Source organism: Paenibacillus oceani (assembly GCF_014705615.1).
In the GTDB taxonomy this organism is placed as follows: domain Bacteria; phylum Bacillota; class Bacilli; order Paenibacillales; family NBRC-103111; genus Paenibacillus_AB; species Paenibacillus_AB oceani.
This window is the reverse complement of sequence record NZ_JACXJA010000003.1, coordinates 57,672-115,342: the sequence shown is the minus strand read 5'-3', so window position 1 is coordinate 115,342 and position 57,671 is coordinate 57,672. Positions and strand designations below refer to the sequence as shown.

46 protein-coding genes and 1 other annotated feature (2 of these 47 cut by a window edge) are annotated in these 57,671 nt (G+C 56.0%); of the genes, 18 read left to right on the top strand and 28 right to left on the bottom strand.

Features of this window, described 5'->3' with window-relative positions; all coding sequences use genetic code 11:
- Window positions 1-94, top strand: the final stretch of a protein-coding gene (locus IDH45_RS02325) for a pyridoxamine 5'-phosphate oxidase family protein (RefSeq protein ID WP_223836317.1). The gene continues 563 nt to the left of window position 1, outside the view; the window shows 94 of its 657 coding nt (coding positions 564-657); its start codon lies off the left edge, out of view; its stop codon occupies window positions 92-94.
- Window positions 95-287: 193 nt separating this feature from the next.
- Here the strand turns inward: IDH45_RS02325 and IDH45_RS02320 are convergent, their stop codons facing one another.
- The 4 genes from IDH45_RS02320 to IDH45_RS02305 form a co-directional block, all read right to left on the bottom strand.
- A complete protein-coding gene (locus IDH45_RS02320) occupies window positions 288-1,916 on the bottom strand; it encodes a helix-turn-helix domain-containing protein (protein ID WP_190924284.1) in 1,629 nt (542 codons plus the stop codon).
- 129 nt (window positions 1,917-2,045) lie between these two features.
- Window positions 2,046-3,008 carry an ABC transporter substrate-binding protein gene (locus tag IDH45_RS02315; RefSeq protein ID WP_190924282.1) on the bottom strand — a complete coding sequence of 321 codons (963 nt, stop codon included), beginning with the start codon at window positions 3,006-3,008 and terminating at the stop codon, window positions 2,046-2,048.
- Window positions 3,009-3,245: 237 nt separating this feature from the next.
- Entirely contained in the window at window positions 3,246-4,286 is a 1,041-nt protein-coding gene (locus IDH45_RS02310; RefSeq protein WP_190924280.1) for a saccharopine dehydrogenase NADP-binding domain-containing protein, read from the bottom strand.
- Between the two features lie 7 nt (window positions 4,287-4,293).
- Window positions 4,294-5,610 (bottom strand): MFS transporter, encoded by a 1,317-nt coding sequence (locus IDH45_RS02305; RefSeq protein WP_190924278.1) that lies wholly within the window; start codon window positions 5,608-5,610, stop codon window positions 4,294-4,296.
- A 287-nt stretch (window positions 5,611-5,897) separates the two neighbouring features.
- Here IDH45_RS02305 and IDH45_RS02300 point away from each other — a divergent pair, with 287 nt between their 5' ends.
- Window positions 5,898-7,010 carry a helix-turn-helix transcriptional regulator gene (locus IDH45_RS02300; RefSeq protein ID WP_317891124.1) on the top strand — a complete coding sequence of 371 codons (1,113 nt, stop codon included), beginning with the start codon at window positions 5,898-5,900 and terminating at the stop codon, window positions 7,008-7,010.
- A gap of 629 nt (window positions 7,011-7,639) precedes the next feature.
- Here IDH45_RS02300 and IDH45_RS02295 read toward each other — a convergent pair.
- The 3 genes from IDH45_RS02295 to IDH45_RS02285 are packed head-to-tail and all read right to left on the bottom strand — an operon-like array spanning window position 7,640 to window position 11,465.
- Entirely contained in the window at window positions 7,640-9,355 is a 1,716-nt protein-coding gene (locus tag IDH45_RS02295; RefSeq protein WP_190924276.1) for an ABC transporter ATP-binding protein, read from the bottom strand.
- Between the two features lie 24 nt (window positions 9,356-9,379).
- A complete protein-coding gene (locus tag IDH45_RS02290) occupies window positions 9,380-10,414 on the bottom strand; it encodes a FecCD family ABC transporter permease (RefSeq protein ID WP_190924274.1) in 1,035 nt (344 codons plus the stop codon).
- Window position 10,415: 1 nt separating this feature from the next.
- Window positions 10,416-11,465 carry a FecCD family ABC transporter permease gene (locus IDH45_RS02285; protein WP_190924272.1) on the bottom strand — a complete coding sequence of 350 codons (1,050 nt, stop codon included), beginning with the start codon at window positions 11,463-11,465 and terminating at the stop codon, window positions 10,416-10,418.
- 280 nt (window positions 11,466-11,745) lie between these two features.
- On the opposite strand from IDH45_RS02285, the gene IDH45_RS02280 reads away from it, so the two are divergent.
- Window positions 11,746-13,413: an ABC transporter substrate-binding protein gene (locus IDH45_RS02280; RefSeq protein WP_190924270.1), complete on the top strand. Its 1,668-nt coding sequence runs from the start codon at window positions 11,746-11,748 to the stop codon at window positions 13,411-13,413.
- A 65-nt stretch (window positions 13,414-13,478) separates the two neighbouring features.
- On the opposite strand, the gene IDH45_RS02275 is transcribed toward IDH45_RS02280, so the two are convergent.
- The 3 genes from IDH45_RS02275 to IDH45_RS02265 all read right to left on the bottom strand — a co-directional run bounded on the left by IDH45_RS02275 (window position 13,479) and on the right by IDH45_RS02265 (window position 16,392).
- Window positions 13,479-14,516: an NAD(P)/FAD-dependent oxidoreductase gene (locus IDH45_RS02275; protein ID WP_190924268.1), complete on the bottom strand. Its 1,038-nt coding sequence runs from the start codon at window positions 14,514-14,516 to the stop codon at window positions 13,479-13,481.
- A 247-nt stretch (window positions 14,517-14,763) separates the two neighbouring features.
- Window positions 14,764-15,720 (bottom strand): VanW family protein, encoded by a 957-nt coding sequence (locus IDH45_RS02270; protein WP_223836316.1) that lies wholly within the window; start codon window positions 15,718-15,720, stop codon window positions 14,764-14,766.
- A 195-nt stretch (window positions 15,721-15,915) separates the two neighbouring features.
- A complete protein-coding gene (locus tag IDH45_RS02265) occupies window positions 15,916-16,392 on the bottom strand; it encodes an NUDIX hydrolase (protein ID WP_223836315.1) in 477 nt (158 codons plus the stop codon).
- A 337-nt stretch (window positions 16,393-16,729) separates the two neighbouring features.
- Here IDH45_RS02265 and IDH45_RS02260 point away from each other — a divergent pair, with 337 nt between their 5' ends.
- From IDH45_RS02260 to IDH45_RS02245, 4 genes are all read left to right on the top strand, one after another.
- On the top strand, window positions 16,730-16,906 hold the full coding sequence (locus IDH45_RS02260) for a YceI family protein (protein ID WP_190924267.1): 177 nt from the start codon (window positions 16,730-16,732) through the stop codon (window positions 16,904-16,906).
- Entirely contained in the window at window positions 16,873-17,073 is a 201-nt protein-coding gene (locus IDH45_RS02255) for a hypothetical protein (protein WP_190924265.1), read from the top strand. Before IDH45_RS02260 ends, IDH45_RS02255 begins: the two co-directional genes overlap by 34 nt.
- 75 nt (window positions 17,074-17,148) lie before the next feature.
- Window positions 17,149-18,459, top strand: coding sequence for an aminotransferase class I/II-fold pyridoxal phosphate-dependent enzyme (locus tag IDH45_RS02250; RefSeq protein WP_190924263.1), 1,311 nt, complete (start codon window positions 17,149-17,151; stop codon window positions 18,457-18,459).
- Between the two features lie 159 nt (window positions 18,460-18,618).
- A complete protein-coding gene (locus IDH45_RS02245; RefSeq protein ID WP_190924261.1) occupies window positions 18,619-21,213 on the top strand; it encodes a hypothetical protein in 2,595 nt (864 codons plus the stop codon).
- Window positions 21,214-21,289: 76 nt separating this feature from the next.
- On the opposite strand, the gene IDH45_RS02240 is transcribed toward IDH45_RS02245, so the two are convergent.
- A complete protein-coding gene (locus IDH45_RS02240; protein ID WP_190924260.1) occupies window positions 21,290-22,306 on the bottom strand; it encodes an SGNH/GDSL hydrolase family protein in 1,017 nt (338 codons plus the stop codon).
- A gap of 776 nt (window positions 22,307-23,082) precedes the next feature.
- Between IDH45_RS02240 and IDH45_RS02235 the strand changes: the two genes are divergently transcribed.
- Together IDH45_RS02235 and IDH45_RS02230 are read left to right on the top strand one after the other, a co-directional pair.
- Window positions 23,083-23,811 (top strand): hypothetical protein, encoded by a 729-nt coding sequence (locus tag IDH45_RS02235; protein ID WP_190924258.1) that lies wholly within the window; start codon window positions 23,083-23,085, stop codon window positions 23,809-23,811.
- On the top strand, window positions 23,808-24,083 hold the full coding sequence (locus tag IDH45_RS02230) for a CD3324 family protein (protein WP_190924256.1): 276 nt from the start codon (window positions 23,808-23,810) through the stop codon (window positions 24,081-24,083). The genes IDH45_RS02235 and IDH45_RS02230 overlap by 4 nt, the downstream gene beginning before the upstream one ends.
- A gap of 140 nt (window positions 24,084-24,223) precedes the next feature.
- On the opposite strand, the gene IDH45_RS02225 is transcribed toward IDH45_RS02230, so the two are convergent.
- Window positions 24,224-26,146 carry a glycosyl hydrolase family 28-related protein gene (locus IDH45_RS02225; protein ID WP_190924254.1) on the bottom strand — a complete coding sequence of 641 codons (1,923 nt, stop codon included), beginning with the start codon at window positions 26,144-26,146 and terminating at the stop codon, window positions 24,224-24,226.
- 151 nt (window positions 26,147-26,297) lie between these two features.
- On the bottom strand, window positions 26,298-27,614 hold the full coding sequence (locus tag IDH45_RS02220) for an ABC transporter substrate-binding protein (RefSeq protein ID WP_190924252.1): 1,317 nt from the start codon (window positions 27,612-27,614) through the stop codon (window positions 26,298-26,300).
- A 148-nt stretch (window positions 27,615-27,762) separates the two neighbouring features.
- Here IDH45_RS02220 and IDH45_RS02215 point away from each other — a divergent pair, with 148 nt between their 5' ends.
- Window positions 27,763-28,626 (top strand): AraC family transcriptional regulator, encoded by an 864-nt coding sequence (locus IDH45_RS02215; protein ID WP_223836314.1) that lies wholly within the window; start codon window positions 27,763-27,765, stop codon window positions 28,624-28,626.
- Between the two features lie 286 nt (window positions 28,627-28,912).
- Window positions 28,913-30,277 carry an ABC transporter substrate-binding protein gene (locus IDH45_RS02210; protein ID WP_190924250.1) on the top strand — a complete coding sequence of 455 codons (1,365 nt, stop codon included), beginning with the start codon at window positions 28,913-28,915 and terminating at the stop codon, window positions 30,275-30,277.
- A gap of 246 nt (window positions 30,278-30,523) precedes the next feature.
- On the opposite strand, the gene abc-f is transcribed toward IDH45_RS02210, so the two are convergent.
- Window positions 30,524-32,518 carry a ribosomal protection-like ABC-F family protein gene (abc-f, locus tag IDH45_RS02205; protein WP_190924248.1) on the bottom strand — a complete coding sequence of 665 codons (1,995 nt, stop codon included), beginning with the start codon at window positions 32,516-32,518 and terminating at the stop codon, window positions 30,524-30,526.
- Window positions 32,519-33,123: 605 nt separating this feature from the next.
- Entirely contained in the window at window positions 33,124-33,693 is a 570-nt protein-coding gene (locus tag IDH45_RS02200) for a hypothetical protein (RefSeq protein ID WP_190924246.1), read from the bottom strand.
- 194 nt (window positions 33,694-33,887) lie between these two features.
- Window positions 33,888-34,141: a binding site (T-box leader), on the top strand.
- Between the two features lie 58 nt (window positions 34,142-34,199).
- On the opposite strand from IDH45_RS02200, the gene ileS reads away from it, so the two are divergent.
- Complete coding sequence (gene ileS, locus IDH45_RS02195) at window positions 34,200-37,280, top strand: isoleucine--tRNA ligase (RefSeq protein WP_190924244.1); 3,081 nt, start codon at window positions 34,200-34,202, stop codon at window positions 37,278-37,280.
- 660 nt (window positions 37,281-37,940) lie between these two features.
- Here ileS and IDH45_RS02190 read toward each other — a convergent pair.
- The 4 genes from IDH45_RS02190 to IDH45_RS02175 form a co-directional block, all read right to left on the bottom strand.
- Complete coding sequence (locus tag IDH45_RS02190) at window positions 37,941-39,806, bottom strand: SLC13 family permease (protein ID WP_317891123.1); 1,866 nt, start codon at window positions 39,804-39,806, stop codon at window positions 37,941-37,943.
- 705 nt (window positions 39,807-40,511) lie between these two features.
- Window positions 40,512-40,799 carry a hypothetical protein gene (locus IDH45_RS02185; protein ID WP_190924242.1) on the bottom strand — a complete coding sequence of 96 codons (288 nt, stop codon included), beginning with the start codon at window positions 40,797-40,799 and terminating at the stop codon, window positions 40,512-40,514.
- Window positions 40,800-40,990: 191 nt separating this feature from the next.
- Window positions 40,991-43,300, bottom strand: a complete 2,310-nt coding sequence (locus tag IDH45_RS02180; RefSeq protein ID WP_190924241.1) for a thiamine pyrophosphate-dependent enzyme — start codon at window positions 43,298-43,300, stop codon at window positions 40,991-40,993.
- 36 nt (window positions 43,301-43,336) lie between these two features.
- Entirely contained in the window at window positions 43,337-44,344 is a 1,008-nt protein-coding gene (locus IDH45_RS02175; protein WP_190924239.1) for a 2-oxoacid:acceptor oxidoreductase family protein, read from the bottom strand.
- Between the two features lie 314 nt (window positions 44,345-44,658).
- On the opposite strand from IDH45_RS02175, the gene IDH45_RS02170 reads away from it, so the two are divergent.
- On the top strand, window positions 44,659-45,537 hold the full coding sequence (locus tag IDH45_RS02170; protein ID WP_190924237.1) for an AraC family transcriptional regulator: 879 nt from the start codon (window positions 44,659-44,661) through the stop codon (window positions 45,535-45,537).
- A gap of 322 nt (window positions 45,538-45,859) precedes the next feature.
- On the opposite strand, the gene IDH45_RS02165 is transcribed toward IDH45_RS02170, so the two are convergent.
- On the bottom strand, window positions 45,860-46,810 hold the full coding sequence (locus IDH45_RS02165) for a helix-turn-helix transcriptional regulator (RefSeq protein ID WP_317891122.1): 951 nt from the start codon (window positions 46,808-46,810) through the stop codon (window positions 45,860-45,862).
- A 233-nt stretch (window positions 46,811-47,043) separates the two neighbouring features.
- Here IDH45_RS02165 and IDH45_RS02160 point away from each other — a divergent pair, with 233 nt between their 5' ends.
- The gene (locus IDH45_RS02160) at window positions 47,044-47,523 is read left to right on the top strand and encodes a hypothetical protein (protein ID WP_190924235.1); all 480 of its coding nucleotides are present in this window, start codon (window positions 47,044-47,046) and stop codon (window positions 47,521-47,523) included.
- A 98-nt stretch (window positions 47,524-47,621) separates the two neighbouring features.
- Window positions 47,622-48,098 carry a GyrI-like domain-containing protein gene (locus tag IDH45_RS02155; RefSeq protein ID WP_190924234.1) on the top strand — a complete coding sequence of 159 codons (477 nt, stop codon included), beginning with the start codon at window positions 47,622-47,624 and terminating at the stop codon, window positions 48,096-48,098.
- Between the two features lie 447 nt (window positions 48,099-48,545).
- Here IDH45_RS02155 and IDH45_RS02150 read toward each other — a convergent pair whose 3' ends face one another.
- Entirely contained in the window at window positions 48,546-49,388 is an 843-nt protein-coding gene (locus tag IDH45_RS02150) for a sugar phosphate isomerase/epimerase family protein (RefSeq protein WP_190924231.1), read from the bottom strand.
- Between the two features lie 46 nt (window positions 49,389-49,434).
- Window positions 49,435-50,511 (bottom strand): Gfo/Idh/MocA family protein, encoded by a 1,077-nt coding sequence (locus IDH45_RS02145; protein ID WP_190924230.1) that lies wholly within the window; start codon window positions 50,509-50,511, stop codon window positions 49,435-49,437.
- A 274-nt stretch (window positions 50,512-50,785) separates the two neighbouring features.
- Between IDH45_RS02145 and IDH45_RS02140 the strand changes: the two genes are divergently transcribed.
- Together IDH45_RS02140 and IDH45_RS02135 are read left to right on the top strand one after the other, a co-directional pair.
- The gene (locus IDH45_RS02140) at window positions 50,786-50,938 is read left to right on the top strand and encodes a MerR family transcriptional regulator (RefSeq protein ID WP_190924228.1); all 153 of its coding nucleotides are present in this window, start codon (window positions 50,786-50,788) and stop codon (window positions 50,936-50,938) included.
- A gap of 6 nt (window positions 50,939-50,944) precedes the next feature.
- On the top strand, window positions 50,945-51,130 hold the full coding sequence (locus IDH45_RS02135; protein ID WP_190924226.1) for a hypothetical protein: 186 nt from the start codon (window positions 50,945-50,947) through the stop codon (window positions 51,128-51,130).
- A gap of 128 nt (window positions 51,131-51,258) precedes the next feature.
- Here the strand turns inward: IDH45_RS02135 and IDH45_RS02130 are convergent, their stop codons facing one another.
- The 5 genes from IDH45_RS02130 to IDH45_RS02110 form a co-directional block, all read right to left on the bottom strand.
- Window positions 51,259-52,542, bottom strand: a complete 1,284-nt coding sequence (locus tag IDH45_RS02130) for an ABC transporter substrate-binding protein (RefSeq protein WP_190924224.1) — start codon at window positions 52,540-52,542, stop codon at window positions 51,259-51,261.
- A 61-nt stretch (window positions 52,543-52,603) separates the two neighbouring features.
- A complete protein-coding gene (locus IDH45_RS02125) occupies window positions 52,604-53,647 on the bottom strand; it encodes a glycoside hydrolase family 26 protein (protein WP_190924222.1) in 1,044 nt (347 codons plus the stop codon).
- Window positions 53,648-53,671: 24 nt separating this feature from the next.
- A complete protein-coding gene (locus IDH45_RS02120; RefSeq protein ID WP_317891136.1) occupies window positions 53,672-54,853 on the bottom strand; it encodes an enolase C-terminal domain-like protein in 1,182 nt (393 codons plus the stop codon).
- A gap of 40 nt (window positions 54,854-54,893) precedes the next feature.
- The gene (locus IDH45_RS02115) at window positions 54,894-55,601 is read right to left on the bottom strand and encodes an RraA family protein (RefSeq protein WP_190924219.1); all 708 of its coding nucleotides are present in this window, start codon (window positions 55,599-55,601) and stop codon (window positions 54,894-54,896) included.
- 33 nt (window positions 55,602-55,634) lie between these two features.
- The gene (locus tag IDH45_RS02110; RefSeq protein WP_190924217.1) at window positions 55,635-56,387 is read right to left on the bottom strand and encodes an SDR family NAD(P)-dependent oxidoreductase; all 753 of its coding nucleotides are present in this window, start codon (window positions 56,385-56,387) and stop codon (window positions 55,635-55,637) included.
- 105 nt (window positions 56,388-56,492) lie between these two features.
- On the opposite strand from IDH45_RS02110, the gene IDH45_RS02105 reads away from it, so the two are divergent.
- The gene (locus IDH45_RS02105) at window positions 56,493-57,275 is read left to right on the top strand and encodes an AraC family transcriptional regulator (RefSeq protein WP_190924215.1); all 783 of its coding nucleotides are present in this window, start codon (window positions 56,493-56,495) and stop codon (window positions 57,273-57,275) included.
- 168 nt (window positions 57,276-57,443) lie between these two features.
- Here IDH45_RS02105 and IDH45_RS02100 read toward each other — a convergent pair whose 3' ends face one another.
- Window positions 57,444-57,671, bottom strand: partial view of an aldo/keto reductase gene (locus IDH45_RS02100; protein ID WP_190924213.1) — the end only. The gene runs 816 nt beyond the window's last position; 228 of the gene's 1,044 nt are visible here — the last part of the coding sequence; the start codon falls outside the window, past its right edge; the stop codon is at window positions 57,444-57,446.

The window sequence follows — 57,671 nt, the reverse complement described above, 5'->3', positions numbered from 1 at the left end:
GGAAGGCGACCTGCAGACGGCGGAACTGATGCGGAAATATTCGGGCAGATGCCCCATACACGAAGGGCCTGCTGGAGATGGCAACGCTTCCTAAACCCAAAAACGCAGCCGTTCCCTGTTCCAGCTCTACGCTTGGATAAGGAAGCGACTGCGTAAGCGGAAGCAGCGATCGCACGCGGCTCCCGGCGCGAATGTACAGGGCGGGTGCGATCGCCGCTTGACGCCGGCTGGCCGACAGACAGCGCGCCCCCGAAAGAGCGGGCCGCAGAAGCTAATGCCCCTGCCTGTCAAGCGAGCACCTTCAGCACGTCGTCGATCTTTTTGCTGTTGGAGATCACCCCGTAGTTCATCCAGGTCATAAAATCGACCTCGTATACGCACTGCTGCTTTACCGCGGGCAGCGCATGCCACGAAGCCGTCTCCAGCATCTCCCGTTCCTCTCCCGGCACGGAGGAATGCCGACGGTCGAACGTAATAAAGAGATGGTCCGCATCCAGCCGCTCCAGCCATTCCGGAGGCAACGTCATCTTTCTCGTCTCCTGTTCCATCTCTATCACGAGGGAATGCGGCGCAAGCCCCAGATCCTTGTACAGGATCGGCCCGGTATAACCGTAGTCCGGCCCGGCGTACAGACTTATGCCAAGCGCCGATATGCGTAAAAAGGCGACCGTCTGTCCGCGGGTCGACCGGCCGAGCACGCTGCGGGCGTCGCGCGCTTTCTGCTCATAATGCCGGATCACTTCCTCCACCCGGTCCGTCCGCCCGAGCAGACGCGCCGCGTTATGCAGCGTCGAGCGCCAGTCCTCGCCCGGATGCGGCATATGGAAGGTCGGGGCCAGCCGGCCCAGCCGGTCGTTCGGAATCCATTTGTCGAATCCGCTGTCCAGCATAATGAAGTCCGGGTGATGCCGGGATAGATCGTCTTCATCCTCCTCCGCCAGGTCAAGGACGGGCACATCGTGCAAGCCGAGGTATTCCTGTCTCCCCCAGCCGCGGTGGGAGCATTCGACGACCGGCGTAATGCCGAGCGCCACTAGAAAATCTTCCAGGAAAGGAGCGAACACGCGGGCATTTTCCCGGTAATGGCGGCGGAACTGGCCGGGAGAGATCCCGAGCGTCTGCTTGAACCGGCGGTTGAAATAATATTCGTTATTGAAGCCGACGTTTTGGGCGATGTCGTACAGCCGGTCGTCCGTCGTCAGCAGCAGCTTTTTGGCGCGGTCGATCCGGACCCCGTTCAAGTAATCCAGCGGAATTTGTCCGGTCAGCTCCTTAAACAGACGCGAGTACTGCCAACGTGCGACATTCGCCCGGTCCGCCAGCGCGTTCACCGTCCACACGTCCTGGTACTGCTCCTTAATCACCTCGATCGATTGCTCCACCGCTTTGCGCATATTTCCTTCATAGCTCGAGGAACGATTTTGCGCCAAGAGGAACCGCATCCATTCCTGAAACCTCACATGGTTGTCCAGCTGCTCCAGATCGTCTTCCGAATCCCGGTGGCGGTGGATCGATTCCAAATAGTCCAAACAAGTGGAGAACGGATGACACCGCGCTTCTCCCTGAAACGGAAATCCGCCGCCGGGCGGCTCGTTCCGGCCGGAGGCAGAGCCGGGTCCTGCCCCGCATACGCTCCACGACTCGAACGAGACCCGATAGCAGATCAGGCCGTCCTCACCCGCCGTCAGCTCGGCAGCCGTATCCGGAGCGGCGAGACAACACGTCCCCCGGCCGAGCGGAAGCCGGTTGCCGCCGATAGCGATCGTTCCGGAACCTCCGGTAATGACCCATATGGTGTAATGACCGCCGTTCTTGCCGTGCTCCTGCCATTTCGAAGCTCGTACGTTATACTGGATATCCTTCAGCACATAAAACAAAGTCCGGACCAACGAGGCCGGCTCCGTTACCTGTTTCATTTTGGCTCACCTACAACGAGAATGGTTATCATTTTCAAATATTAGTATATAGAAAAAAGGAAAGCTCATCAACTGGGTGTTGACGGCTTTCCCTTTGCCCGCTTCATCCGATCTGCGGGGCATGTCTCTTTATTTAACAAGCCACTTCAAAACATCGTCCGTTTTCATCTTATTGGCCGTAATCGCGCCGGACTGCCAATGCGTCCGCTCCGCTTTGTACACATGCCCGTTTTTGACGGCGGGAAGCGATTTCCACAGCGGGCTGTCCAGCAGCTTGACCGCTTCCTTGTTCTCCTCGGACGTCCAGCTTCCGTTGGATGGAAACACGATCAGATGATCCGCATCCAGCTCGGGAAGTTTCTCCTCGGACAAGACGGCCTGGAACTCCTTCATTTCCTTGACGAAACGGTGCGGCGCGAGTCCGAGCTCGGAGTAAATGTTGCCGGTATACCGGTTATTGATGCCGAACAGAGCCAGCGATTTGTCTCCCACGTTAATCCGGACGACCGCCACCGTCTGTTCGCCGACCGCTTTGTCAAGCTTCGCCTTCGCATCCGTCATTTTCTGATTGTATTCCGCCAGCACGCTTTCGACTTTCTCCGGGATGCCGAGCACATCGGCAATTTTCCTTAATATTTCCGGCGGGCTCTGCAGCACGGCTTCCGGTAGACGATACGTCGGCGCCACTTTGGAGTACAGCTCGTACTTGGCCACATCCGCCCCGCCGTCGACGATGATCAGATCGGGACCGGCCGCGACCAGCGGCTCGATGCTCCCGGTCGTATCGAACGTCGGCACGTTCAGACCCAAATAGTCCTGCTTGCCCCAGTTCGGATGATACCACTGGACGACCGGCGTTACGCCGAGCGCCTGCAAATAATCCTCAACGTAAATCCCCGCAACCTTGTTCGGCTTGACGGGAATCGTAACGTCTCCGAACTCCCCTTTGACAACCCTTGTTTTCCCCTCGTTCGAATCCGTCTGGCCAACTGCCGGCGTCTCGTTATTGGTTGCTCCGCATCCTGTCAAACCTACCGCCAGAACGAGCAGAAGCGTCATCCCTACCGCCAGCATGCGACGTGATCTTGCCATAACCGCGTTCACTCCTAGGTCTAACCAAAAAGGTACGAAAAGAGAGTCGAATTGCAATGATAATCATTCTCATTTTCGTTCGGGATCATTATATCTCACATCTTTTTGGCGCCACAATACACATTCTCTACTCATTTTTTATACAAACGCGGTTGAGGTGCAGTCCGCCTCCGCGCGGCGGGACCTGCTCTCTCGGAAAGGGGCCTCCGGCGGCAGTGAATCGTCAAGGCGCGCCTCCTACAATGGTCTGCCGTTCAAGCGGATGTCCGCGGCGTCCGTTGCTCCGATCCCGGTCAGCACTCGGTCGAGATCGAATAACTCATCCATATGATACACGCCGGACGGCCAGCTTGTGCCAAATAACGCGTCCGCTGCATACGCGGCCACTCGTGCGGTAATGCGCGCCTCCTCGCCGCCCTGCAACGAGCATTCCGCCGTGGCGGGCCCGCCGTTCCACATCCCCCGAGCATCGATCTTGACAGCGCATCTCGCCTCGCCCGGCTTCTTGCGGAGCAGCCATCCGACGACGGAGTTGCGAACCGCTTTGCGCTTCAGCAAGCGGGTCGCCCCCGACGCGCTTAGCCAAGCGAGCAGCGTGGTAACCGCAGCCGAATCCAAGCACAGCCTCGTGGCCACGGACGGCAGACCCAGCTTCCGCCGCAGCACATATTGATCCGCGAAAGGAAACCGGTACGCCGTTCTACGTCCGAGCCCCTTGCCGAAATCCGTTCGTCTGCCGTCCGTAAAGCCGCCGGCCAGTTGATCGACGGTCCATTGGATAGCCGCCTTGCCGTGCTGATCGCCAAGTCCGAGCATGATCGAGATCTCGATCGAATCGGTCCGTTCCAGCAGCAGATACGCCCGCCGCGCCAGCAGATTGGTCAGTCCGGGCGCGAGTCCGACGCTGAGCACCACCGTCGCCTTTCCCGTGTATGCATCGCGGTTCAACTGCTCGACCTGCTGCAGGAAGTCGTCGCTGGCCGAGATGTCCACATAATGAATGCCTTTCGCCAGACAAAACCGGACAAAGGCGGTGTCGGCCTGATCCAGACACATGACGACCACTTGGACCTCGTCCCACAGCTGCGAATCGAACGAGTGCCTGACATCCAGCTGCATCGGCTTCACCTTGCCTCCCGTATCGCGGCTGAACCGCTCCGCCCGCTCCATGCTTCGGCCTGCGGCGTACACCTGCCCCGGGTAAGCCTCCCCCAGTTCTCTCGCAATCATCTGCCCGACATGCCCGTACCCGCCGATAATGACTATTTTCTGCTTCATGGCCGCCTTATGCCTCCTTTTGCCGATCGCCGATTAACGTTCTGTCTGTTCCGTTTCCGGTTTCGGACGGCGCGCGTTTTCTCGACTGCGCCCGGACGCCGTATCCCAAAACCCCGATGGCCGCAATCCCTACCAGGATGCCCGCTCCGAAAGCGTGCGAATACCGCTCCGCCCCCGCTCCCCCGTCCAGCGCGCCGAAGCCGAGAAAAGCACCCAGCACCATCCCGGCGTTGCGCGTAAAAGCGATCCAGCCGCCTATCGCTCCCGTATGTCCAGCCGGGACGAGCCGCATAATCAGGCTGTTGTTCGGGGAGGCTATCAGCCCCATCCCCGCCCCGATCAGCGCGAGAACGGCCGCGATCCCCCACAGCGGCAGCTTGTCGAGCGCCAAGGCGAGAATCGCGATTCCTGCCGTCATGCTCAGCAGCCCGGCCGCGATGAACCCCGCGGAGCCGAAGCGGTCGGAACCGCGACCGGCGGCCGGACTCGCTAGCGCCAGCAGGATCGGATAAGCGGTCATCATATACCCGGCCATAGCGGGGGATATGCCGGCTTCGCCCGAGAAGTAAAACGGCATAACGACCAAAACCGTATTGGCGAGCAGGAACGCCGCACAGCTAATGAGCAAGCCGGATAAAACGCCCGGGCTGTGCAGCAGCACGCCGGTTAACGAAGCTTGGCGGCCGGTATCGCCGGTTAGCGAACCTTTGCCGCCGGTATCGCCGGATCTGCTATGCTCCCGGCTGCGGCCGGGGATATACCGGAGCGCGAGCAGCGTCGCCGCCGCTGCGGCGGGGACGTGGATCAGGAACAGCCACCGCCAGCCGAGGCTTCCGGTGATCCACCCGCCCGCAAGCGGTCCGGTCATCGCTCCGAGCGCTACCGCCGTGCTGACGTAGCCAAGCGCTTGACCTTTTTTCCCGTGCGGCATGTGAACGGTTATCAAGGCGATGTTCGTCGCCTGGAACATGGCGGCTCCAGCTGCTTGGATGATCCGGAACGTCAGGAGCACCGGCAAGCTCGGCGACATCGCGGCCAGCACGGAGCTGACTGTGAACAGGACATAACCCGAATTATGAATGAGGCGGTGGCCGTACCGGTCCCCCAGCTTCCCCATAAACGGAAGCAGTATCGTAATAACGAGCAAACATCCCGTTGTGATCCATTGAACCTCGCCGACCTCCGCCTGGAACGGCCCCGTCAGCTGCGGCAGCGAGACACCTATGACGCCCGCGGTAAAATGAGAAAGGAACGCCCCCATACAGATCGCCGTCAGCATGAGCAAGGATGTCGGGATCGTTGGCATACTTTTGGACTCCTTCATGATGACAGCCCCCCGCTTATGCTTTAAACTATAACTAAGAATTATTCTCAATTATATGGGGAACGAATCGGACGACAATCCCACAAAGCTGGGGTTTCGAAACGCGATGGAGCGCGATGAAGGAACGGAGGCGGCTTGTCCGTCTTCTCGCCGGCACCGGACCGTGGGCTTTCAGGAGGCTTCTGGAGACTTTACGGAGGCCTTCGGCTTCTCGGCCCGCCAATCCATCGCACAACCGATTATCGTCTGCCATGCCGAATCTAACTCGATCAGGATCAGGTGATCACATGATGCCTATTGCAACCGAATCCGTCAAAAGGGAACTATGCGCGTTAGCGGACCGGATCGGATCTTCGCACGATTACAGATCTGCCATGCTGGAGAAGCTTCGGCTTGCCGTGCCGTTCGATGCAGCCTGCTGTACGACCGTCGATCCGCAGACGCATCTCTCCACCGGTGCGGTTACGGACGAATCGGTCGAAGCGATCCATCATTTATTGTTTGAGAACGAATATAGGCAGGACGATGTCAATGCCTTCGAATCGCTTGCCGCCTCCGCGAGTCCGGCCGCTACGCTTAGCGGGGCCACCGGCGGTGAGCCCGCTGGAAGCGCCCGCTACCGCGACATTCTCCGCCCTGCGGGCTTCACAGACGAGCTTCGTGCCGTCTTCGTACACGAGGGCACATGCTGGGGACACTTGTCGCTGTACCGTCGCAGCGGCAGTCCGCTCTTCCGGGAAGAGGAGGTCGCCGCCATCGTCTCGCTGCTTCCTTGCCTGACCGACGGGGTCCGCCATACGAACGGGTTGCAGCCGCCCGCAGGACGGCCGAAGCCTGCCGCTGTCCGGGAGCCGGGCATCGCGCTGCTGTCCGAACGGCTCGAGCTGCTCTCCGCCAACGCCGAAGCCGATTATTGGCTCGCGATGCTGCGGTCCCGGGAGCGAATCGGCCCGGACACGCTTCCCCGGCCGGTGCGCGCGGTATGTATGCGTGCCATGGACGGCGGCCATACCGCGCAATTGCAACCGCCGAAGCCTCAAGTGTGTCTGAGCGCGCCGGACGGCCAGTATCTCACCTTGAGAGCGAGCAAGCTGTTCGGGGCAGCCGGTACGGGTACTTGTCAATTAGCGGTAACGATCGAAGCGTCCCGACCTTCGGATATTCTTCCGTATATGACGGATGCCTACCGGTTGTCCGCACGGGAGAAGCAGGTGCTGGAAGGGGTGCTGCGGGGATTGTCGACCAAAGAATTGGCCGGGTCACTGCACATCTCCGGTTACACCGTGCAGGATCATCTCAAGGCGATCTTCGCCAAGACAGGGGTGACGAGCCGCAGAGACTTGATCTGGCGGCTTCACGGCCGCTACAGCTTGCCCGCGGACGGAGATACGGCGAAGTAATAGCTGGAATTTAGAGTAGCGTCTTTGTCCCGGGAGCGGAGTTTTGGAGTAAGGGAGTATGGGGGGGGGTTGGGGTCCGTGTTCCAGGAAGTTGGAAGGTAAGAGAAGACTAGCTGGGATAATAAGAGCCTTTGGCGTCCGCTATTTTCGTCTTATCACCGGAAGAGAAGCAAATAACGGCGGTTTGCACCCCTTATTTTAACCACCAAGCGGAGTCGGCACCGTTTTCGCGGAATATAGAAGCTGTAAACCGCTCTTATTTCCCCGCACAAGCCGGTTTCGGACAAATTAAGGGGTACAAACCGCTCTTATTCGGCTTATTCACCCTCCCTCCGGCCCCGCCCTGCACGGCGGAGCACCTGAACCTTCCGCTCCCGCAACAAGAAAGGGGCGTCCCCCCAATTATATTGCGACTTTTTGAGCCCGACCGCGAACTGTTTTCACTTGAGAAAAGGACCTCAGCCTCCACTTTACCGTGGAAGTTGAAGTCCTTTCGTTTGGAGATGGGGACGTTCCCGCGTCCCGCAACCCTTTTGGGGACAGGCCCGTTCCGCACCTGTTTCAGTTGGGTCACCTGCAACTAATATTGCCGGGGACCATCTCCCGCTCATCTCCCGCTCTCGCACCGCTTACGTGCCAAACTGCGCCTGATGCAGCCGGCTGTACACGCCTCCGGCCGCGACCAGCTCCTGGTGGCGCCCCTGCTCGGTAATGCCCCGCTCGGTCACGACTACGATCCGGTCGGCGTTCTTAATCGTCGCGAGCCGGTGTGCGATGACGAGCGTGGTGCGCCCTTGCGACAGCTCGGCGAGCGACTGCTGAATGATCGCCTCCGTCTCCGTGTCGAGCGCCGAGGTCGCTTCGTCCAGAATCAGAATCGGCGGATTTTTGAGAAACATCCGCGCGATCGACAGCCGCTGCTTCTGGCCTCCAGACAGCTTCACGCCCCTCTCGCCGATGACGGTGTCCATCCCTTCCGGCTGCGCCCGGATGAACTCGTCGAGCCGCGCGCGCCGGGCCGCTTCCCATATCTCCTCCTCGGCCGCTCCCAGCTTGCCGTACAGGATGTTCTCGCGGATCGTCCCCGAGAACAGGAATACGTCCTGCTGCACGATGCCGATATTTTGGCGCAGCGAGTTCAGCTTCAGGTTCCGGATGTCGACGCCGTCGATCGAGATCGCCCCCGATGCCGCTTCGTAGAACCGCGGCAGCAAGCTGCACAAGGTCGTCTTGCCCGCTCCCGAAGGACCGACGAAGGCGATCGTTTCCCCTTTATGAATGGTCAGATCGATATTACGGAGCACGCGCGAATCGCTGTCGTACCCGAAAGAAACGTTCTCAAAGCGGATTTCCCGCTTCAGCTCCCCAAGCTCGACCGCATCCGGAGCATCGGCGATGTCCGGCTCCGTCTCCAGCAGCTCCACATACCGTTTGAATCCGGCGAACCCTTGCGGGTAGCTTTCAATAATCGCATTAATTTTCTCGATCGGCCGGAAAAAGACGTTGGTCAGCAGCAGAAAGCCGATGTATTCGCCGTAGGTCAGCTCGCCCCGGATAACGAACCACGTTCCGGACACCATCACGAACAGCGTCACGAAACGCATCATCATATAACTGATCGAGCCGTTTTTGGCGATCAGCTTGTAGGACAGCAGCTTCGTCTTGCGGAACCGGCCGTTGTTCACGGCAAACTGCTTCTTCTCATGCTCCTCGTTCGAGAACGCCTGCACGACGCGGATGCCGCCTACGTTGTCTTCCACCCGGGCGTTGAAATCGCCGATGTCGGAGAACAGCTGGTGCACCGCCTTCGTCATCTTGCCATTAAAGTAGACGACCATCCAGATGATCGCCGGAACGATAACGAACGTAAGAATCGCCAGCTTCCAGTTAATCAGCATCATCAGCGTGAACGAGCCGGTCAGCGTCATGACGGCGATGAACAGATCCTCCGGCCCGTGATGGGCCATCTCGCCGATCTGCATCATATCGTTCGTCAGCCTCGACATCAGATGCCCCGTCTTCGTATTGTCAAAGAAACGGAACGACAGCTTCTGAATATGGTCGAACAGCTTCTTGCGCATATCCGTCTCGATATTGATGCCGAGCATGTGCCCCCGGTAATTGACGATGTAATGCAAAAACGTATTGACGATATACAGCACCAGCAAGCCGGAGGACGCGAGCAAGATCATATCCCACTTGCCGCCCGGCAGCAGATCGTCGACGAATCGGTTCACGACAAGCGGGAAGAACAGCTCCAGCAGCCCGGCGAGTACCGCGCAGCCGAAATCGAGCAGGAATAGCTTCTTGTAAGGCGCATAGTAGGAAAAAAAACGCCGGATCATGCCATGCTTCCGCTCCTTTCCCAATTAAGATTTCGATTTGGCCAGCAAATACAGGAAGTAAGGCGCCCCGATCACGGCCACCACAATCCCCGTTGGAATTTCCGATGGCTGTAAAATCCAGCGACCGATCGTATCGGCCGTAATGACCAAAAGCGCACCGGCAAGCGCGGCGGCCGGCAGCAGCATCTGATGCTTCTGACCGACGAGGCGGCGTGCGAGATGCGGGGCGATCAGCCCGACGAAGCCGATGCTGCCGCTCACCGCTACGCAGGAGCCGGCAAGACCGACGGCTGCCGCAAGCAGGACGAGCCGCTCCTTCTCCACCGGCGCGCCAAGCCCGGTCGCCGTCTGATCCCCCAGGTTCAGCACATTCATGACGCGCGCCTTGTAGAAGACGAACGGCAGCAATACGACGAGCCACGGCAGCAGCGCAAGCACGAACTTCCAGTTCGCACCCCAGATGCTTCCGGCCATCCATGTCGCAACAAATTGATATTTCTCCGGGCTAAGTCTCAGCGTCATGACGATCGTCGCCGCGCTAATCCCTGCGGCCACGGCGATACCGGTCAGCAGCAGCCGGATCGGCGCTATGCCGTGATGCCGCTTGTACGCCAGCGAGTAGATCAGAATCGCGGTCAGCCCCGCGCCGACCAGCGCGACGATCGGAAGCATGAAGACCGGTGCGGCCGCCGTCGCCGGATAAAACGATATAAACATCATCACGGTTAATCCCGCTCCCGCGTTGATCCCGAGTATACCCGGGTCGGCGAGCGCATTGCGCGATATCCCTTGCATGATACAGCCCGAGACGGCGAGTCCGGCGCCGATCAGCAGCGAAATGACGATGCGCGGCAGACGGAATTCGAACAAAATGAGCGATTGCTTCTTCGTTCCCATCCCGAATAACGTCTGAATCAGCTCCACCGGAGAAAGCCGGATATAACCGGTGTTCATACTGATCATAAAGGCAGTGACGATGAACAGCCCGAGTACAACGAGGACGGTAACATTCCGCCTTCTTTTCTGATTCTCGCTTCTTAACAGAGGCACACGCTCCATCCTACAGCTCCCTCCTTTCTTTACGCGCCAGGTAAAGGAAGAACGGAACGCCGATGAGCGCGATCAGCGCCCCGACCGGAGTCTCGAACGGCGGATTCACCATTCTGGCCGCCAGATCGGCGAAGACGACCAGCAGGCTGCCGAGCACCGCCGAGCACGGAATAATCCAGCGATAATCGACGCCGACCATATAACGGGTCAGGTGAGGAATAATAAGTCCGACAAATCCGACGGCGCCGACGACCGATACCGCAGCTCCCGCCAGAATCAGCACAAGCACAGTCCCGGCCAGCTTCACGAGTCCCGTCCGCTGGCCGAGCCCCTTGGCCACATCCTCGCCCAGGCTCAGCATCGTGATCGAGCGCGACAAAATAATCGCTCCGATAATGGCCGCGGCAATCCACGGAAACATAATTTTGAGCTGGAACCATTTCGTTCCCGCCACACCCCCGGCGTACCAGAAAGCCAGATCTTGGCCGATCCGGAAATAAAGCGCGATTCCTTCGCTTAATGCCGACAACAGGGCGCTTAACGCCGCACCGGCAAGTACGAGCCGCACCGGGGTCAAGCCGCCTTTGGCGAGGGAACCGATACCGAAGACGAGCAAGGCTCCGATTGCCGCGCCGAGGAACGAGAACAGAATCAGATACATGAACGGCAGGCCGGGCAAAAAGGCGAAGCAAATCGCCAGCATAAAACCTGCGCCTGCGTTAAGCCCCAGCAGTCCGCTGTCCGCAAGCGGATTGCGCGTCATCCCCTGCATGATCGCCCCGGCTACGGCGAAGCAGGCGCCAACCAACGCTCCCCCCAGCACGCGGGGCAGACGGAGCTCCTGAATAATCTGATGCTGCGTCAGATCGGGATTAAATCGGAAGATTGCCTCCCATACGACGGACAGCTTAATATCCGCCGCTCCGAACGACACGGATACAGCGATCCCGAGCATCAGTGCGATCACCCCTCCGATCAAGATGAGGGTCGCTGCCCATGGACGGGAACGGACTTGTGCGGGAGACTTCGAAACCGTTGCTTCATTCCTTGTTGGATTCATGAGTGCCACCTTTGCCACATTGGTTGGACCAATTATTTTCGATCTCCCTTGAGAGGAAGATGACGATTGATATTGATTCTCAATTTCAATTATAAATAGTAGATCAGCTGACCTCTCCTCGGCAATAGACAAAATGAAAGTTTTTTTTGTACAAATTTAACATTCCCAAGAAAAATACGTTTTTTCAGTTGAGCGGCGACCCGAAATCTTATATCATGGATTATGACTGATAATGATTATCAATATCCTTCCGAATATGTCCTGCCTGAAGGAGGCACGAATGATGGGTTCACAGCCGACAACTTCCGTCCCGCTTCGCTCCCTGCTATTTCATATGACTGACATCAGCCTGTCCGTCCGTCCGGTCGGATGGGATTCCGATATACAAACCAGCGATCCGTACACGCTTCTGATCGTAACGAACGGAATCGGCAGTCTCCATACGAGCGATACGACCGTCCTTCTGAAAACCGACAAATGCTACCTGCTCCCGCCGGGCCGCTCTTACCGGACCTTCAACGGATTCGACAGCTCGCTCAGGTATTACCAGCTGGCCTTCGCCGCCGTCCATATCGCGGATCAACGGACCACCGAGACGTACACCGGCAGCTTGTTCTCCGGGCGGCTCGAAATGACCGCTTATCCGTTCTCCAGGCTGATTCGCCTCGCCGAGGAGCTGTACGACGCGAAAGACAGCGACGGCGATATCGAATCGATGAACCGGCATATCCGTTTTCAGGAGCTGATCCGTTTTCTGCTCGAGCACAACCTCGAGTTCTCCGGTCACGCCAACTCTACGCAAGCGGTGGAATCGACGATCCGTTATATGCGGAACAATTACATGCACAGCATAACCGTGAAGCAACTGGCCGAGATGGCCCGAGTGCCCTACTATCAGTACACCCCGATCTTTCAGGAATTAACCGGCAAGAAGCCGCTCGATTATTTGACCGAGCTACGCATCAACCGCTCCAAGGAACTGCTGGTCCATTCCGACGAACCGCTACGCGAGATCGCCGGCCGGGTCGGTTTTGCCGACGAATATTATTTCAACCGCCGCTTCCGACAGACGACAGGCGTGACGCCCAAGCAGTATGCCAAATATATGAAGCATAACACGCGCGTAAGAGACTGGACCGGACACGAAGTCGATATCCCCGCCCAGCCGAAACGAATCATTTACTTCGGCGAAACGTTCGGCGACCTGTTGGCTCTCGGAGTCGACGCGATCGGCGGAAATTTATCCTGGAAAAGCCGCACCTTCTTCAAAGACCGGGTACGCAACGTGCAGGACGTCGGCAATCCGATCAACCCGGACAAGCTGATGGAGCTGAAGCCGGATCTGATCATATTCGCCTGCTCGGACGAGAAGCAGTATACGAAAATATCGAAAATCGCTCCTACGGTAACGTTTAACTCCTTCGCCCCTCTCGACCAGCGGCTGCTTACGCTCGGACATCTGCTGGGCAAAAGACGCGAAGCGGAAAAATGGCTGGACACCTACAACAATAAAGCCGCTGTCGTGTGGCAGCAGCTTCGGTCGGTTATCGAGCCGGGCGAGACGGCTTCCGTATTCGTATTTGATCACGGCAACCGGCTGTTCGTGATGGGGGCATCCGGACTTTCCTCGGTGCTGTACCATCCGCATGGCTTCCAGCCGGTGGACAAAATCCGCGATCTGTTGGACGCAGGTTTAGGATTCGCCGAAATAACGGAGCGTCATCTGCCCGCCTATACCGGAGACCATATCTTCATGCTGCTGCCGGGAAACGCCGAATCGAAAGTCGCGATGGAGCAGTTGATGGAGAGTGCACTCTGGCGCAGCCTGCCTCCCGTTAGGAACGGCCGTGTCTACTGTGTGGAAGCGGCCAAATGGAACTTCGGGGACGCACTGACCCGGGAAAAGCTGCTCGATGCGCTTCCCCGCCTGCTCCTCGCCAACAGTTGAACCCGGCCTCGGCCTCTCCCCCGGCCCCGGCTTCATGCCCAGCCGTCCCTGAAAAGGGACGGCTGTTATTCGTCCGCGACGCCGAGCGCGCGGTTTTTCTCTTTGAACCGGTCGTTGTGCGACGAGACGTACGCCATCCGCGGCGCCTCCGGCTCCATATGCAATTTCGCGCTGTTGACCGCTAGCACGGCGTCGGAGAACGCCCCCGCGATCAGATTCACCTTGCTGTCGAAATTGACGAAATCACCGGCGGCATAGATGCCGGGCACGTTCGTCTCCAGCTTGCCGTTCACGTACACGTTCCAATCGTCCATCTGGAGTCCCCACTCGTTAATTCCCGAGAAGTCCGACTTCAGCCCGTGATTGACAATAACCGCATCGACACCCAGTTGCTCGGTTTCGCCTGTCTCCACGTGGCAAATCGTCACTTTGCCGATCGTCTGCCCATCCTCGCTGTGCAGTTGGGTTAACGCATACGGAGTCCGGACAGCCGCAACGGATTGCTTCATCCGGATAATATTTTTCTCGTGCCCGCCGAACATCTCGCGGCGATGGACGACCGTTACGCTTTGCGCGATCGGCTGCAGCTCGTTGGCCCAGTCTACCGCCGAGTTGCCTCCACCCGATATTAGCACGCGTTTGCCGCGGAACGGCTCAAGCTCCTGCACCGTATAGTGGAGATTCGTAATCTCGAACCGGTCGGCTCCTTCGATATCCAGCTTCGCCATCTTCAAGATCCCCCGGCCCAGGGCAAGCACCACCGTCCGCGTCCAATGCTTCTCACCCGAATCGGCTATAAGCACAAACGTGCCGTCCTCTTTTCGTTCGAGATGCTTAATATGCTGGCCGAAGACGAGAGTCGGGTCGAACACGGTCGCCTGCTGGGCAAGCTGGGCGATCAGTTGCTGACAGACGACAGGGGCGAAGCCGCCTACGTCCCAGATCATTTTCTCCGGATAGATGAGCATACGCCCACCAAGCTCTTCCCTCGCCTCGATCAGCTTTGTTTTCAAATCGCGCATTCCGCTATAAAAAGCGGCGTACATCCCGGCAGGGCCGCCGCCGATGATCGTCACGTCGTACAATTCCATTGGCTCCACCATAACCCGTTCCTCCGCAACAAAACGTTTTTTATTTGTAATTGATATTGATTCTCAATATCTCCCTGACTATTGTAGCCTCGCATGGCTTGGCATGGCAATGGACAAACGTAACCTTATCTTTGTACAAAATGAACCCCCACTCCGGCCCGCATAGGCGTTCCGTTTATAGGCGGAATGCGAAAAACCCCCGAATCCGCGGAATTCGCGAACCTGGAGGTTTATTTTGGCATCGCACTTGAATAACCGATTACTCGCGCTCTTCCTGCCGTGCCCGGGGCGGGCCGCCCGGATCGTCCGCATCCGTCTCGATCGAGATTTCTTCCGGAATGCGTACCGCCGTACTGGGCACTTCGCGCGGCTTGTATTCGATCACGTCCGACGAATACAGGCTGACGAACAAACTGCCTCCGCCCGTGAATGCGCGGATCAGAACAGGCTGATTGTATTTGTTCATAAAGGTAAAATCAGGGCCGTTCCAGCTCACGGTAGCGTCTCGGCCAGGCAGCACGTACGGCACATTGCGGCTGTGCGAATAACGCTGCACGATATGCATGCCAGCGCGGTCCGCGGCGTTGAACAGCGTCGACGACACCTGGCAGATGCCGCCCCCGATCCCCTCGGCCAGCTCTCCTCTTACGATTACCGGGGCTTTCAGGTATCCTCTTTTCTCGGTCCGCTCCCCGACCACCTGATTAAACGAGAACAGCTCTCCGGGGAAGAGCACATGGTTGTTAATCGCTATAACCGCGGTCGAGATATTGTGCATCCGGTTTTTGTTGTTCGAGTTGTAGTAGGTGACATAGTGCCCGATCGGCTTGACCCGGATGTTGGCCAGCAGCTCGCTGTCCACCTTCGGATACAGCGCCGTCCTCGGCAGATCGATGACCGAAGGGCCGGTTCCGTAAAAATACGAATAAAACCGCTCCTCGAACGCGGTGCGGTTCAGCCTGTAGCCGGGCTGCTCCTTCTCGATCCTGCCGTTCGCGCCGATTCGCGCATTTTGCGGAGCCCGGTACATGTTACGGTCGAGCTCGTCCATCAGCCGGCCCAGCCGGTCCCTATCGACCATCGACTGCCCCGGCAGCGCATACTCGTTGCGAACGGCCGTAGCCACCCGCTGCCCCTCATGCTCGATTACGGCTTCCCCGGGGGCGTTCACTTGTTGGACCAGCAGCAGCAGTCCGATCATCCATGCAGCTTTCAATATCGGCGTCCCTCCCCACCGGTAGGTTGAACAGGAAAAGTTCCTCTTGATACATTTTCCTACATCCGGCGGAATTATTACCGCTGCCGAAAAATCGTGCAAAAGCGCAGCCTTCCCGGAATAATAAAAGGCACCCGTAGCGGGCGCCTTGCACGTCTTCCTTTATTCGGCTAATCGATTGCGGCGGCCCATTATTTAACGAGAGCCGCGGCCGGTTACTAGATGGGACATACCGGGCTGGTTTTTTTCGAGCTGGGCGAATATACCTTCCGGATACACCGGCCTGCGCTTCAGTTGGCCCAGCGTCCTCCAGACAAGCTTCACCGACGAATGCTCCTTATGCCAGAGCGGTTCCGGAATTTCGTCCGTCTGCTCCAGCTCGCACAGATGGATCAGCGTCACCTGATGGTGTTCCTTGCCATAATATTGAAAAAAATGCTCGTTAATCGCCATAAGAGGCCCGACCCGAACCTCCAAATCATATTCTTCCATAAACTCGCGAATAATCGCTTCGGCAGCCGTCTCGCCGTACTCCACCGTTCCGCCGGCGAACCGGTAAAACGATTCGTCCTCGTCGCATTGCACAAGCACTTGCCGGGTGCTGCCCTGCCGGCCCTCCCCCGCTGCGACGTCCCGGATCATAACTCCCGCGGCTCTTAATTTCGGATGCATACGTCCCCCTTTCCGCCTGCAACAGCCGAGGCGAACGCCGGCGCCATGACCGTTGACTGTTAGCTGTCCGATTTTTGCGGCATATCGTCTTTGAACGCTGAACGTGCCGATCTCTTCTTCCTGCGGGGTGAACCTGCCTGCCCCTGTCCGAACCTTGCAGCCTGAAAAACAATGTTCATTTATTGTAACCGATCCCACTGAAAAAAGAAAATCCGGACCAGTCTCAAAACGAGCCGAAAATGCTCTTTCTCTTGTTGGTATAAACCCAAAAGTTCCGTTCTATACATCTCTATGGCCGCACGGAATAATTCATGAGCAATGGGCACGGAAAGCCTGCTTGCCAAAAATAACCCCGTATGCCTTGCTCAGCTCGGGCAACGGCCAGCGCGACGGACATATTAAAGGAAACGATTATTTGCAGGCCGCAACTTATCCGAAAGCTGCGTTTCAAGTCACGTCGTTCGAAGGCGTGCCGGCCGAATGGAAGGAAGGCCAGTCGTTCCTCTTAAGATGAAGGGCAAGCTGAACGTCAAGGGCGTCGACAAGGACGTTACGTTCGACTCCAACGCCCTGTACGAGCAAAATCAGCTGAAGCTGTCCGGCTCGACTGTCGTAACGTTCGGCGGGTCCTTAGCGATCTGCCGGGACGATTTGCGTCCGGAGTCCGCCGGGAATCCGTGAGTGACTCGGAATAGGCTAAATGATATAATAGGACCGACTTCGAAAAAGATAACAAGGTTTGGAAGGATGGAACCGATGAACGAATTGGTGAAACGACTGAACGCGACCATCGAAAGTGAGAACCCGCATGTATTCTCCATGCTGTCGGGGCTCGGCAAAGCGATTTATTTTCCGAAAGAAGGCATCCTGAGCCAGTCGGCCGAAGCGAAGACGAAGGCCAAGAAATTTAACGCTACAATCGGGATTGCTTTGGAACAAGGCAAGCCGATGCATCTGAAAGCGATCCAGGATACGCTCGAAGCTTATGACCCAAGCGACATATACCCGTATGCTCCGCCGGAAGGCAAGCCCGCCCTGCGCAAAGCATGGCGCGACAAGATGCTCGTCGAAAACCCTTCGCTGCAAGGGAAAACATATAGCAATCCGATCGTCACAAACGCGCTGACCCACGGGCTCAGCATCGTCGCCGATTTGTTTGCGGATGAGGGAGACGCCGTCATTTTCCCGGACAAAAACTGGGAGAACTATGAGCTGTGCTTCAGCATCCGCCGCGGCGCGGAGATCGTCAACTTCGCGTTATACGGCGACGACGGCAAGTTTAACGCCGCCGCTCTGCAGGAAGCCGTCCTCGCCCAGAAGGACAAGGGCAAAGCGATCGTCATCCTGAACTTCCCGAACAATCCGACCGGTTATACGCCGAACGCCGAGGAAGGCAGAGCGATCGTCGCCGCGCTTGTCGCAGGCACCGAAGCCGGAATCAACATCGTTGCCGTCACCGACGACGCCTACTTCAGCCTGTTTTTCGAAGATTCGCTCCACGAGTCGCTGTTCGGCCATCTGGCCGGACTTCACCCGCGCATCCTGCCGATCAAGGTAGACGGCGCTACCAAGGAAGAGTTCGTATGGGGCTTCCGCGTAGGATTCATCACCTTCGCTTCGGAAAGCGAAGCGCTGCTTAGCGCATTGGAGCAGAAAACGATGGGCATCATCCGCGCTACGATCTCCAGCGGACCGCATCCGTCGCAGACGTTCGTCCTTCGCGCCCTGCAATCTCCGGAATTCGAAGCGCAGCGTCTGGAGAAGTTCAACATTATGAAAACCCGCGCCAACCGGACGAAAGAGCTGCTCGACAGCGGCAAATTCGATTCCGCTTGGACGTATTACCCGTTCAACTCCGGCTACTTCATGTGCCTGAAGCTGAGGACGGTCGGCGCCGAGCAGCTCCGTCTCCACCTGCTCGACCAATACGGCATCGGGACGATCGCCCTCGGCGAAACCGATCTGCGCGTCGCCTTCTCCTGCATTGAGGCGGAGCATCTGGAGGAGCTGTTCGATACGATTTATCAAGGCGTTCTGGATTTGGAGAAAGCCGCTTCCAACGTATAATGGTTCGACGAAAAGCTACGCCCTTGCCCGATTCCGGCTCCCGGATCTGTCCGGAAGCCGCTTGAAGGCAAGCGGCGTTTTTTTGTTCGCGGACACAGAAACATCTTCCCCTTCGCCGCGTCTATTTCCTATATAAGGAAAAGTGAGGAGGGGGTTCCTTTGATTCGGAAACGAGTGGCGGTATTAGGTGCTTTCGTAATCGGGTTATTATTCCTAACAATAACCGCCTCTTCCGACTGGGGGATTCCGGTTGTCGATCACCGGCTGGAGAAAGGGAAGAGACAGCAGCCGGACGGCCGGTTTGGCCATACCAGTCCGGCTTCCGCTCTGCTGGATCTGACTGGCAGCCGAGGCGGCTTCCTGTCCAAGGAAGCTCGGGAGCTGAGGCAGAAGTGGAACGAGTCGGCCGGATGGAAGCGGGCGGAAGGCTTGTTCGATACCGCGTCGCCTGAACCGTTGGTGCTCGTCGACAACGCGGATCGTTGCCGGGGGCTTCTTTATTTGGAGAACCAGCACCTATACCGCCTGTTCACGGATGAGCGCGGAACGTTCCGGCAGCAGCAACTGCTCAAGTTCGACCAGGGAACATCGGCCGGACTATGGCGCAATGGAGACCATGTATTAATCGGCGAGCAGCTTCGTAACCGTGAACATCCAATGGGTAAATGGCATTCGATCGAGCAGCATGCCGATCCTGCACGCCCTTTTGCCGTTATCCCGCTCGATCCCATGCTGGGACCGGAACAATTGCTCACGGCAACGTTTACCGAAAACCCGCGGCTTATCTTCCTGACATTCATGAACGGATCGGGCTTCTCCGAGTATGTGTATAAGCCGGGCGAATCCAGGTTCCTGTCGGTAAATCTCCGATTCGCGAACCCCAGTGACCCGGACACCTGGGACCGCTACCATCTGCGGAAACCGTCGCCGCAGGCCGAACCGCTTGCCTTCGAGCGGCAGCGGCAGTTTGCTCTTCCTCAAGGGTCCCTCCTGTCCGTATTCGAAGACGAGCGGGGAACGATCGTATTTTGGGAAGAGGAGTATCCGGTTATCGCCCGGTTCGTCGATCATGCGGTTGCCGGATTCAGACCGTTCGAGGATATCCATGGGAACCGCTACTTGCTCGGCAGATTCCAGGCTCCGGACGGCAAGGCCGATTTGGCTTTTCTCAATGGAAGCTCCCCCCTCTACTTCGACGATAACCCGCGTCTTTTTCAGGACGAATGGAACATGTATAATTTGTACAATTATTACAAGATCGGCGGAACGCAAATCGAGCTGCTTCACTACGAGGTCGATTGGAGCACGAGGAAAATGGCTGAGATCTACGGGGCGTATCCGTTAGACGGAGCCCGGTTTACCGGACGCTCGGGGGATTGGCTCCATTTCGAACGAGGCGGCGAATCTCTCGTCTTATCCGCTTACGATCTCATTCACTACCGTCCTGCAGGCCGGACGGCGGTTAACCGGCTGGAGGACTTATGGATTCATCTAGCCGACCTGACATGGACGATCGTTTCCGCAGCGAACGGCGGCGAGCAATACAAGCTCAGCCCTTTAAAAGTGCCGCAATCGTTATGGCAAGGCACAGATTCGTATGCCAGCTTCCCGCAGCCTGTGCGCGAAGCGCTCGAAACGTCGTGTATAGTCGGCTGCGGAGACTACAGCACTCTACCGGTCGTCCGGCACATCGGCGGCGAGTGGATCGTCCTGGTTGAAGAGACGCTCTATCGGGTCGAGAACGGCGAACTGGCCGAGCTGGCGAAGCTCCCTGTAAAGTTGAGTTATACCGCTTATTACGGCAAAGGCGGCGGCAGCAGAACGGCTTCGGATTTTACGAAAAAAGACGGTTACTGGTACGTGGCCGATACGTTCGGCAACCGGATTCTGAAGCTGGACGACCGGTTCGGGGTCGTGAAGGAGCAGCCGCTGCCGTATCCGGCCTCCATCGATGTCGGGACATCGGATACACTGCAAGTCGTCAGTATATCCGGAGTAACGAGAATGAACGCCGATTTGCACATCATCGGCGAGACCGCTGCTCTGCCAGAGACGTCGGAACCTATGGAGGAGATCGACTGGTTCCAAGACTCCTATCTTGCCGATCCGGAGACGGGACGTACATGGATTCATTTTCTCGGCCATGTGATCGTATACGAGCCGGGGTCGGAGCGCTACCGGGCCTATTACACGGGCTTCAACCTGAACGGATCGTTCCGGACGAAGCTGATTCCTTACGAGCACGAGATCATCGTCTTGATGGACGAGAAAGCGCTGATCTTCAGCCGCGGCGGAGTGTGGAAGCGTACCCTGACGTTCCCGCGGGTGCAGCCGGATGGCGAATACATCTACCATTTGTCCGGAGAAGGCTCCTATCAGCTCGACGCGGTGAAGAACAAGCTGTATCTCGTCCAAGGTTACCGGATTATCGGGATCGATCTCGTCTCCGGCCAACACGCCGAACTGTTCAGGCAGCATATCGCTACCGCCGGCAATATTGTGCTGCATAGCAACAAGCTGATCTTCACCCTGCACCGCGGCGACTTGTACGACGACAGGCAGAAGAGGACCAATCAGTTGGTCGTGCTGGACCTCGCTTCCGGGCATGTAACCCGGTACGGCCTGGATGCCGGCCTCGTTACGAGCCGGATCACGGAGGAAGGGGAGCTGGAATTTACCGCCCCTATGCCGGGGATTGATCCGGCGAGTGAAGCTTCGATGACCCGCACCTTCCCGCTCGATCTATTGAAGTAAATGTCGCGCTGCGGCGCTTTCCTGGAGGAGGGCGGGCCGCAGCGTTTTTTTCCACTCGCCGGGCAGTTCCTGGGTACTAGCTAAGATCAGACTCACCCGGTATTAACCGTTCCAGAGCTCGGGCATACAGCAGATGACCATAATCGTTCGGGTGATTGACATTGTTAAGCAGCAAGCTTTCCGGCGTTTTGCCAGCGGACAATTCCTCCAGCCATATTTGCTGAAGATCGGCAACCGCCACCTGTTTATCCGCACCCAGTTTCCGGAGGACTTCGGCATATTCGGTTGGATTGGAGCTCGCATATTTCCAATGCGGGTTCGGCAAACAAGGGGTAATCAAAATAATAGAAGCCTTTGTATGCTGCCGAATGTCGTCAATCATCCGTGAAATATTCTTTCCGAATTGCTCCGGCGGAACGGCGTTAGTTCCGTCGCTTCGCCTGTTTTGATCATTCATCCCGTATCCGATCGTAACCAGGTCCGGCCGCTCGCTTAGGACATCCCGGTACAGCCGCTCCAAACCGCCCTGGCTCGACTCGCCCCCAACCGCCTTCATACGCACCTGAATCGATGCTGCGGGGAACCTCTCCCGGACGGCTGCCGCAAAGAGATGATAATATTTCATCGACTCCCCGCTGGCTTCAGCCCCGGTACTGATGCTGTCCCCAAACACGACATACGTAATCGCCTCCCCCTGCTCCAGCTTCTTACACAATAGGGACAAGGCTCCCGGCATGGAAGGACTCGACTCGGCTTCAGAATCGTCATCCGGCCGCAAATATTGGTAGTCGGTGTATAACGTAAACCGCCGGTTCGAGTAATTGGCGTAATCGCTATGATTGAATTCCGTTTTCCCATAAGTCGAGTGCTCGCTCCAGTCCGGAATAGAACTTCCCGGCTGCCGTCGGATCGTACCCTCGTCGTAATCGACGATATAATGCTCCCCTTCCATGTACGATACGTTATCGAGATCATCCCTTTTTAGCTTGCTCCGCAAATGCAGGCTGCCTTCAGCCAAAGCTCTGAAACGCAGTTTATGCGGTTCCTCCCCTACCATCACGACCGTTTCTCCAAGCTGCCTCTCCAGCCTCATCGTATCACCTTTCTTCTATTGAACTCGGTTCAGCCAACAAGTAAACCATTTCAATAGAAAGGAACGTTTTCCTTCTCTTGGGAGGGAATCAACTTTCCTTATTGATAAGAAACTACACGTATCGGCCGGACAATTTTGATACACTGTAGAAAAAATCCCATCCCAAATGTGCTACAGCTGGTTTCTAATCATTACCCCACAAGCCTTTCAATGTTTCCCAAAAGAAGGTTCCAGATGAATTCCAAACATTCCGTACAGCTTGCGATCGATTATATGGATGTTGGATGGAGGAAACGTATGGGAGAACAAACCAGACGGATTCGGGCCAACGGAATGGAGTATGGGAATGCGGGAGGCCTGCTGATTCCCCCCCTGCGATACGATGGGCGGTCATGCCTGCGGGAGGTGAACCTCAGGGTCGGTCCGTCTATTATTCTCATGTGTCAGACTGCGGTCGAGACTATCAGTTACAGGTAAGGGATTTCAGGGAGCAGTCAATGATGCCGGGATGCGGATGAAGGATTTCAGGGGGCAACAAGGATAGGGGAGCGCAGGGATAAAGGAAGGAACACTTCCGTTATTTCGCCATAGAAGCGCTTTTTAGGGTGATAGCAGAAGCTTTGCTTCCGTTATTCGCATCTTCTGAGCGCAATCGGGAGTTTTACACCGGAATAACGGAAACGAAACTTCCGGTATTTCATTTTTTGGAGCCATTTACTCCGATAAAGGAAATGAAACTTCCTCTAAGCCGATGTACAGCATTCGCCGGGGTGTACTTGTCGGAGTCATCCAATAACGGCCTGCTTTCGGTCGGCTTCGATCCGGCAGACGAGCAAGAGTTGCCCCCGCTGCTGGATTTGTGCATCGAGTCGGTCCGCCGGCAGGGAGGCTCCCGAATCGGACGTTTCATCTCGCTTGAGCCGGGTCATATCCGCAACGAGGAGATTACGTTTTGGGAGAAGTACGGCTTTTTGGCCGATCCGTTTTACCACACGCTGATCAAGATGGAAGTAGACGAATGGTCGGTTCCGGAGAAGCTCGATACGAAGGGGATTGGCCCGGCAGCCGAATCCGAGATCGGGGACATCGCCCGAATGCTGCTCGAAGACAACGAGGAATATTTGGCGGACGAATATACGGAGAATTACGAGAAGCCTGCGCCGGACCAAGTGTATCTGACACTGAAACATCCGGATAGCGGCAAGATTCTTGGGATCGCCTACTACCGCGTGAGCCGGTTTAAGGACAAACGAAAGGACGGCAAAACGTATGACGGGCTCGGCGCATGGAATGTCGGGTTTCATTTCCGGCCGGAGTACCGTCTGCCTCGTCCGCAAAAGCGACGTTTTATTCAAGCGGTACTCGCTTCAATGAAGCAGCTGGACGTTATTTTCGCCAGCGCCCGGGTGTCCTCCCGCGATTTCGATTGCTTGATCGAGCTGTTCGCGGAAGGATTTGATTTTCAGGCGCCGGAAGTTCAAAACCGGATGTGCCGGAACGTATGAGCCACCCCAAAAAATACGTAAACGCCAAAGAAGTGCTCCCCCCTCACCTTGTGAAGGAAATACAAAAGTACGTGCAGGGCAAACATCTGTACATCCCCTGTACGGAGCGGAAAACTTGGGGCTCCGCCACCGGGAGCCGGGAGGAACTGCGGGAGCGAAACAGAGACATCGTACGCCGGTACCGGAGCGGAATGAACATGGAGCAGCTTGCGAAGATGTTCCATCTCAGCGTGGAGCGGATCGAATCGATTGTGTACAGCAGCGAAATCTAGAGTTGGCCCGATTCAAGCTCAGATAATCGCTCTCCAATGCAAACAGGATGGTATCGAGCTGTAATCGTCAGCAGATTGTCATCGCTGGTTCGGCGGATTCTCCTGAAGTTCGAAGCCCGTGAAGAATCCGCCGGCACCGGCTACAACTGGCCGGCTTTCAGTTCCCGAACCTGCTGCGACAATTGCTGAACAGCGAGCGTCAAATGGGCGATTAACTGCTCGTAACGAAGCCCGCAGCGGACGGTGCCGGTATCGCGCCCCGCCTCATCTGTAAGCGGCTCCTCCACGTAAGCGGCATGCTCCACTCCGAACTCATCCAGAACAGCCTTGAACTCTTGAGCGATAAAACCGTGATGGGGAAGCTGAGCGTCTCCGTTATCGCTTCGTTTGTATACGCGAGGCCGCCACTTGTTGACGAATTCGAGTCCGAGCGTTTCGTCGCTAATGTCCGTCTTCAGCTTGCCGTCCGAAGTCGTAACGACCCCGGTCGAGGAGTAGACGGCCGCCCACCTGTTCGCGCTGCTGCCCAAATTCCGGACATTATCGTCCGACGGACGCAGATGTCCTTCAATGATGATTTCCGCTGCCGTAAGCTTGCGGCCGTCGAAAAACAAGCTCATCTTGTTCGCAGACAAATCGGCGTACACCGCTCCCCTCGGCACGACGCCATCCATATAACGCACATCGGATGTAAAAGTCACCGCCTTGGTTCCGGTAACCTGAACGATCGCGCCGGTAAGGTTGGAGGAAACGACGTTTTCGATAATCGTTCCCGTTCCCGCATTGCGTACAACGATCGCCCCGCCGCCCAGATGATTGACGTTCCGGACGGACACCGCGCTGGCCGAATCCTGCACGTTGACGACGCACGGAGCTCCTTTACGGTTGTTGGCTTCCGAATATAAGCCCTGCAGCAGCACGTTTTCCGCTTGGCGAATATCGATCGCTCCGGACGGCCCTCCCGATTGCTGGACGACTACGCTCGTAAAGGAATTCCCGCGGGTAACCCCTTGGCCTCCAACGACAATCGACTCCTGCGCGCAGCCCGTAATGTACAGGTGGGACCAGTTGTTGGCATTGCTCTCCCACATCGTAACGATACCTGCCTTGTTTCCCGTATACAAGGTCAGTCCCGTTATCGTATTGGACCATGTAAATACTTCAAGAGCCGTCCCCGCCCCGACATGGTTAATAACCAAGTTCGACAAGGAAACATTTTTGGATGCGTCCTTCCATGTAGCGTTCGCCGACTGTTTCCCGAACAGCGTTATTCCGGCGACGGTCGAAGCATTCCCCTCAAACCCGAGATCCCTGATGCTGCTATAAGGCGCCATACCATTCTGATTGACGGCCGGGTCTCCCACTGAAAGCAGTCTGGTATCCGTAGAATCGTTGAAGATCGTCGCTCCCTGCTTGGACGCTCCGCGCATCTGCTGTCCCGGAGTCCGCATAATCAGAGTGGAGCTGACCCGGTAACGGCCTTCGGGAACGTATACGCCAAGCCCGGTATCGAGCGCAGCCTGGACCTTGGCTGTATCATCCGTTAGCCCGTCTCCCTTCGCTCCGAACCAGCGGACGTTAACCTCGCCCTGTACAATCCGCTTAAAGCGCGCTCCCATCGCCCCGACCAGCACGGTTCCCGCATTGTTGTCGGGTGACGTCAGATCCGCCGCATCGTAATAAAAGGGACCTTCCTGTCCCGCATCCGTCACGTAATAAATCCGCGACGGGTCCGGATCGGTCATAGCTCGCAGCCCGGCTAGGGTCACGGCTATACAATAATCGAGCGCCATCAGCTCTTTCGGCTTCGTCTTGCCGTTCTTGTCGACGCTGCCGTCCCCACTCCCGTACACGCTCCACTGCGCCGAGACGGTACCGGCTCCTCCGAGCCGGTTCAATCCGCCCGCCGCCAGGACGGCGCTTGTAATGCCGAGAGAAGCAAGCATCGTTCGCCGGGTGATCCGCTTGTGCGGCTTCGCCGTCTCCTCGCCGCGGCATCTGTTGTCGTCTGGCATTAATTCCGATTTAGGCCGTTTTTCACGGATTTCATGATCGTTTCCCATTCATGTCATCCTCCATTCGACGGCATTGCCGCCGTTATTGGTATGCTGCAGGCGATCACGTCCGTTCGTTCATGCAGTGGACCGGATGCCGCCATGCAGCGCGTTACACAAACCGGGATGCTGAGCGCGCGGCTTTTCCCGCAGCTTCTTGTTACTTCGCTGCCTTCATTTCTCCGACTTTTTTGTTCACTTGCTCCTCCGCCTGCTGAAGCAGCGTGTTGACATCGCTTTTGGCGTTGACATAGTCGAGCAGACGACCATTCACAATAGCTCGTGCAGCCGTATGGTACGAGGAAGTCGCATAAGGCTCCGGGTAGTTTTGGCTGACAACGCTTTTCACGTTTTTCCCTTTCGCCGCCGGATTGTTGGCAAACGCCTGCTCCAGCAGCTTCTTGTCGTTCGTGGCCGTCAAGCGCCCATTTTTACCGGCCTCCAGCTGTACTTCCGGATCCGTACTTAAATACGCGGCGATTTGGAAAGCCAGATCCTGATTTTTGCTGCCGTTCGGGATCACGAACCCGTCGGAGAAAACGCCCGGACCGATACCCGGTTTATCTTCGAAGGACGGATACGTAACGAAATCCCATCGGAATCCGTCACTCTCCAACTTCTGCATCTCGGAGTTTTGAAGCAGTAAAATATCCGGCAGCATTGCCACAGTACGCTTGTTCAGAAACTCATCGCGCGCTTCGAAGAACGATTTGACTACCGGCTGCCCCGGCGTACTGTACGTGGATTTGAACGTCTCGAACAGCTTTTTCCACTTATCCGTATGCACGACCGCTTTCTCGGTTGCCGGGTCCACATAGGCGAGCGACAGCTGGCTCTGCATCCGGTTGATATCGAGCGGAGGGCGCAGCCCGACATAGGTAAGCCCGCCATCGCTGCGGTTCAGCTTTTTCCCCAGCTCTATCGCTTCGTTCCAAGTCATATTTTCCTTCGGGTAAGGAACGCCGAACTTGTCGAAAATGTCTTTGTTGTAATGCAGGGCAAAAGCTAAAACGTTATATGGAAGGTAGTAGATTTCACCCTTGGGTGCGTACGACTTGATCGTATCCAGTATCTTCGAATCATACCTGTCGAACTTGAAACCGTGCCTTTGCGCGAGCGGCGTTAGGTCAGCCGGCACCTTCAGATCGACCAGTGTTCCGATGTTCGTCAAGCCCTCCCAGATGATATCAGGGATATCGCCTGCCGCCACCAGTTCCTCAATACGCGTTCCCTGTTTGTTTTCGACCACTTTTAATGTCACGTGGGGGAACTTTTTCTTTACGAACCGGTTCACATACAACTCGAAATCATCCAGCACGGTGCGGGTGTAAAAGGTTAACGTTACCGGCTGCTGCTCAGCGGCTTTGCTTCCGGAATCGGCGCCGGTCGCGGCCGGCTCCTTGCCGCTTGAGCACGAGGCACTTAGTAAAGCGCATACAATTGTCATGGCCAAAACGGAAATCTTGTTTCCTTTCAAACTTGTCTCCCCCTTCAGTTCAACGTAATCTCTGTTAATACATAATTCAGAACATCGTTCTAAACATACGTATGTGCCGGCTATGCAGCATTACCTGCAGGCTGTATATTTAAAGTAGCACCTGCCGAGCAAAGAAGGAATGGAAGCCATGACAAGATATATGGACTATAGGATCAGTTTGAAGCCGATGCGGATTATCGATCTGAAAGTGGACAAGAGCAAATTAAACCATAAATCGCTGACCATTCTCGACGTAGGGCACTTGCCCGGCCGAACATTTTTTAGACACAACGCCCGCTTTGTCGATAAATGGGCGGTCGTCTTCATCGCCGGGGGATCGGGTACGTATCGGGTAAATGACGGAGAGAAGCAGCCGGTCGCGAAAAACAGCTTGTTTTTGTTTTATCCGGATGCGGTCTTTCACTTCGGGCCGGAACCGGGCGGCTGCTGGGACGAATATTATTTCACTATCCAAGGCCCGCGGATTCGGGAATGGCTGGATACGTGGCTTCTGGAGCCGGGGACGGTCAAGACGGTCGAGTTCGACGATGCGCTGCACAGCAAAATCGAGCGGATCTTTATGCTGATGGAGAGCGGCATTCCGATTAACGCGGACCGGGCTGCGCTGCTACTGGAAGCTTTGCTGTTCGAGTTTATGGTGAATGCCCCTACTTCTCCAGGAGCCGACAAAAACGAAGAAATCATCAAATTGATGGACGACATCGCCGCTTCCTTATACCGTCCCTTTAATCCCAGAGAACTGTGCGAGAAGCATCATATTTCGTTTTCGACCTTGAAACGGAACGTGAGAAAATATTCCGGCTACCCTTTAAACGAATACGTGCACCGTTTAAAAATGGCCGAAGCGAAAAATATGTTGCTGAATACGGAACGTACGATCAAGGAGATCGCGGATATGCTCGGATACGGCGATATGTTTTATTTTTCCCGCCTGTTCAAGAAGTACGTGGGCGTGTCGCCGGCGAATTTCAGGAAAAGTTACTTTTATTGAGAGCGTGTCCTCGATTGAATTCACGAAGACATAATCTGTAAGCATGCTAACCTTCGGCTGTCATCAGCCGCTCCATACGAAAGCCAAACAGCCGCGCCATGTCAGGACGCGGCTCGCCTGCGTTTCAAGCCAAGCGATAAAACAGCCTTTTTTCATTAACAAAAACAATAGAATCCATTATAATTGGTTATATGTTTCATTTATGGGCAGTGCATTGAATTGCTTCTTTTTCATGTACATAGATGCCGAAAGCAACCGATTGATCAATAGTGAAGGAGTGTTGTTATTGAGAAAAAAACGGCTTCTCGCGTTGACGGCCGGAATGGCCGCCGCTCTGCTGCTGCTTGCCGGCTGCAAGAGCAGTCCAACTGTCGCTCCGCCGGCACAGCCGCCTCCAGCCGATAGCGAAAAGGGAAGCTTAAAGATCGTCTATTTCACCGAGGACCAATTTAAGACGGATTACGGCAATTTCTTCAAAAAGCATCATCCCGATATCGATATTCAAATCATCCCCGCCCTCGTATCAAATGGCAGGAAAATGACTCCTGTGGAATCGTCGGTGCTTATGGACCAAAAGCCGGATATCGTTTCCGCTTCGCTGCTTAGTGATCTAAGCCAATCCGGGAAACTGCTCGATCTGGAACAACTTATGAAGCAGGATCAGATGGAACAGAACCAGTTTTCGTCGACAGCCCTGGAAGCGATCCGGGTGAATTATGGCGGCGGATCATCGCTTGTAGCTTTGTCCCCAAGCTTCCAAACCGCTGCTCTTTACTACAACAAAGCGATATTTGACCGGCTGAACATTCCGTACCCGACGAGCGATATGAGCTGGCGCAGCGTCCTTCAGCTGGCAGAGCGGGTTGCCCGGGTGGAGGACGGGAAGCCGTTGTACGGATTGGAGTATTTCGGAACCCCCAACACCTTGATGTCCAATTATATTGCGGGAACGGGGGCGGAATCCAGAAGCAGCGACGGGCGCAAAGCTCAATATACTTTGGAAGCGAATAAGAGAGCGACCAACGAGTTCATTGATGCGGTCCGAAATGGAGCTATCTATGTGCCTCCCGAAAGCATCCCGAACGGACTGAAAATAAAAGAGCATACGTTGCTCCGGAATAAGTTCGCTGCAGGCGAAGCGGCCATGCGAATTGACAATCCAAGCTTGATCGGAACCCAGAAGCAGATCGCTTCCGGCGTTCCCGAATTTCCCGCATTTCCGCTCAGCATAGTCACCGATCCCATAAACCCGCAAAAACCGGGCCAGTCCATCCATGTGCAAGTAGGTGACCTATTCGGTATTGTTTCGTCCTCCCCGAATACGAAAACCGCCTGGCAGTTTATTAAATTTTTGATTGGGCCGGAGATGGCAGCTGAATTGGAGAAAACGAAACCGCGAGTTTTATCGATCCGCACAGACGCAAGTAAAACCAGGGACGGGTACCACCTAGAAGCCTTCTACTCGCGCAAACCGCTGCAAAACCCCTCCCGGTCACCTGTTTCCGTACAAACGAGTATGGAGATTGCGGCGATTGCAACTCAAGAATTCAACAATATGATCTATGGGCGAAGAAACGTAACAGAAGGCCTGCAAACGATTCAGGATCAGGTGCAGAAGCTGCTGGACCAGGAATTCGCGGACAAAAAGTAAAGCTGGAGCGGGCAGGAAAAACTCAGCGTCCTTGTAATCGTCTTTATGGAAACGGCCAAAAGAAATGAGTTCCGCTCCGTTACCTTGTTGTGGATCTTTACGGCGGAGCCCCCGCAGACCGCTCGTCCGACGCCCTATGTTGATTTTGCACAAATCGCCCTTTTCTTGGCCGCTATTACCAAGAGAGGGCGATCATTTGTCCGGAGCCAATTTAGTTTGTACGTTCCTACTGGCGTGTGCCGTTTCCTAGCTCTCCGCTTGCTCGAGCCGCTGATACAGCAGCTCCCGTTCCGCCTCCAGCAGTTGCTTCTCACCGTGAAGCTCCGCCAGCTTTTTCGGTTCCGTCTCGGCCATCATCGCCTCGTCCAGCACGGCCAGCTTGCGCTCCATCGATGCAATATCGACTTCCAGATCGGCAAGAAGCTTCCCGTGATCGTCCGCGGATCTTCTCCCGCCGCTCCGGCTCTCCTCTCTTCCTCCGCCGTTTTTCCCGGCAGCCGCCAGAGTTTTGCCGTCTTTACTTGCTAGCGCCGCCGCTTGTCTCCCGGATCGCAACTCCCCGCGTTTTCGCTTCGCGTCGTTATATCCGCCTTCGTAACGGGTAAGCGCACCGTCTTCCAGCCAATATGTGACTGGAAACAGCTTGTTCAGCAAATATCGGTCGTGCGATACGCAAATCAGCGTGCCGGGAAACGCGGCCAGCGTATCTTCCAGCGCTTCGCGGGCATCGATATCGAGATGGTTGGTCGGTTCGTCCAGCACGAGCGCGTTCATTTCCTGATGCATCAGCTGCGCCAGCCGAAGACGCATCCGCTCGCCGCCGCTTAAGGCGTTTACTTTGCGGTACACCGACGCGCCGTAAAACAAAAATTTGGCGAGCAGATGGCGGGCTTCCCCCTCCTCGACCATCACCATGTCGCGAAACGCGTCCACAATCGTTTTCTCTTCGTCCGGAAACCAATCGCGCTGCGCCAAATAGCCGATTTTCACCTGGCTTCCAACCGTCACCGTCCCGCTGTCCGGCTGCAGTTGGCCCAGAATCATGCGGAGCAGGGTCGATTTGCCGCTCCCGTTATCGCCTACGATCGCCACCGCCTCGCCGAAGCGGACGTGCAGATCGACATTCGCGTACAGCGCCCTGCCTTCGCGCCGATCGCCTCCGCGGTCCAGACCGCCGCCGCTGTCGTTTGTTAACTCGGCCGCTTCGCCGCTGCTTCCGAAAGATTTGCTGACGCCTTCCATTCGGACGACGTCCTTGCCGCTGCGCTCACTCATCTCGAATGTCAGCCCCATCTTCTTGCGCTCGAGCACAGGGCGGTCCAGCTTGTTCATCCGGTCCAGCGCTTTCTGCATCGCCGCCGCCCTTTTGAACATCAACGGATTGTCGGCCTGCGCCGCCCAGAGCCGCATCCGCTTGATCGCTTCCTCCATCTTCCGGATCTTCTTCTGCTGCTCCTGGAAAGCGGCAAAATCGAGCAGCAGCCGCCGCTCCTTCTCTTCCACGAAGTACGAGTAGTTGCCGTGATAAATGTCTACGGCGCCGCCCTCCAGATCGTACACTTTGGTCACGACACGGTCGAGAAAATAACGGTCATGCGATACGATCAGTACGCTGCCCCGGTAATCCTGCAAATACGTCTCCAGCCATTCGACCGCGCTTAGATCGAGATGATTAGTCGGTTCGTCCAGCAGCAGCAGATCCGGGCCCTCGAGCAAAATCCGCCCCAGGCACACTTTGGTCCGCTCGCCTCCGCTCAACCGGTCGAACGGCATCTGCAGCAAATGCTTGATCCCCAAACCGTCGGCTACGCGCGACCGGTTCGCCTCCATCTCGTACCCGCCCATTGTGGCAAAAGTATGCTGCAGCGTGCCGTATTCGTTGAGCGTCTTCTCCATCGTATTCGGATCGGGACTCGCCATCTCGCTCTCCAGCTCCGTCATTCTCCGCTTCAATCGGAGCAGCTCGGCGAACGCCAGCTCCAGCACTTCCAGCGCCGTTATGTCCGGGCCGTAATCCGGGATTTGCGCCAGCATCGCCGTCCGGCTCCCTTTCTTATAATGAATCATTCCCGAATCGGGAGGCTCCATGCCGGACAACAGCTTCAGCACCGTCGATTTGCCGCAGCCGTTCGGTCCGACCAGTCCGATCCGCTCCCCGTCCTGTATTTCCAGCGAGAGCTGCTCGAATACGAGCGTCCCGCCCCACCTTTTGCTTATTTTCTCCGCGTAACACATCATCATCGCCGATCATCTCCGTACGTATAGTTTCGTTTATTTGTACGCCAAAAAGCCGCAGGTTCAGGCATACAGCCTTTTACCCGCGGCTTCTCATAGCCGAATAAGCCAAGTCCGTTCCGGCGCTTACACCGGTGCACGTACTCGAACTACAGGGTCAAAATGCTGCAGTCGCCAAAAAAAGACAGACGTCTCCCGTTATCGGCAAAACGGAATACAATTGTAGCCTGATGCACCCAGAATATGGACCACCCGCTACGAACGGCGACTTGCAACATTTGGACACCTCCTTATCCGACGCAATTGGTTACGTCTCGATTTTCGAATTTGGAACGCAGGCACGGTGCAGCCACACGAACGTTAGACCCTGATTCGGCAACGCTGCACGTACAAGGTTAACTTTACCCAATTCCATCGAATAGAATAAGGGGCATTTTCATTATAATTAAAAATTCGGACGGAGCTCCTCTGACGGAATCCTTGGCAGCCATCAAAGAAGCGATTTCGGTAATCGATGCTTCTCGACCGGAACCGTGATGCTTCGGGTTCAAACAAGCTTGTTCCCGAATTGATACCGCTACCTGTCAGGTGAAAGCATGTAAGGCGCAAGTTTACGTTCTACGCCTCCTCGACATCACGAACAGCGCTGCCGCCGCCGCGAGAACCAACACGGATACCGCCGCGACCGCCGGAACGATATAACTCCCTTCGGCAACCGCCTTGGAAGGGTCGGGCGCTTGACCCGTGCCCAGCTCGGCCAGCTCCAGGCTTGCCGCGGACAACGGCTTGGTCATCTCGCACATACCGGTCTCCAGCCGGTCCGACGTTCCGTAAGCGGAGACGAGATAGCTCTGGTTGACGGCAAATCCGGTATAGCCGCAGCTCGCCGAGCTCATCGCCGTGTACACTTCCGTCGTGGACGCAACCTGCCCCTTCCACACCGTCGTCACTTCGAACGTAACGCGTACCGGATCGGCCGACGATTGCGCGAAGCCGATTTTGCCCGGCTGCTTGACGTCCTTCACCTTCCCGGCGAAGATCGCCGTCTTCCGATTCATCTCGGACTGTACGGACGGAGGCGCCGCGCAGGAACAGGCGAATACGTCCGCAGGAGCGGCGAACCCGATCACCGCCATAGCTAGCAAACTGCACAACAGGATGGTCATCATACGTTTTCTCATCTTATCACCTCTGCCTTTAGTACGATGTCAGACCCGATAGGGAGAGTGGATTAAAAAGCGCTTGGCGAGTCTCTCTCCCTTTTTCAAAATACAACTCTGACTTTGTACTACTAGACGCACCGCAGCACCAATTTGTTCCACTTGTTGACAATTGAATTGGAATAGTGTACAAAAGAGTTAATTACATGCCATAACCAAATTCATTGACGAGAACGAGTACGCTAATCCCTTGTCCCCCAGAGAGTTGGCCACGAGCTGAAAGCCAACGTTCAAGTGTTAGCCGAACATCCTCTCCGAGAAGGAAAGCTGAAGCGCTCCAGTAAGCCGCCCCGGGGTCCCGCCGTTACAAGGGACGCGCATGATAGTGCGCAGTTGAAGTGCCGGGAGACTCGGAGCATGGGTCGAACGGAACAAGGGTGGTAGCGCGAGAGATAATCTCGTCCCTTAGAGGGACGGGATTTTTTTGTTTGATTATGGTTATGAACCCGAGAGGATGGCTAAGCGCGATGAGAAAAGTGGATGTCAAAGAAAAAGCAAGAGAACGCGAGCTCCGCGTACTAAAGAGATGGAAGCAGGAGGATACGTTCCGGCAGTCGATCGCAAACCGGGAAGGCAAGCCGAATTTCGTGTTCTACGAAGGTCCTCCGACCGCCAACGGCAAGCCGCATATCGGGCATGTGCTCGGACGCGTTATCAAAGACTTTATTTGCCGCTATAAGACGATGTCCGGTTACCGCGTCGTCCGCAAGGCCGGCTGGGATACGCACGGTCTGCCGGTAGAGCTCGGCGTCGAGAAGCAGCTCGGCATCTCCGGCAAGCAGGAGATCGAGAAGTACGGCGTTGCCAAATTCATCGAGACTTGCAAAGGCAGCGTGTTCGAATATGAGAAGCAGTGGCGCGAGCTGACCGAAGGCATCGCCTACTGGACCGATATGGACCACCCTTATGTCACGCTGACCAATGACTACATTGAGAGCGTCTGGCACATTTTAGCGGAGATTCATAAGAAGGGGCTCCTGTACAAAGGCCATCGCGTCAGCCCGTACTGCCCGGATTGCCAGACGACGCTCAGCTCGCACGAGGTCGCTCAAGGCTACGAGGACGTCAAAGATTTAAGCGCGACCGTGAAGTTCCGGAATAAGCAAAGCGGCGAGTATTTCCTCGCCTGGACGACTACGCCGTGGACGCTGCCGGCCAACGTCGCGTTAGCCGTTAACGCCAACCTCGATTACGTCAAAGTGAGACAGGCCGGCGAAGTCTATATCGTGGCGGACAATCTGGCCGACAAATGGTTCAAGGAAGACTTCGAACGGCTGTCCGTGCATAAAGGCTCGGAATTCGTAGGCGCCGCTTACGAACCACCTTTCTCTTACTTGACCGTAAAGAAAGGGTTTATCGTCGTCGATGCCGATTATGTCAGCGATTCGAGCGGTACCGGGATCGTCCATATCGCTCCGGCTCACGGGGAAGATGACTACCGGACGACCCGCCAGCACGGGCTCGACTTCGTAAGCGTCGTCGATCTGGCCGGGCGTTATACCGCTCAGGTCGCCGATTTTGCCGGACGGTTCGTGAAGGATTGCGACGTCGATATCGTCAAAAGCTTGTCCGAACGCAAGCTGCTGTTCGCCAAGGAGCGGTACGAGCACAGCTACCCGTTCTGCTGGCGCTGCAAATCCCCGCTGCTGTATTACGCGATGGAGAGCTGGTTTATCAAGACGACCGCGGTGAAAGATCAGCTGATCGAAAACAACAGCAAAATCGACTGGTACCCGTCCCATATCCGGGAAGGCCGGTTCGGCAAGTTTCTGGAGGAGCTGGTCGACTGGAACATCAGCCGGAACCGGTACTGGGGGACTCCGCTTAACGTCTGGTTATGCCGCGACTGCGGATGCGAATATGCGCCGGGAAGCGCGGCGGACTTGCGCGAACGGGCGGTTCAGCCGGTCGATCCGAATCTGGAGCTGCACAAGCCGTACGTGGACGAGGTGCTGCTGCGCTGCTCTTGCGGAGGAACGATGGACCGTACCCCGGAAGTGATCGACGTCTGGTTCGACAGCGGCTCGATGCCGTTCGCCCAGCAGCACTACCCGTTCGGCGACAAGCAGCTGTTCCAGGAGCAATATCCGGCCGACATGATCTGCGAAGGGATCGATCAGACGAGAGGCTGGTTTTTCAGCCTGCTGGCGGTGTCCACGCTGTATAACGGCCAATCGCCGTACAAAGCCGTTATTTCTACGGGACACGTGCTCGACGAGAACGGGCAGAAAATGTCTAAAAGCAAAGGCAATGTCATCGATCCGTGGGACATCATCGACGAGTTCGGCACCGATGCGTTCCGCTGGGCGCTGCTGGCCGACAGCGCGCCGTGGAACAGCAAGCGGTTCTCCAAAGGCATCGTGGCCGAAGCCAAATCGAAGGTGATCGATACGATCCATAATACGCACGCATTTTATGCGCTTTATGCGACGATCGACGGGTACAAGCCGGAAGATCACCCGGAGCAGCGTTCAACGAACGAGCTGGATCGCTGGATTCTCTCCAGACTGAACACCACCCTTCAGCAAGTAAGCAAAGGGCTGGAGACGTACGACTTCCTGAACCCGGCGAAGCAGTTGGAGACGTTCGTCGACGAGCTGAGCAACTGGTACATCCGCCGCTCCCGCGACCGCTTCTGGGGAAGCGGCTTGACCGCAGACAAAGTCGCAGCCTACCAGACGCTGCGCCGTGTGCTGTTGACGGTAGCGCGGATGATCGCTCCATATGCGCCGCTGATCGCGGAGGATTTGTACGACAACCTCGGCGGCAAGGGAAGCGTCCATCTGGCGGATTATCCGCAGGCGAGCGAAGCGGAGATCGATTCCGTATTGGAATCGGATATGGAAACCGCACGCCAAATCGTCGAACTGGCGAGAAGTGTCAGGAACGAGACCGGGATCAAAACGCGCCAGCCTTTGTCCGAGCTGCTCGTTGCGCTTGACCGCGAGTTCGATCTTGGTCGTTTCGAGGCGATCGTTAAGGACGAAATCAACGTCAAAGCGATCCGCCTCGTCCATGGCGACAGCGGCTTCGTCAACTTCGCCCTGAAGCTGAATCTGAAGGCGGCCGGCAAAAAGTACGGCAAGCTGGTCGGTCCGCTGCAAAACCATCTGAAGCAGCTCCCTTCGGCCGAGTCGAAGCTCGCGGTAGATAACGGCTACCTCGATATCACGGTCGAAGGAGAACCGGTCCGCGTCACGCTGGAGGAGCTGCTCGTCGAGAAGCAGGCGAAGGAAGGCTTCGCTTCCGCTTCCGGCTACAAAATGACCGTCGCCTTGAACACGGCGATTACCGAGGAGCTGGAACAGGAAGGTTTCGTCCGCGAAGTCGTACGCGCCGTGCAGGATTACCGTAAAAAGCTGGAGCTGCCGATCGAGAAACGCGTCAAGCTGGTGCTGGACGTGAGCCCGCAAGTCAAAACGGCGCTGGAGCGTTTCACGGACGTTCTGCACGACAATGTGCTGTTAGCCGGCGTCCGTTATGCCCAAGAGTCCGGCATGGAGATCGTGGCGATCGGGGAGTCGAAGGCCGGATTGCTTATTGAGTAAATGCTGCGCAAGGTAAAGACGCAGGAAACCGTCCGGTGCAGTTGACCGGACGGTTTTTGGTGTGCTCGGGGACGCTTTTCCACCGTACCGCGCGATGCTACCGGGGAGGCGGGGGGATGGTGTGGTGCGGAAAAGCGGACTCGCATGTCGTTGGTCAATCCCATGGCCGTTTGTCGGCGGGAGGAACAGGTATCTTCGCTGCTCCAGTTAGAGTTGTCGATTATTTCGTACCGCGCGGCTCCCCACACATTGTGCTCAGTTACGCGGCAGCTGTTTATCCCGTGTTGGGGGTTATAGTGGTAATCGGCTTCAGGGGTTGGCTGTGAAGCTGCTTCCGGAAGATAAACTTCCGCTATTTGTTTCCAATAGCGGGTAAAAGACGCTTAACGGAAGAAATGGTTCCGCTATTTCCCGTATAACCGCCTATTTTACCCGGTATAGCGAAAATAACGGAAATCAGATTTCCGCTAAGGCATGAAAATGACGTACTTTGCGGAAATAGAGGAAATCATTCTTCCGCAACTTGCAGCTGATAACCGGTTCATTACGGACAATCTCCGGCAGATGATAAAAACGTGCTGTTCCAATTGTACTTTACTCATAAAAAAAGCCGCTTCCCGGACTTGAACCAACGTCCACCGGAAGCGGCTTCTACTTTTGTTAGAAAGGAAAAAAGTACGGCAGCACGGCAACCATCACAACGCCCATCACCAGCTGCAGCGGCAGTCCGACCTTGAGATAGTGGCTGAACTTATACCGGCCCGCCGACATTACAAGCGCGTTAGGCGGCGTGGAGAAGGGCGACGCGAAGCACATGCTCGCTCCGATCGAGACGGCGAACAGGAACGGCATCGGGCTGACGCCCAACTGGACGGCGGCCGTAAGCGCGATCGGGGCGAACAAGACGGCGCAAGCGGTGTTGCTAATAAACAACGTTAAGATCGACGTTGTAAAGTATACACCTGCCAGCAGAGCAATCGGCCCGAAGCCGCCCAGCGAGCCGACGAGCCCTTCGGAAAGCAGCTTCGCGGCTCCCGTCTTCTCGATCGCGATCGACATCGGAATCATCCCGCCGATCAGCACGATGCTTTCCCAGTTTACCGTCTTGTACGCCTCTTCCATATTGCGCACACAGCCGAATACCACCATCAGCACGGCGGCGATCATGACCGACGCGACTGCCGGAATAAGCTCGGTGATCAGGAGCAGCACCATTAGCAGCATGATGCCGGCGGCGATCGGGGCTTTGTGGTCCATCGTCACCTTGCGGGATTCCTCGACCGGCTGGCCGACTACGACGACGTCCGCCTGTTCCGCCGCGAGCAGGGCGATGTCTTTCCACGTCCCTTGGACGAGCAGCGCATCGCCGAACCGCATCTTCTCCTCCTTCAGATTGTGAAGCAAATACTGCTCCTTCCTCTGAATGCCCAAAATGTTGATCCGGTATTTCTCGCGAAACCCGGATTGTTTGACGAGCTGGCCGATCAGTCTGGAATTCGGCGTCAGCATCACTTCGGCAATGCCTACGTCATGAGTCGCATACCGCTCCGCGCTTGCGGGCGGCTGGTTCTCCGGAGCTTGCCGGTCGAGCAGCACCAAGCCGTACGTCTCCGCAAACCGCTGTGCGTGCTCGAAAGTACCGTTTACGTACAAAATATCATCTTCTTGAATGACCGTTCCCGGTCCGGCGATTTCCTGATTGATCGTTTTGAAAAACTGGTTTTTCGCCGACGTCTTGCGCCGGATCTCAATGACGTTAATGCCGAACGAAGCCGGGATATTCAGCTCCAGCAGCGTTTTCGTCTGAATCGGAGAATCCGCGCCAACCTGAATCCGGAACAAATTCCGGGACAGCTGGTACTTCCGCGCCAGCTCCTTCAACGTCCGGCCATTGTGCTTCTTATCGCCGTCCTCGTCGTTTTTAGGCAAAAATCGGCGCAAGAAAAGCATCGCCACGATGCCGGTAGCAATACTAACCAATCCGATGGGGGTAAACGAGAAAAAAGACAAGCTGCCGTAGCCGGCATTTTGGAGCGTTTCTTGAATGACGAGGTTCGGCGGCGTCCCGATTAGCGTCAGCATCCCGCCGAGACTGCTTGCAAAGGCGAGCGGCATCAGAAGCTGACCCGGATTCGTCCGGGCGCTCATCGCCAGGCTGACGACAACCGGCAGCATCACCGCCACCGTTCCCGTATTGCTTACGAATGCCCCGATCACCGAAGTGACAAGCATAACCATAATGAGCAGTCTCGTCTCGCTTGTCCCAGCCAACTGGAGCAGTTGCCTGCTCGCCATCTTGGCGAGGCCGGTCTGGAATATGCCACCTCCTACGACGAACAAGCCGATCATCATAATGACGACCGAGTTCGAAAACCCGGACAACGCTTCGCCCGGCGTTAAAATTTGAAACAGCATCAACACGACCAACGACCCGATCGCGACCAAATCCGAACGTATTTTGCCGGATATGAATAACGCAGACGCCAGCGCCAGCGTACCAAGCGTAATAATCATCGGTCCATCCACATCTGGTTCCCCCCCTGCAATAGTAACTTAAGCAACTCGTTGTCTCCCCTCTTTTCGACATTTTTCTGGGCATTCCTGCCTAGTGGGCGACTTGTCGGAGTTTGTTCAAGTTTGAGATGGAGATCAGGTCGTTCCCGATCGGAGGCAGACGCACCATTTGGAGGTAAACGGCGGTGTCAGGGCGAGTTACATTCGTTTGGAGGGAGGTATAAAGGGGAGAATGCTTGCTTGGATGTGGTTTGTACCTGTTAGTGGGGCGACCGGGCATTTCGCGCGGCGATTTGATAATAAGAGGCTTTTGTACATGCTATTTTAGGCGACTTTGACTAAACTCCTGAAATAGAGGATTTTGGAAGCTCTTATTTCAGCTTGATAGCCCAGCTTCGGTCTTTTTGCCTGAAATAGGAGGTACAATCATCCGCTATATGGGGAAAATGCCCATCCTACCGAAAAATAAGGGGTGACAAAGACCGTTATTTAGTTTGTTTGAGCAGCATGAGCTTGGGAAGCACTGCGAGTTTACTGTGGCTACCGAGTTTAGTTGGAGTTGGAGGCTGGGGTGGGGGCGAGGTCAGGGTTCAGAGGCGGCGGCCAAGCCCAATTCCGTAACTGCCGCAACTCCCCGTTCAGATGCTGCGTGTCAGATCGGTTGCAGAAACAACAAAGCCCCCGGCTTCCGCCAGAGACTCTGTTGTAAGTCCGCTTTCATCGCTTCTCCACACGAATCGTGCCATCCCCGCCTACATAAACGCGGTTGGACGGATCGTTGCGCAGCTTCACGTTGCACATCTTCAGCTTCATTTCTTCCAGCTCGGCGATTACCCAGTCCGGGGCGTCCGGGACTCCGCGGCCGGCGAGGAAGGCATCCTTCTCCTCCCGCGCGGCCGACTCGTCCGCCCAGTCCTTCACGCCGAAATAGTCCAGCTCATAGCGGTTGACCAGCCTGCAGGCGAACAGTTCCGAGCTTCCCGCATGCTTTAATACGTATGGCACCGCGCACCTCCAGCTCTGTCCTTACATGTACGACTTCCGCCTCGCGACCAAGTCTTGTGCGCCGGAAGCCGCGCCACGATGCGGAAAAGAGTTCCCGCCAAACGCTGTGTCGCTATATTCGAACCACGCGGTGTCTCCCTGCCCAGCGGCGGCGGGCGACCCGATCCGGGCACGGCGCGTCTCCTCGTCGTTTACAAATAAGGGTTCTCGTGCTTCGCTTTCAGCCGGTTCCAGCGGCGTTCCACCTCTTGCTCGAACGATTGGAGCGCCTCCGCGTTTTCCGGCTTCGTCATATGTTTCGTTTTGCCCATCGAGCCGAGCCATTCGGCGACGGTCACTTTTTTGTTTTTCTCTTCCGGATTGTACGTAATATTCGTAATCCCGCGCTCGATCTCGTACAACGGGAAGAAGTTCGAGCACACGGCGGCATCGATAATGTTCGTGCCTTCCTGATCGTCGGACAGCCAGTTGAGCGGGCAGGTGATCAGGATTTTGCCGTAGACGAGCCCTTCGTTCTGCGCGTACCATTGCGCTTTGGCCGCTTTTTTGACCAGATCCTGCGGGTACGATTCCGATCCGGTGAACACATACGGAATGTTCGTCGCGGCCATAATTTGCGCCGTATCCTTGTGATGGAACAGCTTGCCGGCCTGCTTCTTGCCGACGTTGGACGTCGAGGTCCGGTGCCCCATCGGCGTCGAATACGACAGCTGCGCGCCTGTATTCATGTACCCTTCGTTGTCGTACTCGAGGATGATCATCTTGTGATTGCGAAGCGCGGCGCCGATCGCCGGTCCCATCCCGATGTCCATTCCCCCGTCGCCTGTAATCATGACGAACGTGAAGTCGTCCGGCAGGTTGAGATAATCGAGCTCCCCTCTGCGCTTGCGCTCCCAGAACATCTCGACGACGCCCGACAAGGTAGCCGCCCCGTTCTGGAACAAGTTATGAATGTACGTGGCTTTGTGAGCCGAGTACGGATAACCGGTCGTCACGACCATCGCGCAGCCGGTATGGAACAAGGCGACGATATCGCCCTCGATGCCCTTGAAGAACAGCTCCAGCCCGGAGAAAATCCCGCAGCCCGGACACGCCCCGTGACCCGGCGCGATCCGCTTCGGCTTCTTCGTGAGCGACCGCAGCGGCGGAATGCGCACGTTCAGCTTGCCGGACGCCGCATCCGGCGTGACGGTGATCAGGCCTGTTTTCAAATCCTCGTATTTCATCGGATTCAACACGCGCTTCGGCGCCTTCGCAGGATCGCCCGGCGTATGGCCATAGTAGTCGAACGGCTTCGCCACATACCCTTTCTCCGCCGCCTCGATAGCGAACTGGAACAAGTTGTGGCCGTCCTCGGCGTAGAAGTCTTTGCCCCCCAGCCCGTACACACGGCTGATCACAAGCGTATCCCGGTTGCCGTGCGTGAACAGCGCAGCCTTGATCTCATTGACCATATTGCCGCCGTGTCCGCCGTACGAATCAGCCCGGTCTCCGACCGTAATCGCCTTGACGCCCTTGAGCGCTTCCGCAATCTGCTTCTGAGGGAACGGTCGGATCATGTTCGGCGCGATCGAACCGGCCTTAATCCCTTTGGCGCGGAGCTGGTCGACGACATCCTTGATAATCTCCGATGCCGAGTTCATCAGGAACACGGCCACCTCGGCGTCTTCCATCCGGTACAGGTCGAGGATCGGGTAATCGCGGCCGGTCAGCTCGGCGTATTCCTGGCGAATCCGGTCATAGACGTGCTCGGCGTTGTACATCGCCATCGACTGCTGGTAACAGTTGTTAATGTAGTCCGGCTCGTTCATGTAAGGACCTACAGTGATCGGATTGTTGCGATCCAGCACATCAGGGTAACCGCGCGCGGGCTGCGCCCCGATAAATTGGTGCACATCGTCGCGGTGTGCGAACGTCATGACCCGGCGTTTCTGGTGGGACGTGAAATAACCGTCGGACGCAACCAGCACGGGCAAGCGCACCTCGGGGTCTTCCGCCAGTTTCAACGCGATGATGTTCATATCGTAGACCGCCTGCGGATCGCGGCACATCACGATCGGCCAGCCGGTGTTCAGCGCAAAATACAGATCCGAGTGATCGCCGTGAATGTCCAGCGGACCGGATACCGAACGGCAGACCAGATTCATCACCATCGGAAAACGGGTGCCGGACTGAACCGGCATCTGCTCGATCATATACAAATAACCGTTCGCGCTTGTCGCGTTAAATACGCGGCCGCCCGCCGCGGAAGCGCCGTAACAGACACCGGCCGAGCCGTGCTCGCCGTCCGCGGGAATCAGCACGACGTCGTGCTGTCCGTTCGCTTTCATTAAATCGAGAAATTGGGCGACCTCCGTCGAAGGAGAGATCGGGAAGTATCCCATAATATGATAGTTGATCTGATGAGCTGCGTAAGCAGCCATTTCATTGCCGGATTCGTATACGACGCGCTGCTCGACTGTACCCGTGCGTTGCTCTTCGCGCTTCATGTCAATTGCCATGTGCCCTTGTCACCCTTTCGGCTGGAAATGGGGAAGCTACACGATCGCCCGGTCGAACCGGTGCGGCACCCGATGCTGCTCGGCGTAGCCGTCTTCCTCGCGCGATTTGGACAGCGCTTCGGTCGGACAAGCGACTACGCACTTGAGGCAGCCTTTGCAATATTGGTAGTCAATGCCTTGCAGGAACATTTGCGGCCGTCCCTTCTTGTCCGCCTGTTCGTCCCACACAAAGCAAAAATCCGGGCATACGTTGTCGCAAGCCGCGCAATGGATACATTTCTCGTCGTCGAAGTGCGGCATCATCCCGGCCCGGGAAATGCTCAAATCTTTCAGAATGCTGTTGCCCGGATTCGTAATGACACCGCCCATAGGCTGAGTCTCGTAGCCGAGAACCGGAGTGTCCTGACGGACAAAGGCCGGCATCACATCGCCCTCTGGAAGCGCGTACGTCTGGAAGCGAACTTCATTATAACCCCTCTCAAACGTCCGCAGCGCAGGCCCGACCGCTTGGGGGTATTTCTTTTCGAGCGATTTGCGAATGACACCCTTCATAACTTCCGCATCCAAAAAGTCGCACAGCCGGAACAAGGCCCCCAGCATCGCCATATTGACCCGGTTGTTTTCTTCGAGCGAGATGCCGATCGCATCTACGACGGCAATCGTCCCGCCCTTCAGCTTCATCTTGTCCTTCAATTCGTCTGGCGTCCGCGTCGAGTTTACTAGCACAATACTGTCTTCATAGATGCCGCTGATTACATTGACCGTTTTTGATAAAGATTCGTGAAAAATACCGACTACATGTGGCCGTTCCACGGGAGAAGTATCACGGATGAACGTATCCATATCGCAAAAACGGATATGCGCCTTGACCGGTGACCCTTTTTTCTCAGAGCCGTACGACGAGAAGCTCACTCCGTTCAAGCCGACTCCCATAACGCCCGCTTCGGCAAGCATCTTGCCTGCCAAATTCGCGCCGAGTCCGCCGATCGATTCAAGGCGGATTTCAAAAAAACCGAGCTCGTTCACTTTCGGTAAGAGTACCATCGCGTTTCTCCTTTCGAGTTCGGATGCTGCGACTTATGATGGTTGCACTATGTCTCTCCCTCATTTTATCAGCAATTCCGCCGTCAGCAATCTTTTTTTTCAGAATTTTCGCTCATGCACGACGATTCATTTTATAATATATGAAGGTTATGAAAGTGACGTGAAAAAAACGGCGCTGCAAGAGGGAATAACGGGGTTTCCGGACTAGGCCGAAGCGAAGCCGGGACAAAACGGGAACTGCGCGGAACCAGGAAAAAGCGGCGCGAAGCAGAAGTAAACATCCAACAGCATCTGCATGAAGAGAGGACTATCCGATGACTTATCTTCCGCTTTATATCGATAAATACCGAAATATGGACTCGGCCTTCCCTTTGGACTATACGATCAACCGGCTGGAAAGCGGTTATCCGGCGCACCGGCACGATTATTTGGAGCTGTCGTATGTGATCAGCGGCGAAGGAACAGAGACGATCAACGGAACGGTCCATCCGATGAAGCCGGGGACGTTCACCTTTATATTGCCGTACCAGATTCACGAGCTGCACACGGAGCCTGGCGAACCGCTCGTCCTGTATAACGTCCGGTTCTCCGCAGGTCTGTTTGCGGAGCTGGAAACGGAAGCCGTGCTCCAACGGATGCTGGCCGGCTCCGATCCGTCGCTGCCTGCTTACCATCAGTTCGAGGAAGTGGCGGCATCAGCCATGAAGCGGTCGTTCGACCGGTTTTATGAAGAGTACGGGAGAGCCGACAGCTGGAGGCTGCTGAAAATGAAAGTGGCGCTGCTCGACATTCTGATCGAATTCGACCGGAGCCGGAAGCAGGCCGCCAGCGACCGCGCGGCAGCGGCAGCGACGACGGGGAGCCGCCTGTATTTGGATATCATCCGGTATATCCAGCATCATTTCAAGGAGGAGCTGACCTTGAACTCGGTGGCTGGACATTTCGGCATCAGTCCGGCTTATTTGAGCGCTCTGTTCAAGAAAAAAGCCGGGCGGACGTTTCTCCAGCACGTGCACGACGTCCGGCTCGGACACGCCTGCGGGCTGCTGCGCTCGACGGGTATGAAAATATCCGATATCGCCATGGAGGCCGGCTACGGCTCGTACAACACGTTCTCCCGGCTGTTCCGCGAGCAAAAAGGCACCACTCCGAACGATTACCGCAGGCTGTCGGAGGAACCGAGGCGGCCGTAAACCGCCGTCCTTCCGTATCCGCCCCCTTAGAGCAGCGCAGAAGTAAAGCCCCGGTCTCACGAATGTGACCGGGGCTTTACACTCTTTGATCGATTCGTTGCCGAATTTGTTCATGAAGATCAAGATGCCTCTGCCGCGTTTTTGACCGTCTCTGCATTGGGAACGAACCGAATGTCCCAGCAGAGCGCCGATTTGTTTGAATACCGGATAAACCCGTTGTTATGGATACGGATCGGCGTCGCTGGACCGTTGTCGGTTTCCGACAAGACGACAGGACACAGCTTGATATAGTCGATTCATTTCGCCCTCTTAATCCCCTAGGTTAAAATGTTGGCGGTACCCCTAAACGCTCTTCCAAAATTACGCGCAGCTCAGCAGGAATCCGTTCAAACACGACCCCTTTCCCCAAAAACAAAAGCCAATCCGCATAATACGCCAGCCCCTCGACATCGGTCACATCCAACTGAACATTGAAAATCCCGCTCGACTGAAACATCCCAGTAAAGGACAAGATAATCCCCGGCGGGTGCATACGCTTAAAGCGCTGAATCCCAGTCGAATCAAGCTTCACAACCAGATTGGACTCTCGTGCACCAAGCCGTTTTTTGCTTAAAATCTCTTGCTCGGACCACTTCATCTCCTGCTCAGAAATTGCCGAATCCCGCAGCATCGCAACAGGCAAATAACGAAACTCATCCGTATCAAAATCATATACTTCGACCAGCCACTGAGCGTTCGAGTTAAAAATATGCAGCAAAAAAACGTCCATCAACTGCGGCCAGCCCGGACTCAGCTCATAAGTCAAGCGCAAGTGCTTATCCCGCACAGCAAGCGAAATCAGCTGGTTCAGTCCCGCAGGCGCTGCATCATCAAGCTCCAAAAGATTCGGATTGCCAGGGTTTGTATTTTCAAAAAGCAAGATATTATTCAGCTCGATCAGCTCGTCTTGCTGGGTTTGCGACGCGATGCCGATGAGTTTTTCAGTGATGGAGCGGCGATTTTGCAGATACGGCAGCTGCGAATTTTTCGAGGCGATAAAGCTGATAAAAATCGCCTTCAGCTCATCTGGCGTGAAGCGGACGGCGGGCAGATACTGATTTTGAAGGACATAGTAGCCGCCACCGCGCCCAAGCTCGGTCGTCAGCGGAAAACCCATCGCCTGAATCTCGTTAATGTCGCGAATCGCCGTCGCCCGGGAAATCTTGAACTCCCGCTGAATCTCAGCAATCGTAAAATGCGCGCGGTTATTGATGTAGCGCATGATCAGGTTCACTCGTTCTGTTTTTCTCATGATTTATATTGTATCAAAAATGTAGCAAAAAAAAAGCCAGTGCTGACAGATTTACATTTTATGATTGAAAATAGGAAATGAACCAAGTAAAGATTTCCTCCATAGGTATGATGAAAATTCTGGCGATTTTAAAGGCAATAAAAAGTATCATTTTCTGATACATTCGGCAAATAGAATCAATCTTGTAAAAAATAAATCCGCGAGGAGAGAACCGAATGTCTAACTACTCCATCAAAACAATCTCAGAAAACTACAAAATGACTGCTTTCGGTGTTTTACTTGAAGACTACAACGACTGGGCAGGCAATGCAGCAAAAACTGCAGCGAAAAAAGCTGAAATCACTGAAAACGGCAAGCTTGCTGAACTTCTCGCGCTCGCTGACGGGCAAGAATATCAAATCAACTATGTCATCGACGGCAAGGCTTGGCGCGGCTTCGGCGTGATGGGCGAGTTCGACGCGGAAGGCGCGGTCGTCCTCGATTTTCTCGCTGGCAACTACCTCGTCGTGCCTGGCACAGGCGCTGACAAAAACCGTCTTGCTGATGAAATCACAGGCAACGTTTTCGGCGGCTTGTTGCAAGGAATCACAGACTACAAATACGTGGGTCCTGGTAACTCCACATTTGTCAAAGCAGCCGAAAACGGCGAATTCTATGGTGAAATGTGGCTTCGCACAAAAAAAGTCGAAGGCTGAAGCAAGCTTTTGGCGGCAAAGAAGGTTTCTTGTTTGACGATTTGGGGATTGAAGGAATTTTGTAGCGGAAGTTAAACCTGGATAAAAGGAGCAATCCCATGGCCGATTACACAATTGAACACAAAAAATCATTCACATTGACCGCTTATGGTTTTTCCATTCATTCGAATTTCCAAGATATGCAAGCTTTGCAAAAGGAAAAAGCTGAGTTTTGGGGCGGACTCAAGGCTGATGGGCGTTTTGATAAGCTCAAAGACGCCGCAAAAGACGATCGCGAATGGTCAGTCAACGAGGTTTATCAAGGCAAACCGTGGAATTATTTTGCGGTAGAAGCAAGCAAATCAGTGTCTGACGCAACCCGCATCATCGAGTTTCCGGATAGCGAGTACATCGTGGTCGCAGGAAATGGCGACAAGGAAACTTTGTTTGATCAGCTGACTTACCGTGCTTTTGGCGAAGTTTTGGCTACAATCACTGACTATGCTTACATCGGCGGTCCAAATGCGACTTATCGCAAAGATAACGGCGACGGCACATTCTACGGCGAATTTTGGGTGCCTGTGGTTAAAAAATAACTATAAAAAAATCCTGTGAAAACAGGATTTTTTTATTTTATCAAATGGTTGAAACCTTGGATGAACTTGCAAGACTTCATAACCGGCGAGGAAGCAAAGAAGCAATTTGGACTAAAAGTTGACCTCACATAGCGCTTGCACAAAACAATCCGGTTTTCCTTAGCGTGCGGAATTTCAGGCTTATTTGATGATATCTTCGCTGAACGTACGTTTACGCGTTTTGCTGGCGGTACCCCGGTATCCTTCGTGCAACCACTTTTCTCTTCAGACGGGCCAGTTCACGACAGTGGAGACGCTGCTTGAAGAGAACCCGGCAAAGTCTGCATGACTAGAAAAAGACGCCTCCAGAACCACGGCAGTCAGAACCGGGGCTGAAAGCGTCTTTTACTGTTTTGTTTCGCCTAATTGTCCGTACAGCGGTTCGAACTTCTACGTTAGCCGAAGCTGTCAGCCTTCAATGCCCGCTTCCGCGAACAACCGGTCGTACCCCGCCGCCGTCCGCTGCACAAGCTCTTCCGCAGGCTCTTGAGGAGGCTGCTGGGTCAGGACCTCCTGCGAGACGACGCCGGTGTACCCGATATGCCGGAGCGCCTTCAAGAACCCGGCCAGGTCGATAACGCCTTCGCCGGTTATCCGGCGGTCATTGTCAAGCGCCTCCGAGACCGGAACGTCCGGCGCGTCGTTCAGATGCACGTGTACGATCTGATCCGCGCGCAGTACGTGGAGATCCTCCACGCCGAGCTCCGTCGTGTACCAGTGGTACGAATCCAGCAGCAGACCTACATTCGGCTCCCCGATCGCCGCTGCGAGATCCAGCGTATCGGACATCGTCCAAATATACGGATGCTTCCAGCGCGTTCGCAGATGGTGCGGGCCGACGAACTCCAGGCCGAGCCGGATGCCGTACGCTCCGAGAATTTGCGCGCACAAGCGGAGACGGCGGATGGCCGCCGCCATAAACGGCGCCGCCGGTTCGTCGGTCGAAGGCAGGATGTACGTGCAGCACGCCGTACAGCCGAGCTGCCGGGCTCCCTCCGCCGCGGCCAGAAGCGCTGGCAATCCTTTGCGGAACTCGTCGTCGGTCGTCCGCCATTGCACGGGCAGACCGATCGAGCCGATCCGCATCCCGTTCGCGCTCAGCAGCGACGCCGCGCCTTCCGCCCCTTTCTCCGCAATCAGCTTGCCCGCATCGATATCAACGGCCTGGAAGCCGTACCGGGCCGCCAATGCAATAAACGCCTCGTCGCTGCCAACCTGGCCGAGCCCCGCTCTTGTTAATCCACGAATCATATCGCTTGCTCCTTCCAATTGTTCAGTCCGGCGTCCATACATCGCCTCAGCGCAGACCGTCCCAATCCAGCCTTACTTCGCTGCCCGTCCGGGACGACTCGTAAATCGCATCGATAATCAGATTGTTCGTCAGTCCGGTGATCGCCGACGAAATCGGCTGCTTGCCGCTTTCCACGCAATCTAGGAAGTGACGGCTCATCCGAACCCGAGGTCCTTCATCCTTGTCCTGTGTCTTTAGCTCGACTTCGATTGCGCGGTCAAACGATTCGGTCAAAAACTTGCCCTGCGATCCCCGGATCGAAGCTCCGCCCTCGGAGCCGAACAGATGGACGAACGGCTGGCTGTCCGTATCCATATGAACCGCCCAGCTTACTTCCAGCGTCAGCGTGCTGCCGTTCTCCATCCGGATGAGCGCCGTGCTGAAATCTTCCACGTCCCATACGCCGTTCCAGTCCGGCGTTCCCCACGAGCCGATGCCTTTGCGCTTCGGCCCGAACTCGGCGTAGGCGGCTCCGGATACCGCGACCGGCTTCGGATCGCCCATCAGATGAAACGCCAGATCGAGCATATGAACCCCGATATCGATAAGCGGTCCGCCGCCGGACATCTCCTTGCGCGTAAACCAAGTGCCCCAGCCGGGAATCCCCTTGCGGCGGTACCAGCCGGTCTTGGCGGAATAAATGTCGCCGAGCGCACCCTGCTCCATCTGCGACTTCACCTCCATCGGCAGCGAGTCCCAGCGCATCTGGTGCGATACCATGAGCACGTTGCCGGTGCTGTTCTGCGCCCGGACGATCCGCTTGGCATGCTCGGCGTTCAGCCCCATCGGTTTCTCCAGCAGCACGTGCTTGCCCGCTTCGAGCGCGCTTACCGCAAAATCCGCATGAAAGCGGTTCGGCACGCCGATGACGACGGCGTCAATATCGCTGCGGGCGATCAGCTTCTCCGCACTCTCTTCCACGGAAGGAATGCCGAACTGCTCCGCTCTCGATTCGGCGAGCGGCCGGGACACGTCGGAGATCGCCACGATCTCGCAGCGCTCCTTCAGCTTGCTGAATTCCGTCGCATGTACCGCCCCAATATTTCCTGCACCGATAATGCCCAGCTTTATCGTTCGACTCATCCTCTTCGTTCCCCTCTTTTCTGCGTGCACGGCATCATCGTTTATGCCGGCCGCGGCCTGACAACCCTCACAGGGCTTTGCGACAAGTATAACCCGTACCGCCGAAAAATGCGTTGCATTTCTTAAGCTCAATATCCCAACTTTTACTCGGCGCCGGCGGCGGTCCTCCATTGATTATACGCGGCTGCTTTTCTTTTTTGTTTAGGAACGCTTGCACCTCCAGTAACGTTATGCCTTATGATCGTTATATAGTCGCTACAAGGAGGAGCACGGAATGAACGATAACAAAGCCCGGCATTACTCGGTAGGAGAATTCGCAGAAAAAACTGGAACCTCGGTCCGGACGCTTATTGCGCTGCTTGAGGAAAAGGGCGACATCGACAGCAGCATTATGATGACGCTTATGGAGGTGCAGGGGCTGATGTAGCGGTATATGAAGGCGAACTTGGAGTTCGTCGGAGAAGAAGCGATGAACGGGTTCGGCAGCCTCGAGTCCGTGCAGTTGGAGGACTTGGAGAACATGGTCGTCTCCCCGTTCTCGAAGGAAGAGGAGGACTGGCTGAACGAGGCGATGGAGCTTTTCATGATCCGTAACGGCATGATCGATCCTATCCCGTGACCCGCGTATGCGGACGATGGATCATCAAATGTCCTGCCTTATAACGGAAATGGTTGCAGCGCGCGCCATCTCCGGCGCACGCTGCGGTGTTGCATGGCAGTTGTCAAAAAGGTCGTCCTAACGCCCGCTTATTTCGACTTGACCTGAGCGATCATACTGTTCGTTTCTTCTTCGATTTGACGGAACGCCGTATTCAGATCCACTTTTCCTGTCGCCAGATCGACGTCGTATTTGATATAAATTTTCATCGCATTGGCGTCGTATTTCGTTTTCGGTGCGATCGGCGAATACTTCTGGTTCACGATCGTCTGCAAGTTTTTATTTTTGTGCGGACTATCCTGGCCGAATTGCTTCTTGACGTTTTCGTCGGTCAGCACCGGGATGATTCCTTTGCGGGACAGCTCGGTCTGCTTCTCCGCGCTGATCAGATGCTGGATGACGTCCATCGCCAGCTCCTTGTGCTCGCTTGTGGAAGTAATGCCGAAATAAGTCGGCAGCGTTTGCGGCCCGAGCTGCGGCGCTTCCTTGTATTTCGGAAACGAGACGATATCCCAGTTGACGTCGGCCATCGGCTGGGACAGGAAGAAATTGCCCAGCGCGACGGTAATCGCTACGTTCTTTTTGGTCGCGAAAACGTTCGGCGACATCATTTTATTGGACGTAGTCTGGTAAATCTTCGTCAGGACGTCGTACACAGGCCTCCAGTTTTCGTTCTGGATCGTCGCTTTCTCCGTCTTCGGATCGACATACGGCAAGGAGAACGGATTCAGCGGCAAATATTGGTCGATGTACAAGCCGACACCCCAATATTCGTTCGCTTCGTCTTTCCGGGTCAGCTTCTTGGCAACGTCCAGCACCTCATCCCACGTCATGCCGTCCTTCAGATAAGGAACCCCAAACTTGTCGAAAATATCTTTGTTGTAATACAATGCCTGGGTGTTGATGACGACCGGAAGCGCATACATTTTCTCGTCGGACATCTCCCTGCCGAAGTTAACAACGGACGGCTCGAGCTGATTCAGATTGATTTGCCGTTTTTTGATCAGCTCGGTCATGTCATATTCCAGCCGCATATCTTTGAGGTTGGATACGATTTTGGACACCGAATCCCAGTATATATCGATCTTCTGTCCCGATGCGACGAGATCGGCGAGCAGCGTGCCCGTACCCGTCTTCTGAATATATTTGAACGTATGCTGCGGAAACTTCTTGCGGATCGAATCGCCGAACCGGTCATTGAACTCCTCCTGCGACCAGCCGCTCTCCGAATAAATGACGAGCTCGACCGGTGTGACCGGCTTTTCCGAAGCGGCGGCCGGCTCCTTCGGCTGCCCGCCTCCGCAAGCTGTACCGAGCAGCGCGAGCGCTCCGATTCCGGCGATCACTTTGTTTCTGTTCGAATTGTGGAACATTTCTTACATCCCCCCGATTATTCGATATGGTTCGTTAAGCTATACAGCTGAATTCATTTGCTCATTTGTTCTTCAGCTTCGCCAGCTCGCCTCTTGGAAGCATCCAATCGTCCCGCATCAGCTCCGTCATATAATCGTTGGAGGGCAGCGCGAACGTTTTGATCGTACCCGCCGAAAATACGTCCCCCCACTGCATATACGTCGTCACGAGCGGGAATCTGCTGCGGATCTCCTCGATAAATTTCCGGTTATCGATCCGCTCTTCCGTATTGACGCCGATTTCCCCCCACCCCAGAATTTTGCCGTATTTCGGATCGGAAAACTCGTCGTACAACGCCGGGCTCGCCCCACTATCGGCGGATACGTAATATAGATCAGGCGCAATGATATCGACGCAGCTCCCCCCGGGATATTGCTCGACCGCCCGCTCGCACGAAGCCTTCGCATCCGGGCAAAACATCCAAAGCAAATTGTGCAGACCCCTCGTCTCCGTAAAATAGCGGTACATGTGCCGCCATACTTCCCGGAACTGGTCGGTCGCGCCGGTCCCCCACCAGAACCATCTGCCGTTCATTTCATGCAGAGGCCCCCAGATGATAGGAATGTCTTTCTTCGCGTAAGTCTCGAGTTGATCCGCAAGCCGGCCCAGCCAGCCGTTCCACCTGTCATAAGCCTCGCTTCCCGGGGTAATCAGCTGTTCCAGCCCGCCCCCCTGCGGGATTTGCGACCATGACGTCTCCAGCGTCCATGGATTGCTCGCATGCCACATAAATCTGAGCAAACCGCCCTGCTCATGGTGGTATTCGGCATATTCGCGCCAATTCGAATCGGAGGGACCGCTGTCCGCTCCGGCGCCGTCCACGCTGCGGCCGCTGAAGTCGAAGCCGGCCAAGCCCGGGTATTCGCCCGACTGGCGGTATACGTCCTGGTAATAGCGCTCCCATGCCTGGGCCGGGTCGTAAGGATTCGAATTATGGCTGTTCCGGGTGATATACTGGCCTAGTACGACCCGCCTGTCTTTCTTTTCCGGCAAGCCGGACAACAAGCGGAGCAGCTCTCCGGCGGAACCGGAGGCCGACGGATTGCAAGGCTGTCGGTCGGTCATTCGGTAACCTCCTTCTAGTAACCTCTAAAAACCTCCGGTGATCGGATACCAGTCCGGCCTCCGCGCATCTTGATGGAACCGGGCGTAATAATCTCCCTTTTGTTCGAAATACCGCTCGTACTTCTCCATCTTCTCCTCGTCCAGCTCCACGCCGAGGCCCGGGCCGTCCGGCACGCGAATGCATCCCCGCTCATATCGCATCAAGCCGCCAACTATAATATCGTCCGTCAAATGATGGTAGTGGGCGTCCCCGGCGAAGGTCATGACCGGAATCGTCGAGGCCGTATGCAGCATGGCGGCCAGCTCGATGCCGAATTCGACCCCGCTGTGCATCGCTACGCCGAGGTTGAACGTATTGCAGACGGCGACCAGGTCCTTCACCCCGCGCGGGCCTTCCCAGTAGTGGATATCGGTCAAAATAATATCGACCGCCCCCATCCGGATCGCCGGACCGAGATCGTCGAATTTATTCGGGAACATGTTTGTTGCGATCGGAATTCTTACTTTGCTGCGGACCGCGGCGTTGCCTTCCAGCCCCCAGGAGGGATCTTCGTAATATTCCAGGCCAAGCGCCTCGAGCCGCTGGCCCATCCGGATCGCCGTCGGGACCGACCAGGCTCCGTTCGGGTCGATTCTCAGGCCAAACGAGTCACCGAGCCGCTTGCGGCAGAGCTCGAGCGTACGCACTTCTTCTTCCGGCGCCATCACGCCCGCCTTCAGCTTCATCGACGTGATGCCGAGCTCCTGGTGCAGCTGCTCGCAATGATCCGCCATCTCTTCCGCCGTTCGGTCGTCGCCGCCTCCCGGACGGTCGTACCGCCAGAACAAGTAACCGATCATCGGCACTTCGTCCCGGACTTTACCGCCGAGCAGGACGTTCAGCGGCCGGCCGAGCACTTTGCCCTGAATATCGAGGCAGGCCATCTCAATCGCCGCGTACAGCCTTGCGTTCGACATGTAATAAACGCTGCGCAGCACCTTCAGCTTGATCCGCTCCAAGTTAAACGGGTCCTCGCCGGTTATTCTCGGCTTCAGCTTCTGCAACGCTCCGCGCGCATCGCCCCCGCCTACTTCGCCCAGGCCCACGATCCCCTCGTCGGTAATCAGCTCCAGCACCGTGCGTATGAAATATCCGGGGTGAACCCCCGTGCTGTGCCGCAGCTGCGCAGTCGTCGGTATCGCTACGCAGCGGGTTCGCATATCCACGATTTTCAAAAGGTTCCGCCTCCTCGACTGCCGGGCAAGCTTACAGCTTCCCGTATTTTTTGTAGATTTCAACCGGGTCGGCTCCGGAAGCGAACTCGGCGCGAGCCTGATTCTCCACCTGCACGAGCGCTTCCGTCTTCTCCAGCACTTCGACGACGAGCTTGCGCGGTATGACGACTACGCCGTCGAGGTCGCCGAACAGGAAATCGCCGGGATGGACAGGCACGACCGACGTTAACGCGCCTCTCAGAGCGATCGGCATCTGCCAGTCATAATAGCTCCACCGCATGTACGCTTCCACCGGAGTCTGGTACTGGCAAAATACCGGGAAGTTATCCCGCACCAAGAAGCCCGTATCTCTGCAGCCTCCGTCAACGACGGCGCCAACAACGCCCGACGCCTTGCCGAGCACCGCGTTCATTTCGCCGTAATGGGCCGCCTGTGTGTCCATGCTGCAGTCCCGCGTATCGATGAGCGGGCAGCCGATCGATCTCATATCGTTGAACAGGTGAATGCGCCGCGTGCGCAAATCTTCGTCGCCCTTAATGTCGGGAATGCCTTTAATCGTAAAAGCCGGACCGGCCAGCGTCATGTCCTGACGAACCGGTTTCAAGCCGTTCGCAAGCGCCTGATTCGGATAGCCCATATGGTCCAACACATCGTATACGGCTCCCGTATATAATTCTTTGTACCGTTTAATCAGCTCCGGCACCGGTATGCCATATTCGTAGTTTTGTTTCCAATCCATCTTGTTCTCCCCCTTGATTTGGTTTTCCGCCTGTCATCCTTTAATAAGCTGGCCGCCGTCGACCGGAATCGTAACCCCCGTAATAAAGGCGGATAGATCGGACGCGAGAAACAACGCCGCACCCGCCACATCGTCCGGCCCCCCGATCCTCCCGAGCGGGATCGATTGGAGCGTGCTTTCGCGAATCGCCGGTTCCTGAAGCCGCTCCCGGTTAAAATCGGTCTCGATCGCGCCCGGCGCGATGCAATTGACCCGAATCCGGTCTCCGGCCAGCTCTACGGCGAGCGCCCGGGTAAACGATTCGATTCCGCCCTTGGCGGCGATGTAGCAGCTGTCCGAGGCGAATCCGAGCCGGGCGCGGATCGACGATATATTAATGATGCTGCCGCCGCCGGCTTTTAACATAAGGGGCACCGTTTCCTTCACGCACAAATATTGGCCTTTCAGATTAACGGCCATCATGCGCTCCCAGGACGATTCGTTTAGAGCCGTCAGAGGCAGCCGTTCGGTTATTCCCGCACAATTGACGAGAATATCGATCCGCCCCCAGCGCTCCCCGATCTGTCCGAAGATGACGTTCATCCGGCCGGACTGCGATACGTCTCCATGCAGCTCGCAAAACCGTTCTTCTGCTCCGACCGGTCCAAACTGTGAAGGTTGGTGCGGCTGTTCGTCGTTATGAATGACGGCCACGCTCGCCCCGGCTGCCAGGTACGCGGCGGTAATCGCTTTCCCGATACCCCGCTGCCCGCCGGTCACGACTGCGACCTTTCCGTGAAAATCCATCGTTCTCCCCTCTCTTCCTCTTCATTGTAAGAGATGACTATACAAGAACGAATGGAAAATATTAAACTATTTTATATATATTTTTGCGCAAGAGGGGTGTCGGCATTGTGGAAAAAAAATGAGTCGCATCAAATCGTCCATTACTACTGGGGAGAAGCCAAAATGCAGTTCGTCCGGGAGTCGGATTCGTATACGCATTGGGTCATGCTGGCTCCGGAGGAAGGGGCGTTTCGTTACGCGATCGGTCAGGAAGAAGGCGAAGCGAGTTTCGGCCAAGTCGTGATCGTCCCCCCGGGAATCACGCTATGGCGTGAGGTGAGTTCCACTGCGTTATCGTTTCATTTTGTCGAATTCAAATGGACCGAGGAGGAAGTTCCCAGAATTGCCAAAACGAAAGCGATGCCCTGCGGCGCCGTCTCGATCGTCGATAAGCAGCGGCTGCTTTCCACGTACGACTACTTGAAGCAAGCTTCCGCGGATAAGGATTTGTCGGCGCACTACGTATTTGATCTGCTGCTGCTCTGCTTGAACTCGATGAGGGCCGGGGAAGAGGAGCTTAAGCCGATCGACGAGGTAATCCGGAACGTAGCGGCGTATATCGATGAAAACGCGGCGGAGCCGCTGAAGATGGAGACGGTCGCGGTCCGGTACGGGCTGAGCGCCTCGCAGCTGACCCGAAGGTTTCAGGCCGCGTACCAGAAAGGCCCTCTGCAATATTTGACCTCCGTGCGGATTCACAATATTAAGGAGATGCTCATTCACACCGACTATACGATCGATACGATCGCCCAACTGAACGGCTTTCAGAACGGCTTTTATATGTGCAAAGTATTTACCCAGCAAACGAACATGAACCCTTCCGAGTTCAGAAAAACGCACCGGGTGTAGGGACGAAGGCGTGCAGCACCCGGTTCGGTCGGCGGCTCACGAGCAAACGGAAGCCTCCTTCACCCCGATCTGCATCGGGATGAGGAGGCTTCCGTTAAGGAGTCTTGCTTGCTCTTGCTTTCTCGCCAACCTCTGGGAAAATCTGCGTAAACGCCTGCCGGATCAAGCCTATGCACCCGTAATCGCTCGTACCCGCTTCAGCACCGACGCGTCCAGCGCGAGCTTGCCCGCCGCGGCGTTCGCTTCGAGCTGCGAGACGGTTGTCGATGACGGGATGATCGGTCCCATCCCCGGGAGTGTGAGCATATACGCCATAACGAGCTGGGCGAGTCCCATCTCCAGCTCACGGGCAAGCGCGGTCAGTTGGCCGAGCTTCTCCGCCGTCGCCTCGTCGAT

Coding starts and splice junctions, on each gene's coding strand:
- IDH45_RS02160 (WP_190924235.1), top strand. CDS start 47,044: ATGTCTAACTACTCCATCAAAACAATCTCAGAAAACTACAAAATGACT.
- IDH45_RS02110 (WP_190924217.1), bottom strand. CDS start 56,387: ATGGATTTTCACGGAAAGGTCGCAGTCGTGACCGGCGGGCAGCGGGGT.
- IDH45_RS02175 (WP_190924239.1), bottom strand. CDS start 44,344: ATGGTACTCTTACCGAAAGTGAACGAGCTCGGTTTTTTTGAAATCCGC.
- IDH45_RS02275 (WP_190924268.1), bottom strand. CDS start 14,516: ATGGTGGAGCCAATGGAATTGTACGACGTGACGATCATCGGCGGCGGC.
- IDH45_RS02240 (WP_190924260.1), bottom strand. CDS start 22,306: ATGAGGCTGGAGAGGCAGCTTGGAGAAACGGTCGTGATGGTAGGGGAG.
- IDH45_RS02295 (WP_190924276.1), bottom strand. CDS start 9,355: ATGATCCGGCGTTTTTTTTCCTACTATGCGCCTTACAAGAAGCTATTC.
- IDH45_RS02265 (WP_223836315.1), bottom strand. CDS start 16,392: ATGCATCCGAAATTAAGAGCCGCGGGAGTTATGATCCGGGACGTCGCA.
- IDH45_RS02135 (WP_190924226.1), top strand. CDS start 50,945: ATGAAGGCGAACTTGGAGTTCGTCGGAGAAGAAGCGATGAACGGGTTC.
- IDH45_RS02230 (WP_190924256.1), top strand. CDS start 23,808: ATGAGCCACCCCAAAAAATACGTAAACGCCAAAGAAGTGCTCCCCCCT.
- IDH45_RS02180 (WP_190924241.1), bottom strand. CDS start 43,300: ATGGCAATTGACATGAAGCGCGAAGAGCAACGCACGGGTACAGTCGAG.
- IDH45_RS02150 (WP_190924231.1), bottom strand. CDS start 49,388: ATGATTCGTGGATTAACAAGAGCGGGGCTCGGCCAGGTTGGCAGCGAC.
- IDH45_RS02140 (WP_190924228.1), top strand. CDS start 50,786: ATGAACGATAACAAAGCCCGGCATTACTCGGTAGGAGAATTCGCAGAA.
- IDH45_RS02280 (WP_190924270.1), top strand. CDS start 11,746: ATGATGGGTTCACAGCCGACAACTTCCGTCCCGCTTCGCTCCCTGCTA.
- IDH45_RS02145 (WP_190924230.1), bottom strand. CDS start 50,511: ATGAGTCGAACGATAAAGCTGGGCATTATCGGTGCAGGAAATATTGGG.
- abc-f (WP_190924248.1), bottom strand. CDS start 32,518: ATGATGATGTGTTACGCGGAGAAAATAAGCAAAAGGTGGGGCGGGACG.
- IDH45_RS02255 (WP_190924265.1), top strand. CDS start 16,873: ATGGAAGGAAGGCCAGTCGTTCCTCTTAAGATGAAGGGCAAGCTGAAC.
- ileS (WP_190924244.1), top strand. CDS start 34,200: ATGAGAAAAGTGGATGTCAAAGAAAAAGCAAGAGAACGCGAGCTCCGC.
- IDH45_RS02125 (WP_190924222.1), bottom strand. CDS start 53,647: ATGACCGACCGACAGCCTTGCAATCCGTCGGCCTCCGGTTCCGCCGGA.
- IDH45_RS02130 (WP_190924224.1), bottom strand. CDS start 52,542: ATGTTCCACAATTCGAACAGAAACAAAGTGATCGCCGGAATCGGAGCG.
- IDH45_RS02310 (WP_190924280.1), bottom strand. CDS start 4,286: ATGAAGCAGAAAATAGTCATTATCGGCGGGTACGGGCATGTCGGGCAG.
- IDH45_RS02300 (WP_317891124.1), top strand. CDS start 5,898: ATGATGCCTATTGCAACCGAATCCGTCAAAAGGGAACTATGCGCGTTA.
- IDH45_RS02170 (WP_190924237.1), top strand. CDS start 44,659: ATGACTTATCTTCCGCTTTATATCGATAAATACCGAAATATGGACTCG.
- IDH45_RS02200 (WP_190924246.1), bottom strand. CDS start 33,693: ATGAGAAAACGTATGATGACCATCCTGTTGTGCAGTTTGCTAGCTATG.
- IDH45_RS02290 (WP_190924274.1), bottom strand. CDS start 10,414: ATGGAGCGTGTGCCTCTGTTAAGAAGCGAGAATCAGAAAAGAAGGCGG.
- IDH45_RS02250 (WP_190924263.1), top strand. CDS start 17,149: ATGAACGAATTGGTGAAACGACTGAACGCGACCATCGAAAGTGAGAAC.
- IDH45_RS02155 (WP_190924234.1), top strand. CDS start 47,622: ATGGCCGATTACACAATTGAACACAAAAAATCATTCACATTGACCGCT.
- IDH45_RS02305 (WP_190924278.1), bottom strand. CDS start 5,610: ATGAAGGAGTCCAAAAGTATGCCAACGATCCCGACATCCTTGCTCATG.
- IDH45_RS02285 (WP_190924272.1), bottom strand. CDS start 11,465: ATGAATCCAACAAGGAATGAAGCAACGGTTTCGAAGTCTCCCGCACAA.
- IDH45_RS02215 (WP_223836314.1), top strand. CDS start 27,763: ATGACAAGATATATGGACTATAGGATCAGTTTGAAGCCGATGCGGATT.
- IDH45_RS02225 (WP_190924254.1), bottom strand. CDS start 26,146: ATGGGAAACGATCATGAAATCCGTGAAAAACGGCCTAAATCGGAATTA.
- IDH45_RS02115 (WP_190924219.1), bottom strand. CDS start 55,601: ATGGATTGGAAACAAAACTACGAATATGGCATACCGGTGCCGGAGCTG.
- IDH45_RS02320 (WP_190924284.1), bottom strand. CDS start 1,916: ATGAAACAGGTAACGGAGCCGGCCTCGTTGGTCCGGACTTTGTTTTAT.
- IDH45_RS02315 (WP_190924282.1), bottom strand. CDS start 3,008: ATGGCAAGATCACGTCGCATGCTGGCGGTAGGGATGACGCTTCTGCTC.